This is a genomic window from Kineococcus haloalkalitolerans (assembly GCF_050871905.1).
In the GTDB taxonomy this organism is placed as follows: Bacteria; Actinomycetota; Actinomycetes; order Actinomycetales; family Kineococcaceae; genus Kineococcus.
Genome location: NZ_JBJLSH010000031.1, coordinates 1 through 53,407, shown reverse-complemented (window position 1 = coordinate 53,407; position 53,407 = coordinate 1). Strand labels below are relative to the sequence as shown.

Annotated in this window: 49 protein-coding genes and 1 tRNA gene; 15 read left to right on the top strand and 35 right to left on the bottom strand. The window is 75.9% G+C overall.

Annotated features, from left to right (window positions below; all coding sequences use genetic code 11):
• Window positions 1-49 precede the first annotated feature (49 nt).
• The 3 genes from ACRYMY_RS13135 to ACRYMY_RS13125 all read right to left on the bottom strand — a co-directional run bounded on the left by ACRYMY_RS13135 (window position 50) and on the right by ACRYMY_RS13125 (window position 2,729).
• Window positions 50-1,027, bottom strand: coding sequence for a ribose-phosphate diphosphokinase (locus ACRYMY_RS13135; protein ID WP_369055245.1), 978 nt, complete (start codon window positions 1,025-1,027; stop codon window positions 50-52).
• Window positions 1,024-2,526, bottom strand: coding sequence for a bifunctional UDP-N-acetylglucosamine diphosphorylase/glucosamine-1-phosphate N-acetyltransferase GlmU (gene glmU, locus ACRYMY_RS13130; RefSeq protein ID WP_432547704.1), 1,503 nt, complete (start codon window positions 2,524-2,526; stop codon window positions 1,024-1,026). Before glmU ends, ACRYMY_RS13135 begins: the two co-directional genes overlap by 4 nt.
• Before the next feature lie 131 nt (window positions 2,527-2,657).
• Window positions 2,658-2,729, bottom strand: a tRNA-Gln gene (locus tag ACRYMY_RS13125).
• A 150-nt stretch (window positions 2,730-2,879) separates the two neighbouring features.
• Between ACRYMY_RS13125 and ACRYMY_RS13120 the strand changes: the two genes are divergently transcribed.
• Complete coding sequence (locus ACRYMY_RS13120) at window positions 2,880-3,503, top strand: TetR/AcrR family transcriptional regulator (RefSeq protein WP_432547707.1); 624 nt, start codon at window positions 2,880-2,882, stop codon at window positions 3,501-3,503.
• 9 nt (window positions 3,504-3,512) lie between these two features.
• Window positions 3,513-4,061 carry a MarR family winged helix-turn-helix transcriptional regulator gene (locus tag ACRYMY_RS13115; protein ID WP_432547703.1) on the top strand — a complete coding sequence of 183 codons (549 nt, stop codon included), beginning with the start codon at window positions 3,513-3,515 and terminating at the stop codon, window positions 4,059-4,061.
• A 57-nt stretch (window positions 4,062-4,118) separates the two neighbouring features.
• On the opposite strand, the gene ACRYMY_RS13110 is transcribed toward ACRYMY_RS13115, so the two are convergent.
• The 7 genes from ACRYMY_RS13110 to metG all read right to left on the bottom strand — a co-directional run bounded on the left by ACRYMY_RS13110 (window position 4,119) and on the right by metG (window position 13,701).
• Complete coding sequence (locus tag ACRYMY_RS13110) at window positions 4,119-5,678, bottom strand: sugar transferase (RefSeq protein ID WP_432547702.1); 1,560 nt, start codon at window positions 5,676-5,678, stop codon at window positions 4,119-4,121.
• A 259-nt stretch (window positions 5,679-5,937) separates the two neighbouring features.
• Window positions 5,938-7,755: an ABC-F family ATP-binding cassette domain-containing protein gene (locus tag ACRYMY_RS13105; protein ID WP_432547701.1), complete on the bottom strand. Its 1,818-nt coding sequence runs from the start codon at window positions 7,753-7,755 to the stop codon at window positions 5,938-5,940.
• Between the two features lies 1 nt (window position 7,756).
• A complete protein-coding gene (locus tag ACRYMY_RS13100; RefSeq protein ID WP_432547700.1) occupies window positions 7,757-8,713 on the bottom strand; it encodes a 4-(cytidine 5'-diphospho)-2-C-methyl-D-erythritol kinase in 957 nt (318 codons plus the stop codon).
• Window positions 8,714-8,724: 11 nt separating this feature from the next.
• A complete protein-coding gene (gene rsmA, locus ACRYMY_RS13095) occupies window positions 8,725-9,627 on the bottom strand; it encodes a 16S rRNA (adenine(1518)-N(6)/adenine(1519)-N(6))-dimethyltransferase RsmA (RefSeq protein WP_432547699.1) in 903 nt (300 codons plus the stop codon).
• A complete protein-coding gene (locus ACRYMY_RS13090) occupies window positions 9,600-10,736 on the bottom strand; it encodes a ubiquitin-like domain-containing protein (RefSeq protein ID WP_432547698.1) in 1,137 nt (378 codons plus the stop codon). The genes rsmA and ACRYMY_RS13090 overlap by 28 nt, the downstream gene beginning before the upstream one ends.
• Window positions 10,737-11,056: 320 nt before the next feature.
• Window positions 11,057-11,893: a TatD family hydrolase gene (locus ACRYMY_RS13085; protein WP_432547697.1), complete on the bottom strand. Its 837-nt coding sequence runs from the start codon at window positions 11,891-11,893 to the stop codon at window positions 11,057-11,059.
• Window positions 11,890-13,701 carry a methionine--tRNA ligase gene (gene metG / locus ACRYMY_RS13080; protein WP_432547696.1) on the bottom strand — a complete coding sequence of 604 codons (1,812 nt, stop codon included), beginning with the start codon at window positions 13,699-13,701 and terminating at the stop codon, window positions 11,890-11,892. The genes ACRYMY_RS13085 and metG overlap by 4 nt, the downstream gene beginning before the upstream one ends.
• 110 nt (window positions 13,702-13,811) lie before the next feature.
• Here metG and ACRYMY_RS13075 point away from each other — a divergent pair, with 110 nt between their 5' ends.
• Entirely contained in the window at window positions 13,812-14,033 is a 222-nt protein-coding gene (locus ACRYMY_RS13075; protein ID WP_432547695.1) for a DUF3072 domain-containing protein, read from the top strand.
• Between the two features lie 2 nt (window positions 14,034-14,035).
• Window positions 14,036-14,779, top strand: a complete 744-nt coding sequence (locus ACRYMY_RS13070; RefSeq protein WP_432547694.1) for a VOC family protein — start codon at window positions 14,036-14,038, stop codon at window positions 14,777-14,779.
• On the opposite strand, the gene yczE is transcribed toward ACRYMY_RS13070, so the two are convergent.
• Window positions 14,701-15,378, bottom strand: a complete 678-nt coding sequence (gene yczE / locus ACRYMY_RS13065; protein WP_432547693.1) for a membrane protein YczE — start codon at window positions 15,376-15,378, stop codon at window positions 14,701-14,703. The genes ACRYMY_RS13070 and yczE overlap by 79 nt on opposite strands.
• 60 nt (window positions 15,379-15,438) lie before the next feature.
• Between yczE and yczR the strand changes: the two genes are divergently transcribed.
• Window positions 15,439-16,860 carry a MocR-like transcription factor YczR gene (yczR, locus tag ACRYMY_RS13060; protein WP_432547692.1) on the top strand — a complete coding sequence of 474 codons (1,422 nt, stop codon included), beginning with the start codon at window positions 15,439-15,441 and terminating at the stop codon, window positions 16,858-16,860.
• Window positions 16,861-16,882: 22 nt separating this feature from the next.
• Here yczR and ACRYMY_RS13055 read toward each other — a convergent pair whose 3' ends face one another.
• The 3 genes from ACRYMY_RS13055 to ACRYMY_RS13045 form a co-directional block, all read right to left on the bottom strand.
• Window positions 16,883-18,106 carry an ATP-binding protein gene (locus ACRYMY_RS13055; RefSeq protein ID WP_432547691.1) on the bottom strand — a complete coding sequence of 408 codons (1,224 nt, stop codon included), beginning with the start codon at window positions 18,104-18,106 and terminating at the stop codon, window positions 16,883-16,885.
• Window positions 18,107-18,246: 140 nt separating this feature from the next.
• Window positions 18,247-19,218: a quinone oxidoreductase family protein gene (locus tag ACRYMY_RS13050; protein ID WP_432547690.1), complete on the bottom strand. Its 972-nt coding sequence runs from the start codon at window positions 19,216-19,218 to the stop codon at window positions 18,247-18,249.
• Between the two features lie 49 nt (window positions 19,219-19,267).
• On the bottom strand, window positions 19,268-20,251 hold the full coding sequence (locus ACRYMY_RS13045) for a LacI family DNA-binding transcriptional regulator (protein WP_432547689.1): 984 nt from the start codon (window positions 20,249-20,251) through the stop codon (window positions 19,268-19,270).
• Window positions 20,252-20,386: 135 nt separating this feature from the next.
• Here ACRYMY_RS13045 and ACRYMY_RS13040 point away from each other — a divergent pair, with 135 nt between their 5' ends.
• Genes ACRYMY_RS13040 through arfA form a run of 4 tightly spaced genes read left to right on the top strand, consistent with a single transcriptional unit; the run spans window position 20,387 to window position 25,140 of the window.
• Window positions 20,387-21,703: an extracellular solute-binding protein gene (locus tag ACRYMY_RS13040; RefSeq protein WP_432547688.1), complete on the top strand. Its 1,317-nt coding sequence runs from the start codon at window positions 20,387-20,389 to the stop codon at window positions 21,701-21,703.
• Between the two features lie 35 nt (window positions 21,704-21,738).
• Window positions 21,739-22,686, top strand: coding sequence for a carbohydrate ABC transporter permease (locus ACRYMY_RS13035; protein WP_432547687.1), 948 nt, complete (start codon window positions 21,739-21,741; stop codon window positions 22,684-22,686).
• Entirely contained in the window at window positions 22,683-23,579 is an 897-nt protein-coding gene (locus ACRYMY_RS13030) for a carbohydrate ABC transporter permease (protein ID WP_432547686.1), read from the top strand. The genes ACRYMY_RS13035 and ACRYMY_RS13030 overlap by 4 nt, the downstream gene beginning before the upstream one ends.
• A gap of 43 nt (window positions 23,580-23,622) precedes the next feature.
• Window positions 23,623-25,140 (top strand): arabinosylfuranosidase ArfA, encoded by a 1,518-nt coding sequence (gene arfA, locus ACRYMY_RS13025; RefSeq protein WP_432547685.1) that lies wholly within the window; start codon window positions 23,623-23,625, stop codon window positions 25,138-25,140.
• A gap of 72 nt (window positions 25,141-25,212) precedes the next feature.
• On the opposite strand, the gene ACRYMY_RS13020 is transcribed toward arfA, so the two are convergent.
• From ACRYMY_RS13020 to ACRYMY_RS12995, 6 genes are all read right to left on the bottom strand, one after another.
• Window positions 25,213-26,808, bottom strand: coding sequence for a methyl-accepting chemotaxis protein (locus tag ACRYMY_RS13020; RefSeq protein WP_432547684.1), 1,596 nt, complete (start codon window positions 26,806-26,808; stop codon window positions 25,213-25,215).
• 95 nt (window positions 26,809-26,903) lie between these two features.
• Window positions 26,904-27,521 (bottom strand): response regulator, encoded by a 618-nt coding sequence (locus ACRYMY_RS13015; protein WP_432547683.1) that lies wholly within the window; start codon window positions 27,519-27,521, stop codon window positions 26,904-26,906.
• A complete protein-coding gene (locus ACRYMY_RS13010; RefSeq protein ID WP_432547682.1) occupies window positions 27,518-28,771 on the bottom strand; it encodes a sensor histidine kinase in 1,254 nt (417 codons plus the stop codon). The genes ACRYMY_RS13015 and ACRYMY_RS13010 overlap by 4 nt, the downstream gene beginning before the upstream one ends.
• A gap of 31 nt (window positions 28,772-28,802) precedes the next feature.
• Window positions 28,803-29,609 (bottom strand): ABC transporter permease, encoded by an 807-nt coding sequence (locus ACRYMY_RS13005; RefSeq protein ID WP_432547681.1) that lies wholly within the window; start codon window positions 29,607-29,609, stop codon window positions 28,803-28,805.
• A complete protein-coding gene (locus tag ACRYMY_RS13000) occupies window positions 29,606-30,565 on the bottom strand; it encodes an ABC transporter ATP-binding protein (protein WP_432547680.1) in 960 nt (319 codons plus the stop codon). The genes ACRYMY_RS13005 and ACRYMY_RS13000 overlap by 4 nt, the downstream gene beginning before the upstream one ends.
• Before the next feature lie 107 nt (window positions 30,566-30,672).
• Window positions 30,673-31,581, bottom strand: coding sequence for a CPBP family intramembrane glutamic endopeptidase (locus ACRYMY_RS12995; protein WP_432547679.1), 909 nt, complete (start codon window positions 31,579-31,581; stop codon window positions 30,673-30,675).
• A 366-nt stretch (window positions 31,582-31,947) separates the two neighbouring features.
• Here ACRYMY_RS12995 and ACRYMY_RS12990 point away from each other — a divergent pair, with 366 nt between their 5' ends.
• Window positions 31,948-32,829 carry a LysR family transcriptional regulator gene (locus ACRYMY_RS12990; protein WP_432547678.1) on the top strand — a complete coding sequence of 294 codons (882 nt, stop codon included), beginning with the start codon at window positions 31,948-31,950 and terminating at the stop codon, window positions 32,827-32,829.
• A 147-nt stretch (window positions 32,830-32,976) separates the two neighbouring features.
• On the top strand, window positions 32,977-33,678 hold the full coding sequence (locus ACRYMY_RS12985; RefSeq protein ID WP_432547677.1) for an aspartate/glutamate racemase family protein: 702 nt from the start codon (window positions 32,977-32,979) through the stop codon (window positions 33,676-33,678).
• A 49-nt stretch (window positions 33,679-33,727) separates the two neighbouring features.
• Here the strand turns inward: ACRYMY_RS12985 and nadE are convergent, their stop codons facing one another.
• The 3 genes from nadE to ACRYMY_RS12970 all read right to left on the bottom strand — a co-directional run bounded on the left by nadE (window position 33,728) and on the right by ACRYMY_RS12970 (window position 35,877).
• Window positions 33,728-34,549: an ammonia-dependent NAD(+) synthetase gene (nadE, locus tag ACRYMY_RS12980; RefSeq protein ID WP_432547676.1), complete on the bottom strand. Its 822-nt coding sequence runs from the start codon at window positions 34,547-34,549 to the stop codon at window positions 33,728-33,730.
• A 168-nt stretch (window positions 34,550-34,717) separates the two neighbouring features.
• Window positions 34,718-35,278: a DUF4865 family protein gene (locus ACRYMY_RS12975; protein WP_432547706.1), complete on the bottom strand. Its 561-nt coding sequence runs from the start codon at window positions 35,276-35,278 to the stop codon at window positions 34,718-34,720.
• A gap of 5 nt (window positions 35,279-35,283) precedes the next feature.
• A complete protein-coding gene (locus tag ACRYMY_RS12970) occupies window positions 35,284-35,877 on the bottom strand; it encodes a TetR/AcrR family transcriptional regulator (protein ID WP_432547675.1) in 594 nt (197 codons plus the stop codon).
• A 213-nt stretch (window positions 35,878-36,090) separates the two neighbouring features.
• Here ACRYMY_RS12970 and ACRYMY_RS12965 point away from each other — a divergent pair, with 213 nt between their 5' ends.
• Window positions 36,091-37,119: a threonine ammonia-lyase gene (locus ACRYMY_RS12965; protein WP_432547674.1), complete on the top strand. Its 1,029-nt coding sequence runs from the start codon at window positions 36,091-36,093 to the stop codon at window positions 37,117-37,119.
• A 181-nt stretch (window positions 37,120-37,300) separates the two neighbouring features.
• Here ACRYMY_RS12965 and ACRYMY_RS12960 read toward each other — a convergent pair whose 3' ends face one another.
• From ACRYMY_RS12960 to ACRYMY_RS12935, 6 genes are all read right to left on the bottom strand, one after another.
• Window positions 37,301-40,372, bottom strand: a complete 3,072-nt coding sequence (locus ACRYMY_RS12960; protein ID WP_432547673.1) for an endo-1,4-beta-xylanase — start codon at window positions 40,370-40,372, stop codon at window positions 37,301-37,303.
• Between the two features lie 326 nt (window positions 40,373-40,698).
• Complete coding sequence (locus ACRYMY_RS12955) at window positions 40,699-41,481, bottom strand: MerR family transcriptional regulator (RefSeq protein WP_432547705.1); 783 nt, start codon at window positions 41,479-41,481, stop codon at window positions 40,699-40,701.
• Window positions 41,482-41,496: 15 nt separating this feature from the next.
• Window positions 41,497-42,270, bottom strand: a complete 774-nt coding sequence (locus ACRYMY_RS12950) for an ABC transporter permease (protein WP_432547672.1) — start codon at window positions 42,268-42,270, stop codon at window positions 41,497-41,499.
• Entirely contained in the window at window positions 42,267-43,067 is an 801-nt protein-coding gene (locus ACRYMY_RS12945; protein ID WP_432547671.1) for an ABC transporter ATP-binding protein, read from the bottom strand. Before ACRYMY_RS12945 ends, ACRYMY_RS12950 begins: the two co-directional genes overlap by 4 nt.
• On the bottom strand, window positions 43,064-43,438 hold the full coding sequence (locus ACRYMY_RS12940) for a DUF1048 domain-containing protein (RefSeq protein ID WP_432547670.1): 375 nt from the start codon (window positions 43,436-43,438) through the stop codon (window positions 43,064-43,066). The genes ACRYMY_RS12945 and ACRYMY_RS12940 overlap by 4 nt, the downstream gene beginning before the upstream one ends.
• A 126-nt stretch (window positions 43,439-43,564) precedes the next feature.
• On the bottom strand, window positions 43,565-44,047 hold the full coding sequence (locus ACRYMY_RS12935) for a MarR family winged helix-turn-helix transcriptional regulator (protein WP_432547669.1): 483 nt from the start codon (window positions 44,045-44,047) through the stop codon (window positions 43,565-43,567).
• 54 nt (window positions 44,048-44,101) lie between these two features.
• Here ACRYMY_RS12935 and ACRYMY_RS12930 point away from each other — a divergent pair, with 54 nt between their 5' ends.
• On the top strand, window positions 44,102-46,213 hold the full coding sequence (locus ACRYMY_RS12930) for an MMPL family transporter (RefSeq protein WP_432547668.1): 2,112 nt from the start codon (window positions 44,102-44,104) through the stop codon (window positions 46,211-46,213).
• 226 nt (window positions 46,214-46,439) lie between these two features.
• Here ACRYMY_RS12930 and ACRYMY_RS12925 read toward each other — a convergent pair whose 3' ends face one another.
• On the bottom strand, window positions 46,440-46,856 hold the full coding sequence (locus ACRYMY_RS12925) for a DUF4406 domain-containing protein (RefSeq protein WP_432547667.1): 417 nt from the start codon (window positions 46,854-46,856) through the stop codon (window positions 46,440-46,442).
• A gap of 52 nt (window positions 46,857-46,908) precedes the next feature.
• Between ACRYMY_RS12925 and ACRYMY_RS12920 the strand changes: the two genes are divergently transcribed.
• A complete protein-coding gene (locus ACRYMY_RS12920) occupies window positions 46,909-47,718 on the top strand; it encodes a DeoR/GlpR family DNA-binding transcription regulator (RefSeq protein ID WP_432547666.1) in 810 nt (269 codons plus the stop codon).
• Entirely contained in the window at window positions 47,702-48,235 is a 534-nt protein-coding gene (locus ACRYMY_RS12915; RefSeq protein ID WP_432547665.1) for a hypothetical protein, read from the top strand. Before ACRYMY_RS12920 ends, ACRYMY_RS12915 begins: the two co-directional genes overlap by 17 nt.
• 68 nt (window positions 48,236-48,303) lie before the next feature.
• On the opposite strand, the gene ACRYMY_RS12910 is transcribed toward ACRYMY_RS12915, so the two are convergent.
• From ACRYMY_RS12910 to ACRYMY_RS12890, 5 genes are all read right to left on the bottom strand, one after another.
• Window positions 48,304-49,215 carry an NAD-dependent epimerase/dehydratase family protein gene (locus ACRYMY_RS12910; protein WP_432547664.1) on the bottom strand — a complete coding sequence of 304 codons (912 nt, stop codon included), beginning with the start codon at window positions 49,213-49,215 and terminating at the stop codon, window positions 48,304-48,306.
• Window positions 49,216-49,339: 124 nt separating this feature from the next.
• The gene (locus ACRYMY_RS12905) at window positions 49,340-50,344 is read right to left on the bottom strand and encodes an iron-siderophore ABC transporter substrate-binding protein (protein ID WP_432547663.1); all 1,005 of its coding nucleotides are present in this window, start codon (window positions 50,342-50,344) and stop codon (window positions 49,340-49,342) included.
• A 51-nt stretch (window positions 50,345-50,395) separates the two neighbouring features.
• Complete coding sequence (locus ACRYMY_RS12900) at window positions 50,396-51,310, bottom strand: DNA/RNA non-specific endonuclease (protein WP_432547662.1); 915 nt, start codon at window positions 51,308-51,310, stop codon at window positions 50,396-50,398.
• Window positions 51,311-51,402: 92 nt separating this feature from the next.
• Complete coding sequence (locus ACRYMY_RS12895; protein WP_432547661.1) at window positions 51,403-52,170, bottom strand: MerR family transcriptional regulator; 768 nt, start codon at window positions 52,168-52,170, stop codon at window positions 51,403-51,405.
• A 25-nt stretch (window positions 52,171-52,195) separates the two neighbouring features.
• Complete coding sequence (locus ACRYMY_RS12890; protein ID WP_432547660.1) at window positions 52,196-53,161, bottom strand: universal stress protein; 966 nt, start codon at window positions 53,159-53,161, stop codon at window positions 52,196-52,198.
• Between the last annotated feature and the right edge of the window lie 246 nt (window positions 53,162-53,407).

Below are 53,407 nucleotides of genomic sequence, written 5' to 3'. Positions count from 1 at the left end.
GCCCCGACGCCGGCGGCGTCGGGGCGGGGGCCCGCTGCGGGGTGAGGCGTCAGCTGTGCCCGTCGAACAGGCTGGTGACGGAACCGTCGTCGAAGACCTCGCGGACGGCCCGCGCCAGCAGCGGCGCGATGGAGAGCACCGTCAGCTGCGGGAAGCGCTGCGCCTCGGTGATCGGCAGCGTGTTGGTCACGACGAGCTCGGAGATCGGCGAGTTCTTCAGCCGGTCCACGGCCGGACCGGAGAGGACCGCGTGCGTCGCGGTGGCGATGACGTCGGCGGCGCCGTTGGCCTTGAGCGCCTCGGCGGCCTGCACGATGGTGCCGGCGGTGTCGATGAGGTCGTCCACGAGCACGCAGGTGCGGCCCTCGACCTCGCCGACGACCTCGTGCACCTTCACCTGGTTGGGCACGTTCGGGTCGCGGCGCTTGTGGATGATCGCCAGCGGCGCGCCGAGGCGGTCGGACCACAGGTCGGCCACGCGGACCCGGCCGGCGTCCGGGGACACGATCGTCAGGTTCGAGCGGTCCACCCGCTTGCCGACGTGCTCGGCCAGCAGCGGCAGCGCCCACAGGTGGTCGACGGGGCCGTCGAAGAAGCCCTGGATCTGGGCGGTGTGCAGGTCCACCGACATGAGCCGGTCGGCGCCGGCGGTCTTGAACATGTCGGCGACCAGGCGCGCGGAGATGGGCTCGCGGCCGCGGCCCTTCTTGTCCTGGCGGGCGTAGCCGTAGAAGGGGGCGACCACCGTGATGCGCTTGGCCGAGGCCCGCTTCAGCGCGTCGACCATGATCAGGTGTTCCATGATCCACTGGTTGACGTTGGCCGTGTGGCTCTGGATGACGAACGCGTCGGCGCCGCGCACGCTCTCCTCGAACCGGACGTAGATCTCGGAGTTGGCGAAGTCGTAGGCGCTGGTGGGCACGAGCTCGGCGCCCAGCGCGGCCGACACCTCCTCCGCCAGCTCCGGGTGGGCGCGGCCGGAGATGAGGACCATCCGCTTCTCGCCCGTCGTGGTGATCCCTGTCATGCCTGGCTCTCCCTGCCGTCGGTGGTGCTCTCGCCCTGCGCGGGTGCCCCGTGCGGGGTCCCGCCGTCCGTGCTCGCGCCGCTCGCGCGCTGCGCCGCCTCGGCGGCCGGGGTGCCGGGCCGGTTGGCCACCGTCCACCCCTCGACGTTGCGCTGCGGCGCGACGGTCATCGCGAGGGCGCCCGGGGGCACGTCCTTGCGGATGACCGTCCCGGCGCCCGAGTAGGCGCCGTCGCCGATGGTGACCGGCGCGACGTACATGGTGTCGCTGCCCATCCGCACGTGGTCGCCGACGGTGGTGCGCGCCTTGCGCACCCCGTCGTAGTTCACGAAGACCGAGGCCGCGCCGATGTTGGAGTGCTCGCCGATGGTCGCGTCGCCCACGTACGACAGGTGCGGCACCTTGGAGCCGCGCCCGATGTCGGCGTTCTTCGTCTCCACGAACGTGCCGATCTTGCCGTCGGCGCCCAGCCGGGTGCCCGGGCGCAGGAACGCGAACGGCCCCACGGAGGCGCCGGCGCCGACCACCGAGCCGGAGCCGTGGGTGCGCACGACGCTGGCGCCCTCCCCGACCTCCACGTCGGTCAGGGTCGTGTCCGGGCCGACGACGGCGCCGGTGGCCACGCGGGTGCGCCCGTGCAGCTGGGTGCCGGGCAGGACGGTGACGTCGGGGGCCAGCTCGACCTCGTCGTCCACCCACGTGGTGCGCGGGTCGACGACGGTGACGCCGGCGAGCATCCAGCGTCGCAGCGTGCGGGCGTTGGCCTCGGCGGCCAGCTCGGCCAGCTGGGCGCGGTCGTTGGCGCCGCGCACCTCCCACTCGTCGTCGACACCGACGGCCTCCACGCGCCCGCCCGCGGCGCGCGCCAGGGCCAGGGCGTCGGTGAGGTACACCTCGCCGGCGGCGTTGTCGCGGCCGGTGCGGGCCAGCGCGTCGCGCAGGGCGGCGGCGTCGAACGCGTAGACGCCGGAGTTCACCTCCCGCACCGCGAGCTGCTCGGGCGTGGCGTCCTTCTGCTCGACGATGCCGCTGACGCCGTCGGCGTCGCGCAGCACCCGGCCGTAGCCGGTGGGGTCCGCCACGTGCGCCGTGAGCACCGTGACGGCGTTGCCGGCCGCGGCGTGGGCGTCGGCGAGCCGGCGCAGCGTCTCCGCCGACAGCAGCGGCACGTCGCCGTAGGTGACCAGCACGGTCCCGGCGAGGCCGGGCGGCAGGGCGTCCAGGCCGCACTGCACGGCGCGGCCGGTGCCCGGCACCTCGTCCTGCAGGGCGACGACGACGCCGTCGTCCAGGGAGCGCACGTGCTCGCCGACGCGCTCGGCCTGGTGGCGCAGCACGACGACGAGGTGGTCGGGGTCGGTGCCGCGGGCGGCGCGCACGGCGTGCCCGAGGAGGCTGCGGCCGCCGAGGGGGTGCAGGACCTTGGGCAGCGCCGACTTCATCCTCGTCCCCTCACCGGCGGCGAGGACGATCACGGCGGAGGGCTTCGGGGTGGTCACGCGGTGGCGCTCCTCGCGGGCTGCGGGCGTCGAGACCGGGCCGCGGACGACCCTGCCCGGCGAGGATAACGGCCGCGGCGGCGGGGGCGGACCACCCGTGCGGCGCCGCTCGCCCGTCCGGCGGCCGCCGGCTCCCGGGAGAGGATTCGAACCCCTACCTGACGGGACCAAAACCCGCCGTGCTGCCGTTACACCACCCGGGACCGCCGGGGCCGGCGCTGAGCGGCCCGCGGCGGCGACCATCCTGCCAGCACCCGCCCGCCGTCCCCGCCGTCCCCGCCGCCCGCCGCGCCGGTCGGGCGCGGCAGGATGGGGCCGTGGCCGACACCCCGCCGCGGACCCCGCGCGCCCGCATGACCAGCGGCGAGCGGCGCGAGCAGCTCATCGGCATCGGCCGCACCCTCTTCGCCGCCCGCGGCGTCGAGGGCACCACCGTCGAGGAGATCGCCGCCCGGGCGGGGGTGTCCAAGCCGGTCGTCTACGAGCACTTCGGCGGCAAGGAGGGCCTGTACGCGGTCGTCGTGGACCGCGAGTTCTCCACGCTGCTGTCGGCCATCACGGGGGCGCTGTCGGGGCGCGGCAGCCCCCGCACCCTGCTGGAGCGGGCGATCACGGCGCTGCTGGACTACATCGAGGGCTCCACCGACGGCTTCCGCATCCTGGTGCGCGACTCCCCCGTCGCCCCCACCGGCGGCGGCTTCGCCAGCCTCATCTCCGACGTCGCCAGCCAGGTGGAGTACCTGCTCGTCGACGCCTTCGCCGCCCGCGGCTTCCCGGCGCAGATGGCCTCGATGTACGCGCAGATGCTCGTGGGCATGGTGGCCGTGACGGGTCAGTGGTGGCTGGACAGCCGCGAGCCGCCCAAGGAGCAGGTCGTGGCGCACCTGGTGAACCTCGCCTGGAACGGCCTGACCGGCCTGGAGCGCTCGCCGCGGCTGGCGTCCCGGCCGCCGGGGGCGCAGCAGCCGCCCGGCTAGGGTGCCCGGGTGGCGACGGAGGGGACCGGCACCCCCGCGGGAGCGGGGCCGGCGGCGGGGGCGGCGGCCGACGAGGTCGACCGCATCGTCGCCGCCTGGCGCCGGGAGACCCCCGAGCTCGACGTCGAGCCGCTGGAGGTCCTCTCGCGCGTGGCGCGGCTGTCGCGCTACCTGGACCGGCTGCGCCGCGACGCCTTCGCCGCGCACGCCCTGGAGACGTGGGAGTTCGACGTCCTGGCGGCGCTGCGGCGCTCCGGCGCCCCGCACGAGCTGTCCCCCGGCCAGCTCGTCGTCCAGACGCTGGTGACCAGCGGGACGATGACCAACCGGGTGGACCGGCTGGTCGCCCGCGGTCTCGTGCAGCGCCTGCCCGACCCGACCGACGGGCGCAGCGTGCGGGTGCGGCTGACCGCCGAGGGCACCGCGGCCGTGGACGCGGCGCTGGCCGACCTCGTGCAGGCCGAGCACCGCCTGCTGGCCGTGCTGCCGCCGCCGGACCGCCGGGAGCTGGCGGCCCTGCTGCGCCGGGTCACCGCCCCCTTCGAGCAGCGCTCCTGACGCGACGAGCCCCGCCCCGCGGACCGCGGGACGGGGCTCGGCACGACCAGGTGGGGCTCAGTAGGCCCCGCGACCGCGGAGCACGGCCCCGGCGGTCTTCCACAGGATCATGAAGTCGAAGGTGAAGGACCAGTTCTCCACGTAGCGCACGTCCAGGCGCACCGACTCGTCCCAGTCCAGGTCCGAGCGGCCGTTGATCTGCCACAGGCCCGTCAGGCCCGGCTTGACCAGGAGGCGCCGGCGCATGTCGTAGCCGTACGCGTCGACCTCCTTCTGCAGCGGCGGGCGCGGTCCGACGAGCGACATCTGCCCGAGCAGCACGTTGATCAGCTGCGGCAGCTCGTCCACGGAGTAGCGGCGCATGAGGCGGCCCGTGCGGGTGATGCGCGGGTCGACCTTCATCTTGAACAGCACGCCGTTGCCATCGGTGCGCTCGCGCAGGTCCACGAGCAGCTTCTCCGCGTCGGTGACCATCGAGCGGAACTTGAACATCCCGAACGAGCGGCCGTCCTTGCCGACGCGCTGCTGGACGAAGAAGACCGGGCCGGGCGAGTCGATCTTGATCGCGACGGCGACGGCCAGCAGCAGCGGGCTCAGCAGCAGCAGGGCCACGGCGGCCGCGGTGCGGTCCACGGTGGTCTTCGCCAGCCGGCGCACGCCCTCCAGCTCGGGGCGCTCCACGTGCAGCAGCGGCAGCCCGCACACGGGGCGGATGGCCACGCGCGGGCCGATGACCTCGGTCAGCGCGGGGGCGACGACGAGGTCGGCGCGGGTGGCCTCCAGCTCCCAGCCGAGGCGGCGCAGGGCCGGACCGTCCAGCTCGGGGCAGGCGGTGACGGCGACGACGTCGGCGTCCACGCTGGTGACGGCGTGGCGCACGTCGTCGAGGCTGCCGACGACCTCGATGCCCAGGGCGTCGAGCTCGGCGTCCTCCTCCGGGGTGCCCTTGCCGCCGGGCACGCAGGCGCCGACGATCCGCATGCCGTGGTAGCTGGCGCGGTGCAGCTGGCGGGCCATGCCGGCCACGGCGGCGCGGTGCCCGACGGCCACGACGGTCTGCCCGGCCTCGCCGCGCGTGCGGCGGTCGTGCAGGCGCTGGCGCAGGGTGTACCGGCCGATCAGCGTGCCGACGATGGCCAGCGGGAACGCCACGACGACGTAGCCGCGGGCGATGTCGAGGTCGAAGGCCCACGAGGAGGTGCCGACCACGGCGACGACGGCCAGCGAGGCCGTCAGCACGCGGTGGTACTCCTCGGAGCCCACGCCGAGGAAGCGCGGTTCGTAGGTGCGGAAGGCGCCCATGGCCAGCACCCACATCACCGGCAGCAGCACGGCGACGGCCACGACCGCGCGACCGGCCGTGGTGGCCAGGTCGGCGGGGGCCTCGTTGAAGCGGGCGAAGAAGCCCACGAAGGCGGCCAGCGCCGCGACGGCCGCGTCGACCGCGATGACCTGCTGCACGTAGGAGCGCTGCCACGCGGGCGTGCGCTCGGGCATGCCGAGGACGGTGCGCTGGCGCGGCACGAGCAGGCGCTCGCGGCGGACGGCGTCCGTCCCGGCGTCGGCCGGGGAGGTCCCCAGCAGCCGGTCGTCGAGCTCCGTGGGTGCACCGGGCACGTCTGATCTGCTCAAAGTCCCCCCTGGACCGCTGGTGCGTCTGCGGCGGGCTCGGCCCGCCGGCCGCGGCCGGGCCGGACTCCCCCCGGGTGGCCCTCGCCGCGCTGCACAGCGTAGGGGGTGGCCACCCGAACGACGCAAGACGTGGCACGTCCCGGCTAGCCCGATCGGCCGAACAGCACCCGAAGCGGTCACCGCGGCGACAGAGTGTCCAAAGCCCAACACGAAGGGTGATCACGAGGCGCCGGAGCGCCCGCCGTCACTCGACCAGCTCGGACGCCTCCAACCAGGCCTCCTCCAGCTGCTCGCGCTCGGCCAGCACCGCGCGCAGCTGCTCGTCCAGGCTCGTCACGCGCGCGACGTCGGTGGCGTGCTCGGCCAGCTGCGCGTGCAGCTCCTCCTCGCGCGCGGCCAGCCGCTCCAGCCGGCGCTCGACCCGCGCCATCTCCTTGCGCGCCGCCCGCACGGCCGCACCGTCGACCGCCGGCGCGGCGGGCCCCGCCGACCCCGCCGGTCCGGACGGCGCCGCCGACCCCGCGCCGGCCTTCGCCTCGGCGCGGCGCCGCAGGTACTCCTCGACCCCGCCCGGCAGGTCGCGCACGGTGCCGTCGCCCAGCAGCGCCACCTGGCGGTCGGTGACGCGCTCCAGCAGGTACCGGTCGTGGCTGACCACGACCAGCGTGCCCGGCCAGCCGTCGAGCAGGTCCTCCACGGCGGCCAGGGTGTCGGTGTCCAGGTCGTTGGTCGGCTCGTCCAGCAGCAGGACGTTGGGCTCGGCCACCAGCAGCCGCAGCAGCTGCAGGCGCCGGCGCTCGCCGCCGGACAGGTCGTCCACGCGCGTCCACGCGCGCTGGGCGGTGAAGCCCAGCCGCTCCAGCAGCTGCCCGGCCGGCACGTCGCGGTCGCCGATGCGCACGTGCGAGGCGACCTCGTCCACGGCCTCCAGCGCGCGCAGCTCGCCGACCTCGTCCAGCTCGCGCACCTCCTGCGACAGGGTGGCCACCACGACCGTCTTGCCGCGCTTGACGACGCCGGCGTCCGGGCGCACGGCCCCGGTGACCAGCCCGAGCAGCGTCGACTTGCCGGCGCCGTTGACGCCGACGACGCCGACCCGGTCGCCCGGGCCCAGTCGCCACGTCACCCGGTCCAGGAGGGTGCGGCCGCCGTAGCCGACGGTGACGTCCTCGAGGTCGACGACGTCCTTGCCCAGCCGGGTGGTGGCCGTGCGGGCCAGCTCGACGGAGTCCCGCAGCGGCGGCACGTCGGCGATGAGGGCGTTGGCGGCGTCGATGCGGAAGCGCGGCTTGCTGGTGCGCGCGGGCGCTCCGCGGCGCAGCCAGGCCAGCTCCTTGCGCAGCAGGTTCTGCCGGCGCTCCTCCGTCACGGCGGCCACGCGGGCGCGCTCGGCGCGGGTGAGCACGTAGGCGGCGTACCCGCCGTCGTAGGCGTCGACGACGCCGTCGTGCACCTCCCACACGCGCTCGCACACGGCGTCGAGGAACCAGCGGTCGTGCGTGACGACGAGCAGGGCGCCCTGCCCCGCGGGCCAGCGCCCGCGCAGGTGCTCGGCCAGCCACGCCACGCCCTCGACGTCGAGGTGGTTGGTGGGCTCGTCGAGGACGACGAGGTCGTGCTCGCCCGCCAGCAGACCGGCCAGCGCGACGCGCCGGCGCTGCCCGCCGGACAGGGTGGCGATCGTCGCGTCCAGGCCGCCGACGTCGGAGGCGTCCAGGTCGCCCAGCAGGCCGGTGACCACGTCGCGCACGCGGGCCTGCGAGGCCCAGGCGTGCTCGGGCAGGTCGCCCAGCACCGCCTCGCGCACGGTGGAGCCCGGCGCCAGCGGGTCGGCCTGGGTGAGCATCCCCAGGCGCAGCCCGCCGGTGTGGGTGACGCGGCCGCCGTCCGGCTCCTGGTGCCGGGCCAGCAGCCGCAGCAGCGTGGACTTGCCGTCGCCGTTGCGGCCCACGACACCGGTGCGGTCGCCCTCGGCGACCCCCAGCGACACGCCGTCCAGCAGGGTCCGCGACCCGTGGACGACGGTCAGGCCCTCCGCGCTGACGAGGTTGGCGCCCGCCACCTCACTCCCCTCCCGCTCGGACGGCTTCGAGCACGCGCGCTCCCGGCGCGGGCCCGTCGGTGACGAGGACGGTCCCGCCGGGCCGGTCGCGGCCCAGCTCGGCCGCCAGCTCCCGCGCGTGCGCCGGTGAGGTCGCCAGCAGCGCCACCGTGGGGCCGGACCCGGACACGACGGCACCGGCGGCGCCCGCGGCGCGGCCGGCCTCCAGCGTCACCGCCAGCTGCGGGGCCAGCGAGAGCGCGGCCTCCTGCAGGTCGTTGTCGAGAGCGGCGCCCAGGGCGCGCGGGTCGCCGGAGCGCAGGGCGCGCTCGACGGCGTCCAGGCGCGGCTCCTCCAGCCGGCCGGGGCGGTCGGCGCGCAGGCGGTCCAGCTCGGCGTAGACGGCGGGCGTGGCCAGCCCGTCGCCGGCCAGGACGAACACCCACGAGAAGCGGGCGGTGGTCATCACGGGCGCCAGCTGCTCGCCGCGACCGGTGCCCACGGCGGTGCGCCCGTGCAGCGCGAACGGCACGTCCGAGCCCAGCTGCGCGCCCAGCTCGGTCAGGGCGGGCAGCCCCAGGCGGGTCTGCCACAGCGCGTCGCAGGCCACGAGGGCGGCGGCCGCGTCGGCGGACCCGCCGGCCATGCCGCCGGCCACGGGCACCGCCTTGTCGATCGTCAGGTGGACGTCGTCGGGCACCCCGGTGCGCTCGGCGAGCAGGCGGGCGGCGCGCACGGCGAGGTTGGTGCCGTCCAGCGGCACGGCGGAGGCGTCCACGCCCGGCCGCGGGCGCACCTGCACCGTGGTCCCGTGCCCGGGCGCGGCGCGCTCGGCGGTGACGTCCTCGGCGAGGGCGAGGGCCTGGAACACCGTGACGAGGTCGTGGTAGCCGTCGTCGCGGCGCGGGCCGACCTCCAGCAGGAGGTTGACCTTGGCGGGGGCGCGGGCGGTGACGGCCGCGCCGGGGGTCCTCGGCACGGTCGTCGACCCTACGGCGTCGCCGGGGGTGCCCCCGCCGCCGCGGCGATCCGGGCGAAGTCCGCCACGGCCAGCTGCTCCCCGCGCGCGCCGGGGTCGACGCCGGCGGCGCGCAGGGCGGCCTCGGCGGCCGGGGCGGACCCGGCCCACCCGGCCAGCGCGGCGCGCAGCGTCTTGCGGCGCTGGGCGAAGGCGGCGTCGACGACGGCGAAGACCTCCTCGCGGGTCGCCGTCGTCGCCGGCGGCTCGCGCCGCTCGAGGGCCACGAGGCCGGAGTCCACGCGCGGGACGGGCCAGAAGACCGCCGGCGGCACGGACCCGGCGCGACGGGCAGCGGCGTACCAGGCGGTCTTGGCGCTGGGCACGCCGTAGGTGCGGCTGCCGGGCGGCGCGACGAGCCGGTCGGCGACCTCGGACTGCACCATGACCAGCGCCCGCCGCAGCGTCGGGAAGCGCTCCAGCATCGTCAGCAGCACGGGGACGGCCACGTTGTACGGCAGGTTCGCCACGAGGGCGGTGGGCGCGGGGCCCGGCAGCTCCGCGACGTCGAGGGCGTCGGCCAGGACGACCTCCAGCTGCGCGCCCGGGCGGGCCCGGGCGGCGGCCGTGGCGGGCAGCTCGGCGGCCAGGACGGGGTCGACCTCGACGGCCACGACGCGGTCGACGGCCTCCAGCAGGGCCAGGGTCAGCGACCCGAGGCCCGGCCCGACCTCCACGACGACGTCGTCGGGGGCCAGGCCGGCGACCCGGACGATGCGGCGCACCGTGTTGGCGTCGACGACGAAGTTCTGGCCGAGCGTCTTGGTGGGCCGCACCCCCAGGCGCCCGGCGAGCTCGCGCACGTCGGACGCCGTGAGGAGCCCCGAGGGACCGGGGCCGGTGGGGGTCAGAGCCTCTTGCCGCACACGGGCCATTGTCCGGCACCGGCGCGCTGGTACAGCATCTTGGCCCGCAGGGTCTGCTCGGAGGCCGACGCCTGGCTGGGCAGGCCGCTGCCGCCGACGGCGCGCCAGGTGGAGACGCTGAACTGGTACAGGCCGTGGTACTTGCCGCTGGCCGAGACGATCGAGGGGTCGCCGCCGGACTCGCACTGGGCCAGGGCGCCCCAGTTCAGGCCGTCGACGCCGCCGCCGACGTTCCCGGACGTCGCGGGGGCGGGGGCGGGACGCGCCTTGGTGCCCACGCGCACGACCTCCTCGACGGGGGCCACGTCGACGACCTCGCCCACGGGGACGTGCTCGACGCGGACGCCGTCGCGCAGGACGTCGTCGAAGGTGACGGTCTTGGAGCCGTCGACGCCGGCCGTGACGACCTCGCGCTCGCCCTCGAACATCTCGCCGGTGCGCTCGGTGCGGCTGCCGTGCGGGACCGGGTGCACCTCGGTGCTGCTGACGCGGTCCACGCGCACGACCTGCACGCGCAGGTCCGGGGTGACGCGGGTGGCCGGGTCGAGCGAGACCTCGTCGCCCTCGCGGACCTCCACGCCGGCCTCGGCCAGCAGGGCGGCCACGTCGGCGGCGGTGGTGGTCAGGGCGCGCTCGGCGCCGTCGGCGGCCACGACGACGGGCTTGGGGGTGACGACGTCCAGGGCCAGGCCCTCGCGGCCCAGGGCCTGCGAGCGGGAGGCGGACAGCTTCGCGCCGTCGGCGCGCACGCCCAGGTCGGCCAGCGCGTCGTCGACGGTGAGCGCGGTGGTCCAGTAGGTGCGCTCCTCCCCGTCGACGGTGAGGGTGAGCTGGCGGCCGTAGCGCACGACGATCTCGTCGCCGTCGGACAGCTGCGCGTCGGGGGCGGGGGCGACGAGGTCGTGCTCGCCGAGGACGACGCCCTGGGCGTCCAGCACGGCGCCGACGGTGCCGGCGAAGGTGCTGATCTCGGTGGTGGTGCCGTCCGCGTCGAGGACGACGTCCTTGTCGAACGCGGTGAAGGCGACGGTGCCGCCGACGACGGCGGCCAGGGCGGTGCCCCCGGCGGTGAGGCGGACGGTCCGGCTGGACCGGGAGAGCAGGGCGCGCAGCTGCACGGAGGATCCTTCGACGAGGTGCCCGGGCACGAGCGCGGGCAGACCGTCACGAGGGGACCCCCGTCCCCGCGTCGGCCCCGCACCTGCTGGTGCGGTCGCCCGGCCGCCTCGATCCGGCCGACAGCGCGGGACCGTAACCGGCCCGGTACCCGCCCGACAAGTCCTCGTGATCGGCGGGGGCGCGCTCCCCCGCCCGGACAGGTGCTCCCCTCCTCCTCGACCGCAGGTCAGGGCACCTGTGGCCCCCGCCGGCGTGAGACGTGTCACGCCGCGGTCACGACGCGATCACGGGGTGGTCCGCGGGGTGGTCCGCGGGCCGGTCACCAGGGGCCGTAGACGGCCTCCGTGGTCGCCGCCAGCTGCCCGCACAGCTCCTCCAGGTCCGCCCCCAGCACGGCGGCCATCGCGCGGACCGTGTGCGGCACGAGGTAGCCGGCGTTGGGGCGGCCGCGGTGCGGCACCGGCGTCAGGTAGGGCGCGTCGGTCTCGACCATGACCCGCTCGCGCGGCGCGGCGCGCAGGGCCTCGCGCAGCGGCTCGGCGTTCTTGAACGTCACCGTGCCGGCGAAGGACAGGTAGTAGCCGGCGTCGGCGCACACCCGCGCCATGGCCGCGTCGCCGGAGAAGCAGTGGAAGACCGTGCGCTCCGGCGCCCCCTCCTCGGCCAGCACGCGCAGGACGTCCTCGTGGGCGTCGCGGTCGTGGACCTGCAGCGCCAGGCCCAGCTCCTTGGCCATCGCGATGTGCGCGCGGAAGGACCTCTCCTGCAGGTGCCACTGCTCGGGCGGGGTGCGGAAGTGGTCCAGGCCCGTCTCCCCCACCACCCGCACGCGCGGGTGGCGGGCGAGCTCGCGGACCTCGGCCAGCGCCGCCTCCAGCGCGCCGTCGGCGACGAGCTGCGGCACCTCGTTGGGGTGCAGCGCCACCCCGCCGAGCAGCTGCGGGTGGCGCTCCAGGGCCCCGACGGTCCAGCGGGCGGCGGGCAGGTCGCAGCCGATCTGCACGGCCCGCCCCACGCCCACCGCGGCCCCCGCCGCCAGGAGCTCGGCGACGACCGCGTCGGACTCCTCGGAGTCCAGGTGGGTGTGGTTGTCGGGGACGTCCACCGGCAGCGGCTCGGGCGCCGGCGGGCGTCCCCGCTCGCGCTCGGGGCTCACGCGCCGCCCGCCAGCCGGGCCAGCTCCTCCTCGACCACCGCGTCGATGTCCAGCTTGGTGAACACCGGCGTCGGCGCCGCCACGGGAGTGCCGGGCACGACGGGGTGCGAGGCCCACTCCGGCAGGGTCTCGCCGCGGCGGTAGTCGCCGGTGAGGACGGGGTAGGCGCGGGTGGCGTCGTCCAGGTCGGTGACCTCGCGCAGCTGCGGCAGCGGGGAGACGGTGCCGGTGCCGCCCAGGGCCTCGTGCACGGCCTGCGCCGAGTGCGGCAGGAACGGCGAGAGCAGCGTCCGGCAGTCCGAGACGGCCTGCGCGGTCACGTGCAGCACCGAGCGCATCCGCTCCGGGTCGGAGTTCTTGATCTTCCAGGGCTCCTGCTCGGTGAGGTACTTGTTCACCTCGCCGACGACCCGCATCGCCTCGGCGACCGCGGCGCGCTGGCGGTGCGCCTCGATGAGGGAGCCGACGGTGCCGAACCCGGCGCCGGTGGTGGCCAGGACCGCGCGGTCGGCGTCGGTGAGCTCCCCGCGCTCGGGGACCGATCCGACGTTCTTGGCGATGAGGCTGGCCGTGCGGTTGACGAGGTTGCCCCAGCCGGCGACGAGCTCGGAGTTCGTGCGGGTCGCGAACTCCTGCCAGGTGAAGTCCGCGTCGCTGTTCTCCGGGCCGGCCGCGGAGATGAAGTACCGCAGGGCGTCCGGCTGGTAGCGGGCCAGGACGTCGCGCACGTAGATGACGACGCCGCGGCTGGAGGAGAACTGCTTGCCCTCCATCGTGAGGAACTCGCTGGCCACGACCTCGCTGGGCAGGTTCAGCGCGCCGTACGGGCCCGGCGCGCCGCCGGCGGCGCCGCGGCCGTCGTAGGCCAGCAGCTCGGCGGGCCAGATCTGGGAGTGGAAGGTGATGTTGTCCTTGCCCATGAAGTAGTACGACCGCGCGGACGGGTCGGTCCACCAGGCGCGCCAGGCGTCGTCGTCGCCGGAGCGGCGGGCCCACTCCACCGAGGCGGACAAGTACCCGATGACGGCGTCGAACCACACGTACAGCCGCTTGGCGGGGTTGTCCTCCCAGCCGGGCAGCGGCACCGGGATCCCCCAGTCGATGTCGCGGGTCATGGCCCGCGGCTTGAGGTCCTCCAGCAGGTTCTGCGAGAACTTCAGCACGTTCGGGCGCCAGCGGCCCGTCTCCGCGCGCGTCTGCAGCCAGGAGCCCAGGGCGTCAGCCAGCGCGGGCAGGTCCAGGTAGAAGTGCTCCGTCTCCACGAACACCGGGGTCTCGCCGTTGATGCGGCTGCGCGGGTTCTTCAGCTCGATCGCGTCGAGCTGGTTGCCGCAGTTGTCGCACTGGTCGCCGCGCGCGCCGTCGAACCCGCAGATGGGGCAGGTGCCCTCGACGTACCGGTCGGGAAGGGTGCGCCCGGTGGACGGGGAGATGGCGCCCATGCCCTTCTTCGCCACCATGTAGCCGTTGCGGTGCACGGTGCGGAACATCTCCTGCACCACCGCGTAGTGGTTGCGCGTGGTCGTGCGGGTGAACAGGTCGTAGGACAGGCCCAGGGCGTGCAGGTCCTCGGCGATGACGCGGTTGTACCGGTCGGCGAGCTCCTGCGGGCCGACGCCCTCCTGCTCGGCCTGCACGAGGATCGGGGTGCCGTGCTCGTCGGTGCCCGAGACCATCAGGACGTCGTGACCCGCCATCCGCATGTACCGGCTGAACACGTCGGAGGGGACGCCGAAGCCGGCGACGTGGCCGATGTGGCGGGGGCCGTTGGCGTAGGGCCAGGCCACCGCGGACAGGACGTGGGTCATGCCCCGATCCTAGGGGCGGGGCCGGCGGCCCTCCCGGTCCGCGCCCCGGCGCGCGCCCCGACGGGCGCTCCGGCGGGCGCGTGTCGGAGGCGGGTCGTAGCGTCGGCGCCGTGGCTGACGACACCGAGAACACCGCCCCCGACCCGACGCAGAACGCCGAGAAGGACCCGGAGACCTGGGTCACCGGCGACGAGCCGATGACCGGCCCGCAGAAGAGCTACCTGGAGACGCTGGCCCGCGAGGCCGGGCAGGAGCTGCCCGGGGACCTCACCAAGGCGAAGGCGTCCGAGATGATCGACGAGCTGCAGCAGAAGACCGGCCGCGGGCAGTAGCCGTGGGCGCACCGGCGCCGGCGTCCCGCCTCGTGCAGGTGGTCGTGGACGCGCGCGACCCGTGGGCGCTGGCGCACTGGTGGCGCCGCGCGCTGGACTGGCGGGCCGGGTACACCGACGACCACGAGGCCGACGTCGACCCGCCCGAGGGCGAGCCCGGCGTCGGCCTGGTGTTCGTGCCCGTCGACCCGCCGTCGCCCGGGCGCCAGCGCCTGCACCTGGACCTCGACACCTCCTCGGTGGCCGAGCAGCGGCTCGTGGTGGCCGAGCTGCTCGACCTGGGCGCCCGGCGCCTGGACGTGGGGCAGGGCGAGGTGCCGTGGGAGGTGCTGGCCGACCCGGAGGGCAACGCCTTCTGCGTGCTGGACCCGCGCCCGGAGTACGACGGCAGCGGCCGGGTGGCCGCGCTGGTCGCCGAGGCGCGCGACCCGCACGCCCTGGCCGCCTTCTGGCGGGCCGCCTCGGGCTGGGAGCCGGTGCGCACCAGCGACGACGTGGTGGCGCTGCGCGCCGCCGGGGGCGGCCCCCACCTGGAACTGGTGCGCTCGCCGCACCCGCACGGGGGCAAGAACCGCTGGCACCTGGACCTGCGGCCCGTGCGCGCCGCCGGCCGCGACGCGGCGCTGCGCGAGCTGCTGGCCCGCGGCGCCCGGCGCGCCGACGTCGGTCAGGGCGAGGTGGCCTGGGACGTGCTGGCCGACCCGGAGGGCAACGAGTTCTGCCTGCTGGCCGGCCCGGTGGACTGAGGCGTCGGCCGCCCGCGGAACGCGGGGTCCATCCGCGGCAGGAACCAGCCCACGAGCGGCCCGATCCCCAGGGCGAAGGCGACGGTGCCGGCGCCCACGTCCCCGCCGAGGACCCAGCCGACGGCCAGCACCGTCAGCTCCACGAAGGCGCGGCACTGCCCCACGGGGCGGCCGGTGCGCGCGTGCAGGCCCGTCATGAGGCCGTCGCGCGGTCCGGGGCCCAGCCGCGCGCCCAGGTACAGGCCGCTGGCGAAGGCCAGCAGCACCAGGCCCGCCGCGAACAGCGGCACGCGCAGCAGCAGCGGGCCGGGCGGGGGTACGACGGTGACGGTCGCCTGGATCACCGTGCCCAGGAGCAGGACGTTGAGGACCGTGCCGGGCCCGGGCCGCTGACGCAGCGGCACCCACAGCAGCAGCACGGCCAGGCCGATGACGACGGTCAGCCAGCCGACGCCCGCGCCCGTCAGGCGGGACACCCCCTGCGCCAGCACCGTCCACGGGCCCACGCCCACGGCGGCCTGGACCATGAGGCCCTCGGCGACGCCGAACAGGCCCAGGCCGACCAGGAGGCGGCTCCAGCGCAGGAGTGGACTCGTCACCAGGAGATTGGACCGCTCGGAATCCGTGACCGGTAGGGCCAATCCGCGTACGGTGGCCTGGTGACCACGGGCCCGCGCTCCCTCGTGGCCCTGCTCGACGGCTGGCGCGACAGCGGTGGCCCGGCCTTCCGGGCGCTGGCCGCCCGGGTGCGGCTGCTCGCCGTCGACGGGCGCCTGGCCTCCGGCAGCAGGCTGCCCGCCGAGCGGGAGCTGGCCGGCGCGCTGGGGGTCAGCCGCACGACGGTCAGCGCGGCGTACGCGGCGCTGCGCGAGTCCGGCCACCTCGTCAGCGTGCGCGGGTCGGGCAGCGTCGTGCAGCTGCCGGGCCCGCGCGCGCGGGACCCCGAGGTGCCGGGACCCCTGGACCTGACCCGCGCGGTGCTGCCGTGCGCGCCGCAGGTGCACGGGGCGGCGGTGCTGGCCGCGGCCGACCTGCCCTCCGCCACGGGCCCCGACCGGCCGGGTGGCGGCTACGACCTCGTGGGGCTGCCGGAGCTGCGCGCGCTGCTGGCCGCCCGCTACACCGCGCGCGGCCTGCCGACGCGCCCGGAGGAGGTCCTGGTCACCCTGGGCGCGCAGGCCGCGATCGGGCTGCTGGCGCGCACGTGCACCTCCCCCGGTGACCGGGTGCTGGTGGAGTCGCCCTCCTACCCGCACGCCCTGGACGCCGTGCGCGCCGCGGGCGCGCGGCCGGTGACCGTCCCGGTGCGCGCGGCGACGGCCCGCGAGGCCGGCGGCTGGGACGCCGACGCGCTGGAGCAGGCGTTCGCCCGCGCCCGGCCCGCACTGGCCCACCTCATGCCGTCCTTCCACAACCCCACGGGCGCCGTCATGCCGGAGGAGCTGCGCCGGCGCGTCGTCGAGCTGGCGCGCCGGTACGGCACCCGGCTGGTGGTGGACGAGACGACCGCCGAGCTGGCCGTCGACGGGCCCGCGCCCGGCCCCTTCCCGGCCGACGTGGTCCACGTGGGCACGGTCGCCAAGACGCTGTGGGGCGGGTTGCGCATCGGCTGGGTGCGCGCGGACGCCCGCCTGGTGCGGCACCTGGCGCAGCACCGCTCCCCCTGGGAGCTGGGCACCCCGGTCCTGGAGCAGCTCCTGGTCGCGCGGGCGCTGCCGCACCTGGACGACGTCCTGGCCGACCGGCGCGAGCAGCTGCGCGCCGGGCGCGACACCCTGCTGCGGCTGCTCGCCGGGGCGGTGCCCGAGTGGGAGCTGCCACGCGTCGACGGCGGGTTCTGCGCCTGGGTGAACCTGGGCGCGGAGGCCAGCAGCGCCCTGGTCACCGCGGCCGCGCGCCGCGGGCTGCAGCTGACCGCGGGACCGCGCTTCGGGGTCGACGGCGCGTTCGAGCGGTTCCTGCGCGTGCCGTTCGGCCACCCGCCGGGGGTGCTGGAGCGGGCGGTGCCGCTGCTGGCCGCGGCGTGGGCGGAGGCCCGCACCGCCGACCGCCCCCCGCTCGCCGTCGCCGACGTCGTGTGAGGACGCGGCCGGGGCCAGCGGGTCAGGAGCGTCCGGCCCGTGGGCGGGGGCGGCGCGGCGGGACGTCCAGCGTCGGGATGGCACGCAGGAGGAAGCGGTCGAAGTGGGGGACGGTGAAGGCCGCGTAGCCGTGCTGCGGGGTCCAGAGGAGTCCCATGCTGATCAGTTCCGCTCGCGTCGGGCCGAGGTTGGTGGAGGTCCGCCCCATGACCTCGGCCACGTCAGCGGCTTTCTGAGCGGCGGGCCCCAACTGCGCCATCGCCCGCAAGTAAGCGCGCTGCAGCTCGGTGGTGCGGTCCAGCCGCACCCGGAAGAACGACGCGTCCAGCTTCGCCTCGTACGCCGGGACCGCGGCACGGATGTCGTCGAGACCGATCTCAGGACCTCGCGCGACGGTCCACACCGCGTAGCCGAGCTCCTGGACGAAGTACGGGTACCCGCCCGTGATGGAGACCGCGTCGTCCAGCGCGGCGGTGCTGTACGTGATCCCTTCCTCAGCTGCGGGTCGCGCCAGGGCGCTCTTGGCGTCGTCGTCGTCGAGGTTGCCGATGCTGGGGAACTTGAAGAGCCGCTCGGCGTAGGACTTGGCGTCTCCGGCGAGCTCAGCGATCTGCGGCAGTCCAGCGCCGACCAGGGTGATGGGCAGTTTCCGCTGCACCATCTTGTGCAGCGCCTGGATGAGCGCCTCGAGCTGCACCTTGCTCAGGAACTGGACCTCGTCGAAGAGCAGGACGACGCCTCGCTCCTGCTCCTCGGCCGCCTCGCCGAGCGCCAGGAAGACGTCTGTGAGGTCCATGGCCAGATCGGCGTGGTCGGCGAACCCCTCAGCCGCCTCGACGTCCGTCCCGGCGGTGACCGTGCCCGCGGCGTCGACCGAGAGGCTGAAGGACTTCAGCACGGCAGCGGCGTGGCGGAGCCGATCGGTCCAGCGCACCCGTGGCGACAGCTGCAGCAGGGCAGCCCGCAGACGGGACGAGATGTCCCGGCGGAAGTCCGCTTCGTCGTGCTTGCTCACCTCCTGCTCGACGACGACCCACTCCTGCGCCAGTGCCTTGGTGCGGAACTGCCCCAGCAGGACGGTCTTGCCGACTCCGCGCAAGCCGGTGATGATCATCGACTGCTCGGTGCGACCGCGGGCCAGACGGGCCAGCAGCAGGTCGAAGGAGTCGAGCTGGTCATCACGGCCGACGACGGCCTCCGGCTCAGCACCCGCGTTCGGGGTGTACGGGTTGGTGAGGGCTCGCACACGCACAGCTTAGCCAGCTTAGTCAGCTTTATCTGGCGAAGATAAAGTCTTGTGGTGATGCTTCTTCCAGCGAGCCCTTCCCCAGACTCGGACCGGGCCGGTCCAGCTGGAGAGGCTCGAAGGAGATCGACGTCGCGCGCTCACCCCTCGCCGGGCAGCAGGAGCAGCTTGCCGGTGGTGCGCCGGCCCTGCAGGTCCTCGTGGGCGCGGCGGGCGTCGGCCAGGGGGTAGGTGCCGCCGATCCGCACGTCGAGGCGGCCGGCGGCGATCCAGCCGAACAGGTCCTCGCAGCGGGCGAGCAGCTCCTCGCGGGTGCGCGTGTAGGAGGCCAGCGTGGGGCGGGTCAGGAACAGCGAGCCCCCCGTGTTCAGCCGCTGCACGTCGAAGGGCGGCACCTGCCCGCTGGAACCGCCGAACAGCACCATCAGCCCGCGCGGGCGCAGGGCCTCCAGGCTGGCGTCGAAGGTGTCCTTCCCGACGCTGTCGTAGACGACGTCGACGCCGCGGCCGCCGGTCAGCTCGCGGGCCCGGGCGGTGGCGTCGGCGTAGCGGACGACCTCCAGGGCGCCGGCCGCGCGGGCCAGCTCGGCCTTCTCCTCCGTGGACGTCGTCGCGAGCACCCGCCCGCCGCGCAGGGTGACGATCCGGGTGAGCAGCAGACCCACCCCGCCGGCGGCGGCGTGCACGAGCGCCCACGTGCCGTGCCGCACGTCGTAGGTGCTGGTGGCCAGGTAGTGCGCGGTCAGGCCCTGCAGCACCGCCGCGGCCGCCGTGCGCGCGTCCACGCCCTCCGGGACGGGGACGAGCTCGGCGGCGTCGACGACGACGCGCTGCGCGTAGCTGCCGGGCGCCTCCTTCCACGCCACCAGCTGGCCCGGCGCGAACGCGGCCGCGCCCTCACCGGCCTCCAGCACCCGGCCGGCGCCCTCGGAGCCGAGGACGGCGGGCAGGTCGAGGGGGTAGACGCCGCTGCGCCGGTAGGTGTCGATGTAGTTGACGCCCGCGGCCTCGACCTCCACGAGCACCTGCCCGGGCCCCGGCCGCGGGTCGGGCACGTCGGTGACGGTGAGGACCTCCGGTCCCCCGGTCCGGTCGATCTGCACGGCGCGCACGGCGCGATCCTGCCCGCGCGGCCGCCCGCGCGCACGCCCTGCCCGGCGCTCAGGCGGGGGCGCTCTCGCGCACGACGAGGTGGTGGGACGCGGTGACCAGCTTGGGCGGGGAGTCGTCGCCGGCCAGGCGCGCGGCGAGCAGGCCGAGGGCGAGGCGGGCGATCTCGGCGCGGTCCAGGGCCACCGTGGTCAGCGACGGGGTCGAGTACCGGGCCTCCTCCACGTCGTCGACGCCGACGACGGCGACGTCGTCGGGCACCCGGCGGCCCAGCTCGGTCAGCGCCCGCACGGCGCCGGAGGCGAGCAGGTCGTTGGCGGCGAAGACGGCGTCCACGTCGGGGCGCTCGGCCAGCAGCGCCCGGGCGCCGTCGTAGCCGTGGACGCGCTCCCACTCCGGCGTCGCCCGCAGCAGCGAGGAGTCGAAGGGCACGCCCGCGCGGCGCAGGGCCCGGCGGTAGCCGGCGACGCGCTGGGCGACCACGGGCGGGCGGTCGTCGCCCTTGTCGCCGAGGAAGGCCACGCACCGGCGGCCGGAGTCGAGCAGGTGGCGGGTGGCGGTGTCGCCGATGCCGGCGGAGTCGATGGTGACGCGGTCGAGGCCGACGCCCTCGCCGTTCTCGCCGATGACGACGGCCGGGGTGGTGTCGCGCCGGCGGGAGAGCTCCTCGACGGGGATGGTCAGCGGCACGAAGACGAGCCCGTCGACCATGCGGACGGGGAAGCCGTCGCTGACCTCGCGCTCGCGCTCGAGGTCGGCGTCGGTCTGCTCGACGATGAGGGTCAGCCCGCGCTCGCGGGCGGTGCGCACCAGTTCGGAGGTCAGCTCCCCGTAGTAGGAGCTGGTGACGTTGGGCACCGCGAGGGCGACGAGGCCGCTGCGGCCCTGCCGCAGCTGGCGGCCGATCCCGTTGGGGCGGTAGTCGAGCTGGTCGATGACCGCGCGCACGCGCGCGCGCATCTCGGGCCGGACGTGCGGGTGGTCGTTGACGACGTTGGACACCGTCTTGATCGACACACCCGCGGCAACAGCCACATCACGCAGCGTCGTCGCTCGGGCAGTGGGCACCCGCGCATCATCGCACCCGCTCCGCGCTGGCCGCTTGACCTTCCGGCCGAGTGCGTGTTCCATGCGTTCAACGTTGTAAAGCAGATGGCCCGGAGGTCGAGGATGACCCGCACCACCCCCTCGCGCAGGTCCGTCCTGCGCGCAGCGGGACTCGCCGCGGCCGGTGCCGGCACGGTGGGTCTCGCCTCCTGCGCGACCCCCGTCGTCGGGACCGCCGCCGGCACCGAACTGGCGTACTGGAACTTCTTCACCGGCGGCGACGGCGAGCGGATGGTCGACCTCGTCAACGCCTACCGCTCCGAGGCGCCGGACGTCACCGTCACCGACACCACGCTCATGTGGGGCGCGCCGTACTACACCAAGCTGGCGATGGCCTGCGCCGGCGGGCGCGCGCCCGACCTGGCCTCGATGCACCTGTCGCGGTTGCCGGCCTTCGCCGCGCACCTGCTCGACCCGTTCGACCTCGACGAGCTCGAGGCCCGCGGGATCAGCGCCGACTCCTTCCCCGCACCGGTGTGGGACAGCGCCACGGTCGACGGCCAGCTGTTCGCCCTGCCGCTGGACACCCACCCGCTGGTCCTCTACGTGAACACCGACCTGTGCGACCGGGCGGGCCTGCTCGACGGCGATGGGCAGCTCGTCGACCTGGGCTCCCCCGAGGCGTTCCTCGACGCCGGGCGGCGCCTGGCAGAGGTCACCGGTTCCACCGGCATCTCGTGGGCCGCCGCCGACGGGCTGGCGAGCTGGATGCTGTTCTGGTCGCTGTACCGCCAGCAGGGCGGGAACATCGAGCTGCCCGTCGGCGGCAGCGCGCAGGTGGACCGCGAGGCGATGGTCTCGACGTTCTCCTTCCTGCGCGACATGACCGACGGCACCGTCTGCTCGCCCACCCTCGACGGACCGGCCGCGCCGGCCGTGTTCGCCAGCGAGCAGGCCGGGCTGTTCATGCTCGGCCCCTGGGAGATCGTCACGGCGCAGACCGCGGGCATCCCGTTCACGATGGTGCAGTTCCCGGCCGTCTTCGGCGACACCCCGTACGTCCGCGCCGACAGCCACAGCTTCGTGCTGCCCCGCCAGTCCTCCCTGGACCCCGCCCGGCGCTCGGCCGCCTACGACATGGCGGCGTCCATGCTGCGCAACAGCGACACCTGGGCGCAGGGCGGTCACATCCCGGCCCTGCAGGACGTCGTGCAGAGCGCGGAGTACCAGGAGCTGCAACCGCAGGCGAACTACGCCGGCGCCGCGGAGGTCGTCGAGTTCGACCCGGTCGCCTACTTCTCCGGTTCCGGGTCGCAGCTGATGTCCTACGGGGGGCAGCTCGTCCTCGGCGTCTGCACGCGCGCGCAGACCCCCGAGCAGGCCACCGACGCCCTCGTCACCTGGCTCGACCAGCAGCTCGCCATCCCCAGCCCGGTCTGACCGGCCCGCTCCCCGAGGTACACCGAGGTACACCCATGGCAACCACCACGAGCGGGCGCACGGTCGTCCCGCCGCCGCGGACCAGCAGGCCGCGCCGCACGCCGTCGCTCGCGACGAACCGCGGCGGGTTCTGGTTCGTCCTCCCCTTCCTCCTCGTCTACGCCGCCTTCACGGTCTTCCCGGTGCTCTACGGGTTCGGGATGAGCTTCTTCAACGTCAGCCTGGCCGGCGCGGCGCCGTCCTTCGTCGGGCTCGACAACTACGCCGAGATGCTCGGCGACGCCCGGGTGTGGCAGACGCTCGGCGTCACGCTGCTGTTCACCGTCCTGTCGACGGTGCCGCTCATCCTGGTCGCGCTCGTCATGGCGCTGCTCGTGCACACGGGCGCCAAGGGGCAGTGGTTCTGGCGGTTCTCCTTCTTCGCGCCGTTCCTGCTCCCGGTCTCGACCGTGGTGCTCGTCTGGAACTGGCTCATGCAGGGCGACTTCGGCTTCCTCAACAACGTGCTCGGCGCGGTCGGCCTGCCGGCCGTCGGCTGGCTCACCGACGAGTCCGTCGCCCTGCTGTCGGTCGTCCTCATCACGGTGTGGTGGACCGTCGGCTTCAACTTCCTGCTGTACCTGTCGGCCCTGCAGGCCATCCCCGAGTCGGTCTACGAGGCGGCGTCGCTGGACGGCGCCGGCGGCTGGCGCAAGACCGTCTCCATCACGCTGCCGCTGCTGCGCACGACCACCGTGCTCGTCCTCATCCTGCAGGTGCTGTCGTCGCTGAAGATCTTCGACCAGGCCTACATCCTCTTCGGCGGCTCCGGCGGCCCCGGTGGGCGGGCCGCCCCGATCCTGCAGTACGTCTACGACACCGGGTTCGTGAACTACCGGCTCGGGTACGCCTCGGCCGTCTCCTACATGTTCTTCGCCCTCATCATCGTCGTGTCGGTCGCCCAGTTCGCGATCAGCCGCCGCCGCGGGAGGACCTCCGCATGACCACCCTCACCACCGCCGCCCCCGACGAGGCGCCGGCCGGCCGGACCGACGGCGGGCGGGTGCAGCACCGCTCCACGCTCTCGCGCGCCCTGGTGCTCACGGCCCTCGCCGTCGTCGCCGCCCTGTGGCTGGCGCCGCTGGCCTGGGCGCTCATCACCTCGCTCAAGCCCGAGTCGGAGACGACGAACGTCCCGCTGGAGCTGGTCCCCGAGACGGGCTTCACCGGCGCCGCGTACTCCTCGGTGCTGTCGAACGACAACCTCATCACCTGGTTCGTGAACTCCACGCTGGTGGCGGTCGTCGTCACGGTCCTGACCGTCGCCGTCTCCGCGCTGGCCGCCTACGGCTTCTCCCGGTGCAGCTTCCGCGGCCGGGGCCTGCTGTTCGGCCTCGTCGTCGCCGGGATCATGGTGCCGCCGCAGATCCTCATCGTGCCGCTGTACCAGGAGATGCTCGCCCTGGACCTCGCCGACACCTACTGGGGCATCATCCTGCCGCAGCTCGCGGTGCCCACCATGGTGTTCATCCTCAAGGCGTTCTTCGACGGCATCCCGGTCGAGCTGGAGGAGGCCGCCCGCGTCGACGGCGCGAGCTCCTTCCGGATCTTCTGGCAGATCGTGCTGCCGCTGTCCCGGTCGATCCTGGCCGCGGTCTCGATCTTCGTGTTCATCGGCGCCTGGAACAACTTCCTGTGGCCGTTCATCATCACGTCCAACCCGGACCTCATGACGCTGCCCGTCGGGCTCGTCCAGGTGCAGTCCAGCTTCGGCGTCCGCTACGCGCAGGTCATGGCCTCCGCGCTCCTGGCCGGCCTGCCCCTCATCATCGTGTTCATGCTGTTCCAGCGACAGATCATCCGCGGGGTCGCCACCACCGGCCTCGGCGGACGCTAGGCACGACCCACCACCGATCACCCCACCCCGAGAGGACGACACCGTGCGCACCGCGAAGCTCACCCTGGACCCCGGCTTCACCGTCGGCCCGGTCCCCCGCCGGCTCTTCGGCTCGTTCGTCGAGCACATGGGCCGCTGCGTCTACACCGGCATCTTCGAGCCGGAGCACCCCAGCGCCGACGAGAACGGCTTCCGCACCGACGTGCTGGAGCTGACCAAGGAGCTCGGCCCGACGGTCGTGCGCTACCCCGGCGGCAACTTCGTCTCCGGCTTCGAGTGGGAGGACTCCGTCGGCCCGCGCGAGGAGCGGCCCCGCCGCCTGGACCGCGCGTGGCGCTCGACCGAGACCAACCAGTTCGGCCTGGCCGAGTTCGACGCCTGGGCGCGCGCCGTGGACACCGAGCCGATGATGGCCGTCAACCTCGGCACCCGCGGCCTGCAGGACGCCTGCAACCTGCTGGAGTACTCCAACATCGCCTCCGGGTCGAAGTACTCCGACCTGCGCGTCGCGCACGGCTCGAAGGACCCGTTCGGCATCAAGCTCTGGTGCCTGGGCAACGAGCTCGACGGTCCCTGGCAGACCGGCCACAAGACCGCCGCCGAGTACGGCCGCCTCGCCCACGAGACCGGCATGGCGATGCGCAGCATCGACCCCGACATCGAGCTCGTGGCGGTCGGGTCCTCCAGCCGCTCGATGCCGACGTTCGGCGCGTGGGAGTCGACGGTCCTGGAGCTGTCCTACGACGCCGTCGACTACGTCTCGCTGCACGCGTACTACGAGGAGAAGGACGGCGACGTCGCCAGCTTCCTCGGCTCGGCGGTCGACATGGACCTGTTCATCGAGCAGGTCGTCGCGACGGCCGACGCCGTGCGCGCGCGCGGCAAGCACTCCAAGAAGATCAACCTGAGCTTCGACGAGTGGAACGTCTGGTACCAGTCTCGCCCGCACCACGCCCCCGGCGTCCAGCCGTGGGACGTGGCCCCGCGCGTCATCGAGGACGAGTACTCGATCACCGACGCCGTCGTCGTCGGCACCCTGCTGAACTCCCTGCTGCGCCACAGCGACCGCGTGACCATCGGCGCGCAGGCCCAGCTCGTCAACGTCATCGGCCTGCTGCGCAGCGAGCCCGGCGGCGACGCGTGGAAGCAGACGATCGCCCACCCGTTCGAGCAGGTGCGCCGCCTGGCCACGGGCGAGGTGCTGCGGGTGGCGGCCACGTCCGACAAGTACGAGTCCGACAAGTACGGCGACGTCGACGTCGTGGACGCCTCGGCCACCTGGGACGAGGAGACCTCGACCGTCTCGCTGTTCCTGGCCAACCGCGACCTGGCCGACTCCGCGAAGGTCGACGTGTCGCTGCGCGGCTTCGACGTCTCGAAGGTCGTCACGGCGAAGGTGCTGGCCGCCACCGAGGGCCAGGACCGGCACACCACGAACCTCGAGGGCGCCCACGACGCCGTGGGCCTGCGCCCGCTGCAGGACGTCACCGTCGCCGACGGCGTCGCCACCGTCGTCCTGCCGCCGCTGTCCTGGGCGGTCGTGCAGGTCGCCAAGGCCTGACGCCCTCCCGGACGCGCGAGCGCCCCGGTCCCCGCGAGGGGGCCGGGGCGCTCGCGCGCGGGCGGTGCGGCGTCAGACGCGGAAGCGGCCGACCAGGGTCTGCAGCTCGCCCGACATGCGGGTCAGCTCGGCGGTGGCGCGCTGCGACTCGGCGACCGCGTCGGTGGTGGCGCGCGCGGCGTGCGCGACCGCGTCGATGTTCGTGGCGATGCTGCCCACGCCGGCCGAGGCCTCCGAGACCGAGCGGGACATCTCGTTCGTCGTGGCGGTCTGCTCCTCCACCGCCGAGGCGATGGTGGTCTGGAAGTCGCTGATGGTGGCGATCGTCTCGGAGATCTCGCGGATGGCGGCGACGGCGCCCTCGGTGTCGGCCTGGATGGCCTCCACGCGGCGGGCGATGTCCTCGGTGGCGCGGGCGGTGCCCTGGGCCAGCTCCTTGACCTCGCCGGCGACGACGGCGAAGCCCTTGCCGGACTCGCCGGCGCGGGCCGCCTCGATGGTGGCGTTGAGGGCCAGCAGGTTCGTCTGCTCCGCGATCGAGGTGATGACCTTGACGACGTCGTTGATCTCGCGGCTGGAGGCGCCCAGCCGGGTCACCGTCTCCGTGGTCGCCTCGGCCTGGGCGACGGCGTGCGCGGCGACGCGGGCGGCCTCGGAGGCGTTCTGCGCGATCTCGCGGATGCTGACGTCCATCTCCCCGCCGCCGGCGGCGGCGGTCTGCACGCTGTGCGCGACGTCGCGGGCAGCGGAGCTGACGGCGCCGGACTGGGCGGCGGACTCGCTGGCGGCGCCGGCGATGGCCCCGGCCGTGCCGCTGAGGCGGTCGGCGGCTCCGGCCAGGTCACCGGAGCTGCGCCCGACGCCGCGCAGCGCCTCCTGCAGCGACGTCAGGGCCTCCCCGAGCGCGGTGGCCATGCGGCCGACCTCGTCGCGGGAGTCCACCTGCGGGCGCTGGGTGAGGTCACCGCCGCGCAGGGCGGTCAGCACGCGGCCGACCTCCTGCACGGGGCGGGTGATGCCGCGCGCGACGAGCACGCCGGTGCCCAGGGACAGGACGGCGCCGAGGACGGCGATGAGGACGACGAGCAGGCGCCCGCGGGAGGCCGCGTCGTCGGCGGCGCCGACGGCGCTGTCCGCGGCGGCGTCGCTGGCGGCCTGCGAGGCGCTGAGGAAGCGCTCGATGGCCTCCCAGGAGGGGGCGACGTCCTCGACGTAGACCTGCCCGGCGCGCTCGAGGTCCCCGGCCTGCCCGAGCTGCACGAGCTCCTGCTGGGCGCTCTTCCACGCCCCCCAGGCGTCCACGAGCGGCTGCAGGCGCTCGCGGCCGGCGGCGTCCAGGCCGGCGGTGTAGTCGGACAGCAGGTCGTCGACGGCCTCGACGTCGTCGCGGTAGGCCTGGTTGAAGGCCGGGGCCTGCTGGACGCCGGGCACCCAGGCGACGACGGTCGCGTCGTAGCGGGTCTTCTCCAGCGCCACCCGGAACGTGGCGGCGGTCTGCTGCTCCTGGGTCACGTCGTAGACGGCGTGGGCCTGGTCGCGGGCCTCGGCGAGCTGGGAGACCGCCACCCCCGTGACCACCCCGGTGGCCAGCAGGCCGACGACGACGGAGGAGGCGATGCGGACGGCGACGGGCGTGTCGGCGACGGCGGCGCGCAGCGTGCGGGACATGGACGGCGGCTCCTGAGCTGTGGTGCGCGGCCGCGCGGGTGCGGCGGACCGGTCCTGGTCCATCGGCAGCCGGGCGCCCGGCCTGCAGCGCGCGCTCAGATCCACCCGGCGCGGCGGGCGGCGGCCACCGCCTCGTGGCGGTTGGCGACGCCGAGCTTGCCGACGGCCGAGGACAGGTGGTTGCGCACGGTGCCGGGCGACAGGGACACCCTGAGGGCGATCTCCTCCACCTGCGCCCCGTCGGCGGCCAGCTCCAGCACGTCCGCCTCGCGCGGGGTCAGGGGGCTCTCCCCCGCCGCGATGGCGTCGGCCGCCAGCTCCGGGTCGACCCAGCGGCCACCGGCGGCGACGGTGCGGATGGCGTCGGCGAGGACGGCGCCGGAGGCGGTCTTGGGCAGGAACCCGCGCACGCCCAGCTCCAGCGCCCGCTTGAGGTAGCCGGGCCGGCCGTGGCTGGTGAGGACCATCGTGCGGCAGCCGGGGACCTGCTCGTGCAGCTGCGCAGCCACGGCCAGGCCGTCGGCGCCGGGCATCTGCAGGTCGAGGACGGCGACGTCGGGGAGCGCCTTGCGGGCGGCCGCGACGGCCTCGGGCCCGGAGGCGGCCTGGGCGACGACCTCGATGTCGTCCTGCAGGTCCAGCAGCCCGGCGACGGCGCTGCGGACGAGGTTCTCGTCGTCGGCCAGGAGGACCCGCACGCTCGCCCCGCTCACCGCTCACCTCCCCGCGGCAGCGTCGCCACCAGCGTGAACTCCCCGCCGCGGCCCGTGGCGGACAGCTCCCCGCCCAGGGGCCGCAGTCGCTCGGCGAGGCCCTCCAGGCCCGAGCCGCGGCCCGTCCCCGGGTTCGCGCCGTCGTTGACCACCCGCACCTCGACCTCCTGCCCGCCCACGGTCACCGACACCCGGCAGCGGCTGGGCACCGCGTGCCGCACCACGTTCGTCACGCCCTCGCGCACCACCCACGCCGCCGCCTCGCGGACGTCGGCGGGCACCTCGCCGAGGGACCCGGCCACCTCCACGGTGCACGGCACGCCCGCCGAGCGCAGCAGAGCGGCCGCCCCGTCCAGCTCGGCGGCCAGGTCCACGCCGCGGTAGCCGCGCACGACCTCGCGCACCTGGCGCAGCGAGTCCTGCGCGACGCGGCGCACCTCCTCGGCCCGCTCGGCGGCCTCGGGGCGCCCGCGGCGGGCCAGCTCGGCGACGAGGTCGCTGGTGACGGCGATGGCGGACAGGTCCCGGCCGACGACGTCGTGCAGGTCGCGGGCGAAGCGCAGCCGCTCCTCGGCCACGGCCAGGCGGGCCCGGTCCTGCTCGGCGCGCGCCAGCCGGCGCACCACGTCGCAGATCCACAGCGACAGCTGCGCGGTGAAGGCGACGAACAGCGCGACCACGGCCACGAGGGCCACCACGGCGCCCCAGGAGGCGGCCGGGGGGCGCGCCAGCACCCCGGCCAGCAGCCCGGCGCCCAGCGCGGCGGGCAGGTACCGGCGCGGGCCGGCCCGCCCCAGCGGCGCCGTGCCGACGAACGCGGCGGCGGCCAGGACGACGACCCGCCAGCCGGAGGCCTCCGGGCCGCCGGTGCCGGCGCCGACCGCGACGGCCAGCGCGCTCGTGCCCAGCCACGCCAGCAGGTGGCGCCGGGTGCGCGGGGCGCCGGTGATCTGCCGGTCCACCAGGACGCCCGTCGCGACGGCCTGCGCGAGGACCACGGCCAGCGCGAGCAGCCAGGCGCCCTGCCCGACGCCCTGCGCGGGCCCCTGCCCCAGCTCGGGGCGGCGGCTGAGGACGAGGAACGGGCCGATGAGCCAGATCGCCGCGAACGAGACCCGCGTGTAGACCTCGATGCGGGTCACGTCGTCCGCGGCCCGCCAGCGGCGCACCAGCGCGGCGGGCGTGGACCGCCCGCCGCGCGGCGCCGGGCTCGCTGCGGCGCCGGAGCTCTGGACGTCCGGGACGCTCACGGCGCTCACCCTGCCAGTCCCCGGTCCCGGCTCAGGCCCGCGGGGACCAGCGGAACGCCCCGCGGACGACGAGGGCCCCGGCGACGACCCAGCCGAGGGCGATCGCGGCGGGGACCGCGACACCGGCGAGGTCCGGCTCGCCGACCCAGCCGGTCCGCACGAGCTCCACGACGGGCGTCAGGGGCAGGAACTCCGCGACGCGCTGCACGGGCTCGGGCAGCAGGTCCAGCGGGACGGCCACCCCGGCGCCCAGCACGCACAGGGCGATGACGGGCAGGCTGGTCACCTGCACGGACTCCAGGTTCTTCGACCAGGTGGCCGTGGCCAGCGCCAGCAGGGACAGGACGGCGCAGCCCAGCAGAACCCCGAGCACCACGACGAGCGGGTTCGCGGGCACCGGCAGGTCCAGCACGGGCCCTCCGATCGCGACCAGCAGCAGCGTCTGGGCCAGCGTCAGGGCGACCGCCGGCGCGCAGACCGCCGCCAGCACCTCCGCATCGGCGAGCTCACCGGTGCGCAGTCGTTGCAGCACACCGGCTTCGCGGCGGGCGACGGCGGTGCTGAGGACGTTGTAGTAGACGACGAACAGCAGCAGCATCGCGATCATCAGGCCGACGCTGCGGGCGGCCACCTCGCCCGTCATCGCCCGCCCGTCGCCGACGAGCGCCAGCAGGGCGACCACGCCGACGGGCGTGAGGACCGCGTTGAACAGCAGGGTCCGGTTGCGCCGCAGCAGGAGGACCTCGGCGCGGGCCAGCGCCCACGTGCGGCGCAGCGGGCCGGTGCGGCGGGCGGGCGCGGTGGTGGTGACGACGGGCGCGGTGCTCGTGGTGCTCATCGGGCGACCTCCTGGTCGGTGGTGCGGGTCAGGGCGAGGAAGGCGGCCTCCAGGGAGGCGGGGACGGCGCGCAGCTCGGGCAGCACCAGGCGCTCGGCCTCGGCCCACGCCAGGACGGCGGACAGGGTGCGCTGCAGCTGGTCGGTGCGGACGACGACGTGCCGCGCCTCCTCGCGCACCTCCTCGCCGCGGTCCAGGACCCCGGCGGGCGGGCGCCCGGCGGCGGCGGCCCAGCGCACCTCGGCGCGGTGGCTGGCGACGACCTCGTCGAGGGTGCCCTCGGCGGCGATGCGACCGGCGTGCATGAGGGCCAGGCGGTCGGCCAGCTCCTCGGCCTCCTCCAGGTGGTGGGTGGTCAGCAGCACGGCGGTGCCGGTGGCGACCAGCTCGCGCACGAGGTCCCACACGGAGCGGCGGCTCTCGGCGTCCAGGCCCGTGGTGGGCTCGTCCAGCAGCAGCAGGTCGGGGTGGCCGAGCAGGGCGACGGCCAGGTCCAGGCGCCGGCGCTCCCCGCCCGACAGCGCCGCCAGCGGCGTGCGCAGCTTCGCGGTGAGACCGACGGCCTCGAGGACCTCGCCGACGGGGCGGCTGCGGGACAGGGTGCCCGCCCACGTGCGGGCCGCCTCCTCGACGGTCAGGTCGGCCGGCAGCCCGCCGGACTGCAGGACGACACCGGTGCGGGGGCGCACGACGCGGCGCTCGCGGACGGGGTCGTGGCCGAGCACCCGCACGCGGCCGCCGGTGGGGCGGGCCAGCCCGGCGACGACGTCGACGGTGGAGGTCTTGCCGGCGCCGTTGGTGCCGAGGAGGCCGAACACCTCGCCGGGGCGGACGGTGAAGCTGATGCCGCGCACGGCGCGGGCGCCGGAGGCGTAGGTGCGCTCCAGGTCCTGCACGTCCACGGCGGCGGGTCCGGCGCCGGGCCCGGTGGTGGTGTTCTCGAGGGCGGTGGTCACGGTTCCTCCTGCTCAAGAGGGGGTCCTGCGGGCTGCTCCCAGCCTCGCGCCGCGCCGGCGCCCGGCCCCGTGCGCGCTCTCACGAGTTCCGCGGCGCCGCGCACGGGTCACCCGTGACAGACGTCACGGGTCGGCCGGACGGGCGCGCCGCGCCGGCCGGTGCGCGAGCGCGGCCACACGGCGGCGCCGATGAGCGCCTCGAGACCGAGGCAGAGCAGCCAGGCCGTCCAGGAGCCGCCCCGGGCCGGCGGCGGCAGGGCGAACAGGTTGGCGCTGGCGTGCAGGACGACCGCGAGCAGGGCGCTGCCCCCGGTGCGCAGGTGGAGCGCCGTGTGCAGGGCGGCCGCGACCACCAGCTCGGCCAGCAGCACCGGCACCGGAGCGCCCGCGAGCGCCGTGCCCGCGGTCCACGTCAGCGGCAGGTGCCAGACGGTCCACAGCGCGGCCAGCAGCGGGGTGGCGGCCGCGGCCCCCGTCCGCTCCAGGAGCCGGGGCAGCGCCCAGCCGCGCCAGCCGGTCTCCTCGCCGACACCGTCGGTCAGGCACAGCAGGAGCAGCAGGAGCACGGCCCCGCCGATCCCGGCTCCCAGGGCCGGCGGGCGCACCGGGCCGGCCGCTCCCCCGGCCGCCAGGTGGGCGGCACCGGTCAGGCCCCAGGCGAGCGGGGGCGCGCCGAGCGCGACGGCCCACCACCGGGCCCCGACCCGCCAGCGCACCAACCGGCGGGCCAGCTCCCGCAGGCCCGGCCGCCCGCTGACCAGGGCGGCCGCGGCCACCGCGGCCGCGGCCGGCGCGTAGGACCACCCCGCTCCCAGGTCGACCGCCCAGGGGGCGTGCAGCGCGCCGCGGGTGTGCAGCGCGCGGGGCACCCACACCGCCCAGGTCGCCGCCAGCGCCAGCACCGCGAAGGTCGCCACGGGGTGGCGCCGCGCGAGGGCGAGCGTGCGGGCGGGGCGGCGGGCGGGGCGGCGGACGGAGCGGCGGGCTGCGGCGACGTGGACGGCGGGTGCGGGCACGGCCGGACCTCCTGGCGGGCGCGGCGGGACGGGGACGGCGGTGCGGCCGGGACCTCGTGCCGGCGCGCCCACCGGGACCACGGTGCGGCGGGCGCGGCAGCGCCCACCAGAGCGGACCACTGGGGGCGGGACCCAAGCGTTGCTTGGAGGTGCGGCGACGGCGGACCCACCGCCCCGGACCCACCGCCACGGACCCACCGCCCCGGACCCACCGCCGCGCCCGCCCGCACGTGCTTCGATGACCCGGTGCCGGGAGAGGCCGTGGCGGGACGGGGCGAGGGAGCGGCGCCGAGCGCTGCCCCCGTGGCCGCGCCGGGCGGGAGCGTCCCCCCGCGGCCGCCCAGGTCCCTGGACCCGCACCGGCTCATGGTGTTCCTGGAGGTCGGCCGCTCCGGGTCCCTGTCGGGCGCCGCGCGCGCCCTGGGGTGGACCCAGCCCGCGGTCAGCCAGCACGTCCGCCGCCTGGAGCGCGACCTGCGGGTCCCTCTCGTCGCCCGGCGCGGACGCGGGGTGGTCCTCACGGCCGCCGGCCGCCTGCTGCTGACCCACGCCGAGGCGGTGGCTGCCCGACTGCGGGACGCCGAGGAGGCGCTGTCCGACCTCGCCGGGCTGCGGGCCGGGCAGGTCCACCTGGCCGCCTTCCCCTCCGCCTGCGCCACCCTCGTCCCGGCGGCCGTGGCGTCCCTGGCCGCAGCGCACCCCGGCGTGGAGGTGCGGCTCAGCCAGCTGGAGCCGCCGCGGGCGGTGGAGCTCCTGGCCGGCGGCGGCTGCGACGTGGCGGTGGTCTTCGAGCACGCCGACGACCCGGCGGACACGGCCGGGACGACGAGGGTGCCGCTGCTGGAAGACCCGCTGCTGCTCGTGCTGCCCCCCGGGCACCGGTTGGCCCGGCGCGCGCGGGTGGACCTGGCCGACCTGGACGGCGAGCGGTGGGTCGCGGGCTGCCCGCGCTGCCGGGAGCACCTGCTGCGCAGCGCCGCCCGCGCCGGGTTCACCCCCGACGTGCAGCACAGCACCGACGACTACGTGGTCGTGCAGTCCCTCGTGTCCACCGCAGGCGCGGTCGCCCTCCTGCCCTCCCTGGCGCTGCGGGCGCACCGCGCGCCGGGCATCGAGGTGCGCCCACCGGCCGTGCCGGTGACCCGCGCGGTGAGCGCCCGACTGGCGCCGGAGAGCGCGCAGGTGCCCGCCGTCCGGTCCCTCGTCGACCACCTGCGCCGCGCCGCCGCGCACCTCGGCCCCGGTTGAGCCGCGCACCTCCTACCACTGCTTGGGGGTGCCTCCCAGCACGTCGCTCTGGTGGGCCGCTGGTGCGCCGCCCCACGCTGGTGCCGCACCCTTCGTCGGTCCGCCGGCCGCGCGGACCAGGGTGCCTGACCACGACCAGGAGGGTCCGTGCGCACCATCGGGATGCTGGGCGGGATGAGCTGGGAGTCCACCGCGGAGTACTACCGGCTGGCCAACGAGCTGGTGCGCGAGCGCCTGGGCGGGCTGCGCTCCGCGGAACTGCTGGTGCGCTCGGTCGACTTCGCGCGGATCGAGCGGTTGCAGGCCGCGGGCGACTGGACCGGGGCGGGGCGGGTCCTGGCCCGGGAGGCGGCGGCCCTGGAGGCCGGCGGGGCGGACCTGCTCGTGCTGTGCACGAACACGATGCACGAGGTCGCCGGGGCGCTGCAGGAGGCGGTGGACGTCCCGCTGCTGCACATCGTGGACGTGACCGCGGCGGCGGTGCGGGCGGCCGGCGCCTCGCGCGTCGGCCTGCTGGGCACCGCGTTCACGGTGCAGCAGGACTCCTACCGCGAGCGGATGGCCGCCCACGGGGTGGAGGTCGTCGTCCCCGCGCCCGCGCAGCGCGAGCTGGTGCACCGGGTCATCTACGACGAGCTGTGCCGGGGCGTCGTGGACGCGGGGTCGCGCGCGGCGTGCCTGGCGCTCGTGGCCGACCTCGCGGCGGCGGGGTGCGAGGGGGTCGTGCTGGGCTGCACGGAGCTGGAACTGCTGCTGCGGCAGGACGACACGGACGTGCGGCTGTTCCCGACGACGCGGCTGCACGTGGAGGCGGCCGTGTCGGCGGCGCTGGAGGACGGGGGCTCCTGAACCGGGTGGCCGCCCCACCGGCGGGGGCGGCCACCGCGGGGAGGGCCGCCTAGCGCCACCAGTCGTCGCGCGCCGACGCCGGGAGCCGGCGCTTGTGCTCCGTGGCCCGGTAGCGGGCCTCGATCGCCCCCGCGACCTCGTCGCTCACGTCGCCGCCCTCGAGGTAGGTGTCGATGTCGGCGTAGCTCAGGCCGAGGTTCGCCTCGTCGGTCTGACCGGGCTGGTCGTCGAGCAGGTCGGCGGTGGGCGCCTTCTCGTAGAGCCGGGCGGGCGCCCCGAGGTGCTCGAGGAGCTGCCGGCCCTGGCGCTTCGTCAGCCCGGCGAGGGGGACGAGGTCCACGCCGCCGTCGCCGTGCTTGGTGAAGAACCCGGTGACCGCCTCGGCCGCGTGGTCGGTGCCGACCACCAGGAGGCCCTGCTCGCCGGCCACGGCGTACTGCGCCACCATCCGCAGCCGCGCCTTGACGTTGCCCTTGACGAAGTCGCTCAGCGGCTCGCCGGTGGCGGAGCGCACGTCGCGGACGACGCCGTCGACGCCGTGCTCGACGTTCACGGTGAGCCCCTCGTCGGCGGCGATGAAGCGCAGCGCGAGCTGGGCGTCCTCCTCGTCGGCCTGGACGCGGTACGGCATCCGCACCGTGACGAACCGGGCGGGGGCGCCGTCGGCGCGCGCCGCCTCCACCGCGAGCTGGCACAGCCGACCGGCGAGCGTGGAGTCCTGGCCGCCGCTGACGGCGAGCAGGTAGCCGGCCGCGCCCGCCGCCCGGAGGTACTCGCGCAGGAACGTCACGCGCCGCGCGACCTCGGCGGCGGGGTCGATGACGGGGACGACGCCGAGCTCGTCGGCGATGGCTCGCTGCTGTGGACGCACGAGCGGAGCATCCCAGCCGCCGCGCCCCGGCGACACCGGGCCGCGCGGGCCACGGGCCGACCGGGCCGGCGGTCCAGCGCAGCTCGCTGCGGTTCGTCGTCGTCTCGTCCCGCGTCCTCCCACCCCTGGGCGTGCCGGTGAGCACGGGCACCAGCGGCCGGGCGGTCGTCACGCCGGCAGCAGGCGGTGCAGTTCCGGGTCGGACACGTGCAGCACCTCGAAGGCCACCGCGTCGGCGGGCAGCCGGGCGGGCGCCGCGCTCCACAGGGTGAAGCGGACCACCTCCCACCGCGAGGGGTCCAGCCCCACCACCTGGCTGTGCACGCCGGCGCCCAGGGCGGGGGTCCGCACGTGCTCGGCGATCGCACCGGCAGGAGCCAGGTCCGCTGCGAGGGTGGACGACTCGCGAGTGGCCAGGACCGGCGTGCTCGTGGCGCCCGGCCCGCGGTGGCGGGCCAGCGCGACCCAGTGCCGCACGGCGGGCCGTCCGAAGTCGTCGACGATCGCCCGGAACGGTCCCTGCAGGAAGCGGACCATCCCGGCGGGGTCGGCCCAGAAGTAGAAGGGGGCGTACGCGTTCAGAGCGCTGCCGAAGCGACCGCGGCGGCGCACGGCGTAGGCCTTCAGGCCGAGGCCCGGGAAGTCGTCCGTCGCCCCGGCGCGCGTCGCGACGCGCCGCTCGATGGTGCCCATGTCGTAGTCGGCGGGCAGGACGATCTCGTACTGCATCACGTTCACCGCGCCTCCTCCTCGAACTCCTCCCCGGGCACGGCCAGCGCCGTGATCATCTGCACGGCACCTTCGGTGGCGTCGCGGAACGGCTGCTCGTCCCCCGCTGCGCGCGCCAGCACGTAGCCGCCCTGCACCGTGGCGACGATCGCGGCCGCGACGGCGTCCGCGTCCGGCGCAGCACGCAGTTCACCGCGCTCCTGGGCCTCGGCGACGACCTGAGCGACCCTGGTGCGCAACCACGCGAACGACTCGGCGACCGGTGCGCGCAGCAGGGGGTCGGCGAGGACTTCCGCGTCCTGGGTGTGCCGGCCGACGGGGCACCCGCGCAGGACGTCGCGCTCGCGACGCAGGTAGGACACCAACCGCTGCAGCGGACTCCCCCCGGCACCGAACAGCGCCTCGGCGCCGGCGCGCTGCTCGTGGGCCGTGCGCTCCAGGGCGGTGCGGGCGAGGTCGCCCTTGCCGTTGAAGTGGTGGTACATGCTGCCCTGGCCGGCGCCGGCCCGGTCCTGGATGGCCTTGGGGCTGCAGGCGCTGTAACCGCGTTCCCACAGCAGGTCCTGAGCGCTGGCGATGAGCCGGGTCCTCGCGTCCACTCCGGTACTGTACATACTCGTCGGTACAGCAGTCGAGGCAGTTCCGGTCCCGACCTCGGGAGCAGATGACCACGAGGTCGAGCGCCGGCCGGTCGCCGACGTGGTCCCGGCCAGCTCTCGACCGGGCCGCTCCCCACCCCCCGAGGCTCCTGACCTCGTCGCGCGCACGGTCCGCAACGCCCCGCTGAACGCTCCAGGAGGGAGTCCGAAGCCATGAGCGACGACAGCGCTCTCGACCTCGACAGCATCGTGGACAGCGCACGAGCCGCCCGCCACCGGATCCGCGCGCACCTGCGCCGCACGGCGCTGGAGCCCTCCCCGGCCGCACGGACGCTCAACGGCGCCGACGTCCTGTTCAAGCACGAGCACCAGCAGGTGACGGGGAGCTTCAAGCCGCGCGGCGCGCTGACCAAGCTGTCGGCGATGTCGCCCGCCGAAGCCGACCGGGGCGTCGTCGCGCCGACCGCCGGGAACCACGGCATCGGTGTGGCGTACGCGGGCGCGCGGATCGGCGTCCCCGTCTCGGTGTACCTGCCCGCGTCCGCCGACGAGAGCAAGCGTCGTCAGATCGAAGCCCACGGCGCCACCGTGAAGGAGTTCGCGGACGTCGAGGCGGCCCGGACCGCCGCGGTCCGCGACGCGCGACGGACCGGGGCGACCTACTCCTCGGCCTACGACGACGCCGACATGGTCGTCGGTGCGGCCACCCTCGGGCTGGAGCTCGTGGACGAGCTGCCCGACGTCGACGTCGTGGTGCTCCCCATCGGTGGCGGAGGGCTCGCGGCGGGCGTGGGCGCCGCCTTCCGGGTGCTGCGTCCCCGCACCCGGGTCTGGGCGGTCGCGCCGCGCGCGAGCCCCACCTGGTCGGTCTGGCACGGGGCTGCGGAGCCGTCCAGCGTCCGGCTCGGGCCGTCGATCGCGGAGGGGATCTCCGGCCCGATCGAACCCACCACGCTGACCTTCCCGCTCGTCAACCGCGTCGTCGACCGGGTCGTCGAGGTGACCGACGCCGAGATCGCCGGAGCGGTCCAGTGGCTCGCAGCCGACCTGCAACAGCTGGTCGAGCCCTCCGGGGCGGCCGCCGCCGCAGCCGTCGTCGCGGGACGCCACCAGACGGCGGGAGCGCGCACCGCGGTCGTGCTGACCGGTCGCAACGTCAGTCTCGAGCGCTTCAGGAGACTCACCGGTCCTCGCCGGGTCGCAGCCGACGCCCGGGGCCGACGGTCGGAGGAGACCCGCTAGGGCCTGTCCTGCGGACGGTGGAGCGGCGACCTCGCGGTCGTGCCGGCGGGCGAGCGCCGGTGCTGCAGCCGCGCCGTCCGCGCTGCTCGACGACGACGGGTCCTGCCGCGACGGCAGCGAGCCCCGCACCGTGACCGGTGCGGGGCTCGCTCGCTCGACCGGGCCGTCGGGCCCGGGGCCGTCAGCCGCGGGGCGCGGGCACGGTGCGGATCGGCACGCTCGCCTCGAGCGCGGCACCGTCCACCGTGGACCCGGTGACCAGCAGCTGCGTGTCACCGCTGGCGACACCGGTCCGCGGGACGCTGACGGTGCAGCTCAGGTCGGCCACGCGGTCGGCGTTCAGGTCCCGGCCGCCGCGGCAGGCGACGACCGAGTCCTCGGTGCCCCGGGCGCCCACGCGCAGGGTGTCCACGGCGACGTCGGCGACCGGGTCGAACCCGGCCTGCGACAGCAGCGCGACCTGCATCGTGCCCCGGCTCGCGGGGTTGACGACGTCGCGGGAGCTCGCCCCGACCGTCACCGGCACGACGAGGTGGCCCGCCGGGAGCGGGGTCGCCCCCAGCACCTCGTCGCCGTCGCGGACGACGACCACGGAGCGGGCGCCGGCCTCGACGTCGCCGTCGGCGACCCGCAGCACCGCCCGGCCGCCGGCGAACGTCGCCGTCGTCACCTCGTCGCCGTCCTGCAGGAGGACCACCTGGCGGCCGTCCGGCACGTCCGCGGTGACGGGGACCTCGTGGTGCCCGGCCACGCGCTCGGCCGCGCCGAGCTCGATCGCGACTCCGAGGCTGTCCGTCTCCACGGACGTCCGCTCGGTCACGCTCTCGAACAGGCGGACACGGCTGTCCTGCACGTCCTCGGCCAGCTCGCCCCGGCCGCCCTCGGCGACGAAACCGGCGCTGGAACCGCGCAGCGCGTACGTCTCGTCCGTCTCGGCGGTGTGCGTGAACAGCGTCGTCGCGCCGTCCTCGTCGAGCCCGGTGCTGAACCACACCGCGCGGTCCAGGTTGTCGTCGCCGATCAGCTTGTCCGAGACGAGACCGTCGGTGTTCACGCGCTCCGGCTCGTTCGCGCGGTGGATCGTGAACGGCTGGATGAGGCCGCCGTGGACCAGGCTCATCATCGTGAAGCCCCGGTAGCCGTTCTCCCGGGTGTAGGGGCCCGGGTCGCTGCTCCGGGCCTCGGTGAACAGCCAGCGCGTGTTGTCCTGCACCGGCGCGGGCTCGACGACCGCGTCGCCGTCGACGACGACGGGGGTGCTGTAGTAGCCCTGCCGCTCCTCGCTGACGCCGTCGCCCGCGGGCACCGGGTCGAGACCCTCGTGGGTCAGTGCGTGGCCCGTGGTGCCGTCGCCCGCCACGACGAGGTACGTGGTGCCGTCCTCGATCGTGTCCGCCGCCCGCCACGTGCTCTGCGGCCGGTCGAGGTCCGTGACGCGGGCCGCCGCGAGCGGCGCCCAGTCCTGGCCCCACACGTGCTTGCGCACGGTCGTGCCCGCCGGGTCGCCGTCGACGACGGGACCGTCGGTGCTGATCGTGTACCGCGCGCTGCCGTGCTCCGGCGGCGCGGGGTGCTGCTCGCTGGTCGTGACGACGGGCCGGCCGTCCCGCAGGAACTCCTGGAACAGCGTCAGGTCGCCGCCGCCGTCGCTGAAGCGCACCTCGACCGCGGAGCGGTAGCCCGTGTCGGGGTGGTGGACGTCCTGCTCCCACTCGACCGTCGTGTGCCCGAAGTTGATGGTGTACGTCGCGGCGTTGGCCGGCTCGTCCACCCGCGAGGCCGTCACCGTGACCACGCACGGGTCACCCGGGGCCACGGCGCACTCCTCCGCGCCGGGCGAGACCTCGACCTCGACGTCGTCGCCCCAGCGGTGCGCGACGTCGTCGGCGGAGAACTCCACGCTCGTCACGTCGTCGGGGACGTGGACGTCGTACTCCGTCGTCCGCGGGTCGATCTCGAAGACCTCGCCGGAGTAGGTGAAGGACGTCAGCTCGGGGCGCTCCTCCTCGATGCCGAGCCAGCCCTCGGGGTCGGCCACCGCCCGGAACGCCGGCTTCTCGACCCACGTGTCGCCGTCCCGCGAGAACGGCAGCGGGAAGAAGCTGGAGCGCCAGCTGTTGGCGTCGCTCGTGCCCCAGAAGGAGACGCGGGCGATGTCGTCCGAGTACCGCTTCAGCAGGAGGAACAGCTCGGCGTACTTGTCCGCCTGGACCTGCAGCTGCTCGTCGGTGGGGGGCAGGGTCTCGCCGGAGTCCTGCGTCCCGGTGATGCTGAGGTCGAGCTCGGTCAGCGAGATCTGCGCGCCCGTCGCGGCGTAGACCTGCAGGTTCCGCTCGAGGTTGTCCAGGTCGAGCCGGGTGTTGTAGTGCGCCTGGATGCCGATGCCCTGGATGAGCGGCTTCTCGTCCTCGGGGTGCTCCGCGGCGTACCGCTCGTTGAGCTCCGTGACCATGCTGGCGATGGCGATCGCCTTGTTCGGCAGTTCCAGGTCGTTGAAGTCGTTGTAGTACAGGACCGCGTCCGGGTCGGCCTCCCGCGCGAAGAGGAACGAGTCGTAGACGTAGTCCCACGCGTTCCCGCCCCGGGCGTAGGCGCCGGCCCAGGCCGCCGCCCGGAACTTCGGCTGCTCCAGGGAGCGCAGGGCGTTGCGCCAGTCCGTGGGGTTCTCCGGGTTGTCCCGCATCGCCTCGTTGACGACGTCCCAGGCGTCCAGACCGGCCGGGCCGTCGCTGTAGCGCCCGGCGACCGTGTGGATGTACTCCCGGAGCTGGGCGCGGGCCTCGTCGTGGTCCCAGTGGATCTCCATGTCGGAGGTCAGGGTGTTGCGGTCGGCCGACCGGGCCGGCCAGTACCGCGACTGGTTGTGCCACGCCAGCGCGTGCCCGATGGTGTAGAAGCCGGCCTCGTTCGCCCGCGTCAGGAGCTCGTCCGCGGCCTCCAGACCGGTGGGGGCGTCCGCCGGGAAACCGGTCTCGGGGTCACCGCTCCAGACGCTGTCGGGCTTCAGGGCGTTCTCGGGCGTCACGGCGTTGTAGTGCTTGCGCAGGTGCTCCCACTTCGCACCGCCGTTCGCCGTCCAGTCGTCCGGGCTGATGACGTTGCCGACGAGGAAGTGGTCCTCGTAGACGTCCTTGAGGCCGGGGCTCTCCGCGGATCCGGTCGCGGCGCTCGCGGCCGCGGTCGAACCGCTGAGGACGGCGGCCGCCAGGGCGGTCGCCGCCAGTGCTGAGGTGCAGGCTCGGGTCGCCTTCACGCGGGAAGGTCCTCTCGTCGTCCGGGTGGTGCTCGGGCCGGCGCCCGCCGTCGGGCTCCGGGCTCCGCCGGGTGGGAACTGCTCCGCTCCGTGGTGTCGAAGCGTCCGGGACCCCGGGCCCGCGCTGACGGCGCTGCCGTCGCGGACCGCGAGGACGGGGCGACCTTCGCCCGGTCCGTCATCACTGACCGTGCCCGTGGGTCCACCCTGTCAGACGTTGTACCGTTACACCAGGGTGGGGCCGGAGGAACTCGGGCCGCCGCGCGCGGTGACCGGGAGCGCCGGCGAGGACCGGTGGTCGTGCAGCGCGCGCACCACCGTCGTCGTCAGGGGGAGGAACCGGCTCCGCGGTCCGGCACCCGCTCGACGCGGGTCCAGCCCCGCCACCCCCGCTCCTGCAGCAGCGTCAGCAGCCGCCGCGCGGCGGGGGCCGACTGCGACATGGTCGCGTCCAGCAGCTCCACGAAGCGGTCGTCGAACCCCGCGTCGCGCACGTTCCCGGACTCGACCGCGCGCCAGGAGATGCGGTCCAGGACGTCGGCGACCTCCACCACGCGCGGATCGTCCGCGGTCCAGTCCAGCGCTCCGCTGAGCAGCTCGTAGAGGCGCACCACGTCCGGGTCCTCCAGGTCCCGGTGCTTGCCGGCGATGATGTCGTCGATCTCGTCGGGCACCTGCGCCGCGACCATGATCCAGGCGTCCCGCTCCCTCTCGAGGTACCTCTCCTCGACCCCCAGGTCCCGCAGCCGGTCGAGGTAGCCGACGACGCTGGCGGGCAGGGCCGTGTGCTCGCCGGCGGCGAGGCGGGCCAGGCGCCTGCGGGTCGCCTGGATCCGCCGGACCTCCGCGCGCAGCCGCTGGTCGACCTCCCTGACGCCCGCGGCGAACTCCTCCGGGCCGGCGTCGAGGAGGTCGTCCACCCGGGCCAGCGGCACACCGGCGCCGGCCAGCACGTGGATGCGGATGAGGCGCACCACCGCCGCCGCGTCGTAGCGGCGGTACCCGGAACGGTCGCGCTCGGGTTCCGGGAGCAGCCCGAGCCGGTGGTAGTGCCGGACCGCGTCCACCGTCACCCCGGCGTACGAGGCCAGCTGGCTGATGGTGAGCACGCCGTCCACCCTGCCTCAGGCTGTCCTGCGCCGGTGGGCGATCAGCGCGCAGCCGTGCGCGACGACGAGGATGCCGGCGCACCACGCCAGCGCCGTCCAGACGTCCGCCCCGACCGGTCGCTGGGCGAGCAGGTCGCGGACCGCTTCCACGACCGCCGTGACCGGCTGGCGCTCGGCGAACCAGCGCACCGGCCCGGCCATCGACTCCGTCGGCACGAACGCGGAGCTCACGAACGGCAGGAGGACCAGCGGGTAGGAGAACACGCCGGCGCCCTCCGCGGACGTCGCCGACAGGCCGGCGACCACCGCGACCCACGTCAGGGCGAGCACGAGCAGCAGCAGGATCCCCGCCACGGCGAGCCAGGCCAGGAGCCCCGCCCCGGTGCGGAAACCCGTCACGAGCGCGACGCCGACCACCACGGCGACCGAGGCGAGGTTCGCGACCAGCGAGGTCAGCACGTGCGCCCACAGCGGCGCGGACCGGGCGATCGGCAGGGACCGGAACCGGTCGAAGATCCCGCTCTGCAGGTCGGTGAACAAGCGGTACGCCGTGTAGGAGACCCCCATCGCGACGGTGACGACCAGGACCCCCGGCAGGACGTACGCGACGTAGGCGCCCGACCCGGCCTCCGCGCCGGTCTCGATCGCACCGCCGAGCACGTGCGTGAACAGCAGCATGAGGGCGACCGGGACGACCGCGGTGGTGACGACCGTGTCCGGGCTGCGCGCGACGTGCGTGAGCGACCTGCCGGTCAGCGCGGCGGTCTCGCGCAGGAACGCCGCGCTCACGCCGTCCCCCTCCCCCCGCCGACGACCGCGAGGAACACGTCCTCCAGCGACGGTCGCACCTCGACGTGCTCGACCCGCGCCGGCGGGAGCAGCCCCCTCAGCTCGTCCAGCGTCCCCTCCACGACGATCCGGCCCTCGTGCAGGACGGCCACGCGGTCGGCGAGCTCCTCGGCCTCCTGCAGGTGCTGCGTGGTCAGCAGCACCGTCGTGCCGTGCCTCGCGAGCTGCCGCACCGTCCGCCACACCTCGTGCCGCGCCTGCGGGTCGAGCCCCGTCGTCGGCTCGTCGAGGACGACGACGGACGGGTCCGCGACGAGGCTCATCGCGATGTCCAGCCTCCGCCGCGTCCCGCCCGAGGACGTCGAGACCCTCCGGTCGGCCACGTCGGTGAGCCCGAACCGCGCCAGCAGGTCCTCGGCGACCGCCCGGGACCGGCGGACGTGCCGCAGCCGGGCGACGAGGACGAGGTTCTCCCGCGCGGTGAGGACGGTGTCGACGGCGGCGAACTGCCCGGTGAGGCTGATCGACGCGCGCACCCGCGCCGCCTGCGAGGCGGTGTCGAACCCGTCGACGCTCACCGTCCCGGCGTCGGGGCGCAGCAGGGTGGACAGGATCCGCACGACCGTCGTCTTGCCGGCCCCGTTGGAGCCGAGCAGCGCGAGGACGCTGCCCCGCGCGACGTCGAGGTCCACCCCGCGCAGGACCTGCCGGCCGTCGTAGGCCTTCGTCAGGCCCCGCACCCGGACCGCCGGGTCGGCGCCGGGCGGTCCGGGCGCGGGCGCCGGTGCGCGGCTCATGCGCCCGCGCTCCCGTCGCGCCGCGCGGCACGGGCGAGCGCCGCGACGAGCCGCCGCCGCTCGCCGTCGGCCCACCCGCCGCCCGGGTGCCGCGCCAGCAGCGCGTCGGCGAAGCGGACGGGGTCGTCGCCGACGACGTCGCGCACCGGGGCACCGGCGGCCGCGGCGCGCTCGAACCGCCCGGCGAGCTCCTCGTGCAGGTCCACCAGGACGCTGCCCGTGGAGATCGCGCCGACGCGCGCGAGGTAGCGCTCCAGCGCCTCGACGGCGTCCCGGTGCCCCGCCGGGAGAGCGGCGACGCGCGCCCGGTACCTGCGCCACCGCGCCTTGTCGCCGAGGTCCCCGACGATCTTCTCGATGAGTGCCGACACCGTGCACCTCCTGCTCCGCAGGGCCCTCCCGCCCGCTGCGGGGAGCTCCTGCGGACAGGGTGCGAGGTTGGTGCAGCACCAAGGTCAAGCCCCACCGCGACCGGGACGGGCGCGGGTCCCGACGGGTCAGCCGCCGGGGGCGTCCAGCGCCTCGGGGACGTCGGGCCAGCGCCGCGCGGCGAAGTGCTGCACGAGGGCCAGCAGGGCGGCGCGGAAGCGCTCCGGGTCGTGGCCGGTGCCCTCGACGACCCGCAGGACGGGGTCCTCGTCGCTCAGGCCCGTGGCCACGCGCAGGGCCTCGCGGCCGGCGTCGGTGACGCTGACGAGGGTGCGTCGGCGGTCGGCGCTGTCGCGGACGCGGGCGACCTGCCCGCGCTCCTCCATCCCGCGCAGGACGCGGCCCATCGTCTGCTCCTCCACGCCGGCGCGGCGGGCGAGGTCGCGCTGGGTGGTGGGCCCGTCCAGCAGCAGGTGCAGCGCGACGACGCGGGAGTGGGTCAGCTCGTGCGCGGCGAGGGCGTCGTCCCAGGCGTGCTCGACCAGGCGCGCCGCGGTCGACAGCAGCCTGCCGGTGGGCCAGTCCCGCGCGTCGTCCGCCACGTCCGCCACGCCCCCACTGTCCCCGACTGGCGCGCCGGGGACCCCACCGGGTAAACACTCAGCATGCTTAGCGTTCGTCGGGCGCGGTGGCTCACCCGCGCCGCCCTCGCCGTGCTCGCCCTCCTCTGGCTCGCCGTCGCGGGCGTCGGCGGCCCCGCCGTCGGGAACCTGTCGAGCGTCCAGACCAACGACCCGGCCACGTTCCTGCCCGCCGACGCCGAGTCCACCCGCGCCGCCGAGGCCGTGCGCGGGCTGGAGGACACCGGCACCGTGCCCGCCTTCGTCCTGCTGGAGCGCGACGGCGGCCTCGCCCCCGCCGACGTGCCCGCCGCCCAGGGGTTCCTCGCCGGACTGCCGGACCTCGACGTCGACGGCACCCCGCTGGAGCGGTACCTCGCCGCGCCGCCCGCCGCCGTCGTGCCCAGCGAGGACGGCACGTCGCTGCTGCTGCCGCTGCAGCTGGTGGAGAGCGCTCCCGAGGACGCCGTCGTGGAGGCGCTGCGCGAGGACGCGCGCGCCCTGGCGGACGGCCCGGCCGACGGCGCGCAGGTGTTCGTCACCGGTCCCGCCGCCCTGTCCGCCGACCTCGGCGCGGCCTTCGGCGCCATCGACGGGATCCTCCTCGTCGTCGCGCTCGTCGCCGTCCTCGTCATCCTCGTGCTCGTCTACCGCTCCCCCGTGCTGCCGTTCGCGGTGCTGCTGACGTCGGTGTTCGCCCTCGCCCTGGCCGGCCTCGTCGTCTACGAGCTGGCCGACGCCGGCGTCCTGACCCTCAACGGGCAGAGCCAGGGGATCCTGTCGATCCTCGTCGTCGGCGCCGCCACCGACTACGGCCTGCTGCTGGTGGCCCGCTACCGGGAGGAGCTGCGCCGGGAGGCGTCCACGGGGACGGCGCTGCGCCGCGCCTGGCGGGCGGTGCTCGAACCCGTCGCCGCCTCGGCCGCCACCGTCGCCATCGGCCTGCTGTGCCTGCTGCTGTCCTCGCTGAACTCCAACCGGTCCCTGGGCCCCGTGGCCGCCATCGGCATCGGCGCCGCCCTGCTGTCCGCGCTGACGTTCCTGCCCGTCCTGCTGGCCACCGGGCGCTGGCTGTTCTGGCCGCGGGTCCCGCGGCCCGCCGCCCCTCAGCACGCCTCCCCCGAGCACGCCGCCCACCGGGCTCCCCGCCGCGGGGTCTGGGACCGCGTCTCCGGCGTCGTGGAGCGCCGCGCCCGCCGCACCTGGATCGTCACCGCCGCCGTCCTGGCCGCCTTCGCCGCCTTCTTCCCGACGTTCGAGGCCGACGGCGTCAGCCAGGCCGACACGTTCCTCGCCGAGGTCGAGTCCGTCGACGGGTTCGCGGTGCTCGCCGAGCACTTCGACGCCGGCGCGGGCGACCCCGCGCAGGTCGTCGTGCCCGCCGCGCAGGCGCAGCGCGCCGCCGAGGTCACCGCCGCCACCGACGGCGTCGCCTCCGTCGCCCCCGGGCCCGAGGACGGCACCACCGCCGTCGTCGAGGCCACCCTCACCGACGCCCCCGACTCCACGGCCGCGGCGGGGACCGTGCAGGAGCTGCGCGCCGCCCTGTCGGACGCCGGGCTGGACGCGCTGGTCGGCGGCACCACCGCCACCACCGCCGACACGCTGGAGGCCGCCACCGCCGACCGGAACCTCATCGTCCCCGTCGTCGCCGTCGCCGTCTGGCTGGTCCTCGTGCTGCTGCTGCGCTCGGTGCTGGCCGCCTCGGTGGTCATGGCCTGCACCGTGCTGTCCTACGCCGCCACCGTGGGCCTGGCCGCGCTGGTGTTCGAGCACGTCCTCGGGTTCCCCGGCGCCGACCCGGTCGTGCCGCTGTACGCGTTCGTGTTCCTCGTCGCCCTCGGCGTGGACTACTCGATCTTCCTCATGACGCGGGTGCGGGAGGAGTCGCTGGTCCACGGCACCCGGGAGGGCACCCTGCGGGGGCTGCGCGCCACCGGCGGGGTCATCACCTCCGCCGGGGTGGTGCTGGCCACGACGTTCGCCGCGCTGGCCGTCGTGCCGCTGCTGTTCCTGGCGCAGCTGGCGTTCCTCGTCGCGGTCGGCGTCCTGGTCGACACCCTGCTGGTGCGCTCGTTCCTCGTGCCGGCGATCGCCCACGACGTCGGCGACCGCGTCTGGTGGCCGGCGCGGGTGGGGCGGGCCGCCGCGCGCTGACGGGGCCGGCCCGGACCGGCCGCCGGCTCGCGCGAACCGCCGGGCCGGGCGACCAGCCCCCCGGTCGCCCGGCGCGGCACCGCACCCCACCAGGAGCCGGCGCCGGGACGGAGCCCCCAGCTCCGCGTCCCGCCGCCGACCACCCGCCCCTCCCCGCGGACGCGCTCCCCACCGCCAGCCGTCGTCCCCTCCGCGACGGCTGACCGGGGAGCGCGGCAGCGCAGGACTACGCCGAACTGGTCGCGGGTGTCGCGTCGACCTCCGCGCGACCGGCACCGGAGCACCCGGGGACGTCCTCGAGCCGGTGGTAGACGGGGATCCCGCGCCGGTGCGCGATCGCGACGTCCTGGTCCGCGCCGGTGGACGCGCCGGGCAACCGGAGCACGGCGTCGCAGTGCGCCAGCAGGCGCTCGGCCGTCGGGTACATCACCTGCTGCGCCAGGGGGTCGAGCGGTCCGCTGGCCCCCGCGCTGCTGAGCACCGGCAGAGCGACCCACTCGCCGATCACCGGCAGGTGCCCCGCGCGGAAGAGCGGCCACGCCGCCTCCTCCAGCCGGGACAGGTTCGCCGCCATCAGCGCCGGGTCGTCCCCGGTCCCCGACCGGTAGGGGCCGGCGATCAGGACCATGAGTGGTGGTGTCATGCCGCCACGGTAGCCTGAACGCGCACTTCTCGGCAGAAATACGGAGGAACACGTGCTGGCAGCGCAGCGGAAGGCGTTCTTGCTCGAGCGGCTGGCAAGGGACGGCCGCCTGGTCGCCAAGACCCTGGCGGCCGAGCTGGGCGTGGCCGAGGACAGCGTGCGGCGGGACCTGCGCGAGCTGGCGGCCGCCGGCCTGTGCCAGCGGGTGTACGGCGGCGCCCTGCCGGCCTCCCCGGCCGTCGCGGACTACGCCACCCGCAACGACGTGGCCGTCGAGAGCAAGCAGCGCGTCGCGGCCGCCGCCGTCCAGCTCGTCAGGCCGGGCAGCACGCTGCTGCTCGACGGCGGCACGACCGCTCTCGCCGTGGCCCGCGCGCTCCCGCCCGACCTGGCCGCCACCGTCGTCACCCACAGCCCGACCGTCGCCGCGGCGCTCGTCGACCACCCGTCGGTCGCGGTGTACGTCCTGGGCGGCCTGCTGTTCAAGCACTCGGCGGTCACGTGCGGTGCCGCCGCCGCCGAGGCGGCGCGCGGCGTGCACGCCGACGTCTTCCTCCTGGGCGTCACCGGCGTCCACCACTCGGCGGGGCTGACCACCGGCGACCCCGAGGAGGCGGCCATGAAGAGGACCCTGGCGAGCCGGGCCGCCGACACCTACGTGCTGGCCAGCAGCGAGAAGATCGGCACCGCCTCGGCCTTCACCGTGCTCCCGCTGAGCGCCGTCAGCGGCGTCGTCACCGACGCCCCGCCCGACCACGAGGTGCTCCGGGAGCTGGAACGGGCGGGGACCGCGGTCCTGCGGGCCGACCCGACCGCCGCCGCCGAGGGACCGACGGCCGACGACGGTGACCAGGCGCGGTGACCACCGGTCCCGCGCGCACGGCGAGGGGCTCGACCACCGGCTGCGCACCGCCGTCGACGCCGGCGTCGAGGACAGCTTCGCCACCCTGGACCTGACCCGCGCGGGCACGCGGCTCTCGTCCTCCGCCACGGGGGTCCACCGCCGACCGGCTGCGGCGGCGGCCCGCGCCGTGGAACCCGGGCGGAACCCGTGGACGCCGGTGCGGACCGCGCAGCACGACACCACCGCGGTCCTGCTCCCGGCGCTGCTGCAGCGCGGGCACGTCGCCGTCCTGGCCCGGCGAGTGGACGGGCGCACCGTCGCCGGAGCCGTCGCCCGCCTGGGCAGCGGCGCGGTCGACGTCTCCAGCACCTGCGCTGTCGAGGGCCACCGGCTGGACCGGGCGGAACTCGCCGGGGCCGTCGCGGCCCTGTTCCCCGCCCGCCCCCTGGTCGGCCACCAGCGCGGCGCGGACCTCGCAGCCGCCCTCGCCGGCGGCTTCGGCGCGGTCGGTGACCTGCGCGTGCGGGTCCGCTGAAACCCCGTCCCGCGCCGAGAGGGCCCGCGACCCGGCGACCTGCCGGCCACCGCGCCGCGGGCCGGCGCTCAGGCGCGGGGGTCGTCCAGCACGTCGCGCCAGGAGTGCTGCGGCTCGTAGCCGAGCAGCTGCCGGGCCTTGTCGATGCTGTAGAAGGTCTCGTGCGGGCCCATCTCGCGCCGCACCTCGACCCCCTCGTAGAACGTGTCCACGATCTCCTGCGTCGTCGCGGCGACCGACGTGTCGGCGTTGGCGACGTTGAAGACCTGGAAACCCAGCCCGTCGGTCTCCAGGGCGCGCAGCGTCAGCTGCCCCAGGTCGCGGGTGTCGATGTAGCCGAAGACGTTGCGCCGGCGCAGCGCGGGGTCGGCCAGGAACGCCGGGAACTTCTCGGCGTACTCGTGCGGCTCGATGACGTTGTTGATCCGCAGGCCGTACACGTCCGCGCCGGTGCGGGCCTGGAACGAGCGCGAGACCACCTCCCCGGCCACCTTCGACATGGCGTAGGAGTCCTCCGGCACGACGGGGTGCTCCTCGTCGACCGGCACGTACAGCGGCTTGCGCTCGCCGCGGGAGAAGCAGATGCCGTAGGTGGTCTCCGAGGAGGCGAACACCACCTTGCGGACGCCGAGCCGCGTCGCGGCCTCCAGCACGTTGTAGTGCGCGCGGATGTTCGTCTCGAACGTCGTGGCGTCGGGGGCGCGCAGGATCGTCGGGATGGCGGCGAAGTGGACGACGGCGTCGTAGGAGGTCCCCGCGCCGGCGCGGGGGTCCGGCTCGTCGAGGTCGGCCGTCGTGGGCATGCCCGCCAGGGCCGAGTACACCTGGCCGGTGTCGGTGAGGTCGACCCGCAGGTCGGTGACGTCGGGGTGGCCCAGCGGGGCGAGGTCGGCGTTGGTGACGTGGTGCCCCCGGGAGGCCAGGTACGGCGCGACGTGGTGACCGGCCTTGCCGCTGCCGCCGGAGAAGAAGATGCGCATGGCCCCAGCCAACCAGTCGTCCGCCGTCCCGCCAGGCGGAGCCGCCGGGGCGACGGGTCCGCGGCGGGTGCGCGGCGACCAGTGGGGCGGCCCGGTGACCGCGCGGGTCACCGGGCCGCGCCGCTCACAGCGTCGCGGGGACGGTGGCGGGGTCGCCGTCGGCGGCCGCGGCCAGCGCCGGAACGGCCGTCTCGACGGCGAACGGCAGCGACAACGGGCTGGAGAAGCCCAGCGCGCCGGCGAAGTCGTCCTCGAACGTGGGCATATAGACGGTGCGGCCCTCGGTGACCACGGCGAGGCCGGCGGCGACGCCGTCGGCGGTGAAGTCCTCCTCGCTCGCGCCCAGGACGACGAGGACGTCGGTGTCCATCTCCGAGGCCCGCTCGGCGCTCAGCTCGCCCGTGGTGGGGTTGGGCTCGAACCCGAGCTCGTGGAAGAACCTCCCGCGCGGGTCCTCCGCGCCCAGCAGGTAGTACTGCCCGCTGATGACCAGCGCCACCGTGACGGTCTTCCCGGAGAACTCCGGGTTCGCGTCCACGGCCTCCTGGAACACCGCCTCGACCTCCTCGGTGAGGGCGGCGGCCTCCTCGGTGCGCCCGAGGGCCTGCCCGATCACCTCCAGCTCCCGCTGCCAGGTCGCGGCGGCGCCCTCGCTGTCGCCGGGCACGTCGGCGATGGTGGGCGCCAGGGCGCTCAGCTGGTCGTACAGGGCCTGGTCCATGTACGAGTACGCCCCGACGACGAGGTCGGGCTGCAGGGCGGCGATGGCCTCCAGGTTCAGCTCCGCCTCCCCGACCTCGGGGATCCCGCCCTCGGGCAGCAGGTCCTGCGCCCACGGCCGCTGCGCGGAGTCGTAGCTGAGGGTCTTGCGGGTGCCGACGGGCACGACGCCCAGCGCCAGGACGAAGTCCTGCTCGTTGTAGCCGACGGTGACGACGCGCTGGGGCTCGGCGGGCACCTCCGTCGAGCCGAGCGCGTGCTCGACCGTCACCGGGAAGGACCCGCCGGCGGCCGGGGCGGAGGCGCTGGGGGTCGACCCCGCGTCCGCGGAACCGTCACCCCCGCAGGCGGTCAGGCTGGCGAGGGCGCCGGAGGCGGCCAGCGCCGCGAGGAGGGATCGACGGTTCACGCGGGGAGGGTAGCCTCACCTGACCTGCTGGGCCGCGGCGGGTGGCCCGGGTCACAGCAGCAGGTCGCCCGGCGCCGACACCGTCCGCCACGCCGGCACCCCGCCGTCCACGTCCGCGCCCGCCGCCACCGGCGCCAGCGCGGGCAGGCGGTCCGCCGCCGGCAGCGGCCCCAGGTCCAGCCGGGTCAGCTCGGCCACGTCCGCCACCGGCACCTGGAACGTGCGGAAGCCCCCCAGGTCCGGCGCCGGCGCCGCCTCCGCCCGGGCCCGCAGCACGTCCGCCACCAGCGGCGTCTGGTCGAGCACGAAGGCCGCCGACGCCAGCACCGGCGCTCCACCGGGAGCCTCGTCGGCGCCCGGGCGCAGCCAGCCGGCCACCTTCCAGAACCGGCGCGGCACCCGCACCCCGCGGTACACCGGGTCGTCGTCGGCGAACACCGGGCCCGTGGCCACGACGACGCGGTGCGACACCTCGCGCGCGAACGCCAGCACGTGGTCCTCCAGCCCCAGCCACAGCTCCAGCGACTGGTTGAACCGCGCGTGCTGCGGCGCGGCGTTCGGGTAGGCGAACGTGTCGGCGTTCGCCCGCCGCGCCACCCCGGCCGGACCCCACACCGGGTCGCGCCGGCGCACCAGGTGGCCGCGGTCGAAGTCGTTGTCCCGGTACAGCTCCGCACCGGCCTGCTCGTCCGGGCCGACGCGCGGGTCGAGGAACCAGGCGTCGCCGCCGCGCTCCACGTCGACCAGCGACCCGCCGTCGATCCCGACGACCGTCGCCGCCGCCAGCCGCCGGTCCGGGCGCAGCACCACCGAGAAGTGCGTGTACGGCAGGACGACGACGGCCGCCACGTCCACCGGGTCGACCGGCAGCGGCACCGGGACCGCGGGGCCGGGCGCCAGGAAGTCCGGGTCGAACCCGGTGCGCCCGGCCAGGCCGTCGCGCAGGGGATCAGCGGTGCTCGTCACCCGGCCCACCGTGCCCCACGCCACCGACACGCGGACCGACGCCGGGTGGACGGCGGGTGCCCGCCGGGTGCCGGCCCGGTGACCGGCCCGCCTCAGGTGAGCTCGCGGGCGGCGAACACGTGCGCGGCGTCGCGCAGGTAGCGCGCCGTCCCCGGCCCGAACGCCTCGTACGTCGCCCGGAACCGCTCGTCCTCGACGTAGGTGTCGGCCAGGCCGCGGTAGGCGTCCGCCCCCGGCACCCACGACCTCGACACCCACGCGTGGTGCCGGCGCACGAGGTCCTGCGCGCGCTCGCCGCCCGCGGGCGCGCCCTCGCCCAGCGCCGCGGCCAGCCCCCGGCCCACCGCGTCGTGCTCGGCGAGCGCCGCGGCCCGCCCGTCCGGGCCCAGCGACTCCCACGCGCGGCGGCCGTCCTCCCACGCGCCGCGGCCCCAGCGGGCCACCACCTCCTCCTCCCAGCGCCGCCCGTCCTCCTCGGGACCGCGCACCCCCTCGAACCCGTCGAACACCTCGTCCACGTCCAGCTCCTCCCCGCGCTCCACGCGGCCCAGCGCCGCGCGCACGGCCGCGCTCCGGCGCCGCAGCCGCTCCTCCTGCTCCCGCAGCAGCTCCAGGTGCTGCCGCAGGAGGGTGCCCGCGTCGGTGCGGGCGGCGAGGAGGTCGGCGATCGCGGGCAGGCCCACGCCCATCCCGCGCAGCAGCAGGATCCGCTGCAGGCGCAGCAGCGCGGCCCCGTCGTAGTACCGGTAGCCGTTGGCGCCCGTCCGGCTCGGCGGGAGCAGCCCCACCTCGTCGTAGTGGCGCAGCGTCCGGGGCGTCGTCCCGGCCGCCCGCGCCACCTGCGCGACGGTCCACTCCACGGCCACCACCTCCTCGCCGGGGACGCTAGGCGTTGACGTCGCGGGAAGGTCCAGCGTGCGCGGCCCGGCGCACCGCGCGCTGGTGGTGCACCCGGTCCGGGTCCGGCACGACGACCACGGGCCCGCGGGCGCGGTGCAGGACGTCGTGGCTGGCCGAGCCGAGCAGCGCGCTGACGAACGCGCCGTGCCCGCGGGCGCCGACGACGAGGAGCCCGGCGCGCGCGGCGACGCTGGTCAGCGCGTCGGCGGGGTCGGTGTCCGGGGCGAGGTGGACGTGCACCTCCAGCCCGGGGTGCTCCTCGCGCAACCGGGCCGCGGCCTCCTCCACCGCGCGCCGGTGCGCGGCGCCGTCCGCGGCGCGCACCTCCTCGTACAGGTGCGGGCTCCACCCGTCGAGGCGGCGGGCGGGGGTGTCGTGGGCGCGCACCAGGTGCAGCGCCTCCCCCGCCGCCAGCGCCCGCTCCGCGGCGAAGCGCACCGCGGCGGCCGAGGCCGGGGACCCGTCGTGGCCGACGACCACGCCCCGCGCGTCGCCGGGCGGGACGGCCCGCACGACGGCCAGCGGGCACGGCGCGTGCGCGGCCAGGTGCAGGGCCGTCGAGCCCAGTCGCAGGGCGGCGGCCGCGCGCCGCCGCCGCGCGCCCACGACGAGCAGGACCGCACCCGCTCCGCCCGCCGCGGCGTCGGTGAGCGCCCGGCGCACCGGCGCGCGCTCCAGCGCCGTCGTCACCCGCAGCTGCGGGCGGGCCGCCGCGACCTGCCCGGCCAGCTCCTCCAGGGCGGCGCGGCCGGCGCGCTGGAGCTGCTGCAGGTGCGCGGCGGCGTACCAGGCGTAGGTGACGTCGCCCGTGGCCGCCTCCGGCACGGCGTGCAGCAGGTGCAGGTCCGCGCCGCGCAGCTCGGCCTCCTGCGCCGCCCAGCGGACGGCGGCCCCGCTCGCGGTGGCGTCCCACACGCCGACGACCACCCTGTCCCGCCCCGTCGCGGTCATGGCCCCTCCCGGGTCCCTGCGGCGGCGGCCGCTCCGCCGCCCGCGCCGCCAGCGTGCGCGCGGGCCGCGTCCCGCACCAGGGACCTCGGTCCCGCACCACTGCGATCACGGGCGGGTGAGCGCTCCACCGTCCACGATCACCGCGGTCGCACCCCCACCCGGGGGGGGGGGGGGGGGGGGGGGCGGGGGGGGGGGGGGGGGGGGGGGGGGGGGGGGGGGGGGGGGGGGGGGGGGGGGGGGGGGGGG

Bases quoted from the DNA above. Each gene is read 5' to 3' on its own strand.
- ACRYMY_RS13030 (WP_432547686.1), top strand. From the start codon at position 22,683: ATGACCACCCTCACCACCGCCGCCCCCGACGAGGCGCCGGCCGGCCGG.
- ACRYMY_RS13120 (WP_432547707.1), top strand. From the start codon at position 2,880: ATGACCAGCGGCGAGCGGCGCGAGCAGCTCATCGGCATCGGCCGCACC.
- ACRYMY_RS13040 (WP_432547688.1), top strand. From the start codon at position 20,387: ATGACCCGCACCACCCCCTCGCGCAGGTCCGTCCTGCGCGCAGCGGGA.
- ACRYMY_RS12990 (WP_432547678.1), top strand. From the start codon at position 31,948: ATGGTGTTCCTGGAGGTCGGCCGCTCCGGGTCCCTGTCGGGCGCCGCG.
- ACRYMY_RS12925 (WP_432547667.1), bottom strand. From the start codon at position 46,856: ATGACACCACCACTCATGGTCCTGATCGCCGGCCCCTACCGGTCGGGG.
- ACRYMY_RS12965 (WP_432547674.1), top strand. From the start codon at position 36,091: ATGAGCGACGACAGCGCTCTCGACCTCGACAGCATCGTGGACAGCGCA.
- ACRYMY_RS13135 (WP_369055245.1), bottom strand. From the start codon at position 1,027: ATGACAGGGATCACCACGACGGGCGAGAAGCGGATGGTCCTCATCTCC.
- metG (WP_432547696.1), bottom strand. From the start codon at position 13,701: ATGACCCACGTCCTGTCCGCGGTGGCCTGGCCCTACGCCAACGGCCCC.
- ACRYMY_RS12945 (WP_432547671.1), bottom strand. From the start codon at position 43,067: ATGAGCCGCGCACCGGCGCCCGCGCCCGGACCGCCCGGCGCCGACCCG.
- rsmA (WP_432547699.1), bottom strand. From the start codon at position 9,627: ATGGCCCGTGTGCGGCAAGAGGCTCTGACCCCCACCGGCCCCGGTCCC.
- ACRYMY_RS13020 (WP_432547684.1), bottom strand. From the start codon at position 26,808: ATGTCCCGCACGCTGCGCGCCGCCGTCGCCGACACGCCCGTCGCCGTC.
- ACRYMY_RS13035 (WP_432547687.1), top strand. From the start codon at position 21,739: ATGGCAACCACCACGAGCGGGCGCACGGTCGTCCCGCCGCCGCGGACC.
- ACRYMY_RS12890 (WP_432547660.1), bottom strand. From the start codon at position 53,161: ATGACCGCGACGGGGCGGGACAGGGTGGTCGTCGGCGTGTGGGACGCC.
- ACRYMY_RS12975 (WP_432547706.1), bottom strand. From the start codon at position 35,278: ATGCAGTACGAGATCGTCCTGCCCGCCGACTACGACATGGGCACCATC.
- ACRYMY_RS13005 (WP_432547681.1), bottom strand. From the start codon at position 29,609: ATGAGCACCACGAGCACCGCGCCCGTCGTCACCACCACCGCGCCCGCC.
- ACRYMY_RS12930 (WP_432547668.1), top strand. From the start codon at position 44,102: ATGCTTAGCGTTCGTCGGGCGCGGTGGCTCACCCGCGCCGCCCTCGCC.
- ACRYMY_RS12910 (WP_432547664.1), bottom strand. From the start codon at position 49,215: ATGCGCATCTTCTTCTCCGGCGGCAGCGGCAAGGCCGGTCACCACGTC.